General features: G+C 61.1%; 53 protein-coding genes and 3 pseudogenes. 26 read left to right on the top strand and 30 right to left on the bottom strand.

Annotated elements, in window-relative coordinates; translation table 11 throughout:
• Positions 1-127: 127 nt before the first annotated feature.
• Both M6D32_RS05025 and M6D32_RS05020 read left to right on the top strand, forming a co-directional pair.
• A complete protein-coding gene (locus tag M6D32_RS05025; RefSeq protein ID WP_298253971.1) occupies positions 128-1,873 on the top strand; it encodes a DUF87 domain-containing protein in 1,746 nt (581 codons plus the stop codon).
• 97 nt (positions 1,874-1,970) lie between these two features.
• A complete protein-coding gene (locus tag M6D32_RS05020; protein ID WP_298253970.1) occupies positions 1,971-2,552 on the top strand; it encodes a peroxidase-related enzyme in 582 nt (193 codons plus the stop codon).
• A gap of 22 nt (positions 2,553-2,574) precedes the next feature.
• Here the strand turns inward: M6D32_RS05020 and M6D32_RS05015 are convergent, their stop codons facing one another.
• Positions 2,575-3,195, bottom strand: coding sequence for a ParB-like protein (locus tag M6D32_RS05015; RefSeq protein WP_298253969.1), 621 nt, complete (start codon positions 3,193-3,195; stop codon positions 2,575-2,577).
• Positions 3,196-3,531: 336 nt separating this feature from the next.
• Between M6D32_RS05015 and M6D32_RS05010 the strand changes: the two genes are divergently transcribed.
• From M6D32_RS05010 to M6D32_RS04980, 7 genes are all read left to right on the top strand, one after another.
• Positions 3,532-4,413 carry an ion channel gene (locus M6D32_RS05010; protein ID WP_298253968.1) on the top strand — a complete coding sequence of 294 codons (882 nt, stop codon included), beginning with the start codon at positions 3,532-3,534 and terminating at the stop codon, positions 4,411-4,413.
• Between the two features lie 90 nt (positions 4,414-4,503).
• Positions 4,504-4,848 (top strand): hypothetical protein, encoded by a 345-nt coding sequence (locus tag M6D32_RS05005; protein WP_298253967.1) that lies wholly within the window; start codon positions 4,504-4,506, stop codon positions 4,846-4,848.
• Positions 4,849-5,069: 221 nt separating this feature from the next.
• Positions 5,070-5,357: an acyl carrier protein gene (locus M6D32_RS05000; RefSeq protein ID WP_298253966.1), complete on the top strand. Its 288-nt coding sequence runs from the start codon at positions 5,070-5,072 to the stop codon at positions 5,355-5,357.
• 10 nt (positions 5,358-5,367) lie between these two features.
• Positions 5,368-5,841 carry a 3-hydroxyacyl-ACP dehydratase FabZ family protein gene (locus tag M6D32_RS04995; protein ID WP_298253965.1) on the top strand — a complete coding sequence of 158 codons (474 nt, stop codon included), beginning with the start codon at positions 5,368-5,370 and terminating at the stop codon, positions 5,839-5,841.
• Positions 5,834-7,030 (top strand): beta-ketoacyl-ACP synthase, encoded by a 1,197-nt coding sequence (locus M6D32_RS04990; protein WP_298253964.1) that lies wholly within the window; start codon positions 5,834-5,836, stop codon positions 7,028-7,030. The genes M6D32_RS04995 and M6D32_RS04990 overlap by 8 nt, the downstream gene beginning before the upstream one ends.
• A 15-nt stretch (positions 7,031-7,045) precedes the next feature.
• Positions 7,046-8,326 carry a beta-ketoacyl-ACP synthase gene (locus tag M6D32_RS04985; RefSeq protein WP_298253963.1) on the top strand — a complete coding sequence of 427 codons (1,281 nt, stop codon included), beginning with the start codon at positions 7,046-7,048 and terminating at the stop codon, positions 8,324-8,326.
• A 76-nt stretch (positions 8,327-8,402) separates the two neighbouring features.
• Positions 8,403-9,335, top strand: a complete 933-nt coding sequence (locus M6D32_RS04980) for a lipid A biosynthesis lauroyl acyltransferase (protein ID WP_298253962.1) — start codon at positions 8,403-8,405, stop codon at positions 9,333-9,335.
• Between the two features lie 162 nt (positions 9,336-9,497).
• Here the strand turns inward: M6D32_RS04980 and M6D32_RS04975 are convergent, their stop codons facing one another.
• The 7 genes from M6D32_RS04975 to M6D32_RS04945 all read right to left on the bottom strand — a co-directional run bounded on the left by M6D32_RS04975 (position 9,498) and on the right by M6D32_RS04945 (position 18,065).
• Positions 9,498-10,559 carry a polyamine ABC transporter substrate-binding protein gene (locus M6D32_RS04975; protein ID WP_298253985.1) on the bottom strand — a complete coding sequence of 354 codons (1,062 nt, stop codon included), beginning with the start codon at positions 10,557-10,559 and terminating at the stop codon, positions 9,498-9,500.
• Positions 10,560-10,628: 69 nt separating this feature from the next.
• Positions 10,629-11,792 carry an aminotransferase gene (locus tag M6D32_RS04970; RefSeq protein ID WP_298253961.1) on the bottom strand — a complete coding sequence of 388 codons (1,164 nt, stop codon included), beginning with the start codon at positions 11,790-11,792 and terminating at the stop codon, positions 10,629-10,631.
• Positions 11,793-11,800: 8 nt separating this feature from the next.
• Entirely contained in the window at positions 11,801-12,136 is a 336-nt protein-coding gene (locus tag M6D32_RS04965) for a rhodanese-like domain-containing protein (protein WP_298253960.1), read from the bottom strand.
• A gap of 243 nt (positions 12,137-12,379) precedes the next feature.
• Positions 12,380-14,305: a potassium transporter Kup gene (locus M6D32_RS04960; RefSeq protein ID WP_298253959.1), complete on the bottom strand. Its 1,926-nt coding sequence runs from the start codon at positions 14,303-14,305 to the stop codon at positions 12,380-12,382.
• Positions 14,306-14,427: 122 nt separating this feature from the next.
• Positions 14,428-16,326, bottom strand: a complete 1,899-nt coding sequence (locus M6D32_RS04955; RefSeq protein WP_298253958.1) for a potassium transporter Kup — start codon at positions 16,324-16,326, stop codon at positions 14,428-14,430.
• Between the two features lie 104 nt (positions 16,327-16,430).
• Entirely contained in the window at positions 16,431-17,261 is an 831-nt protein-coding gene (locus tag M6D32_RS04950) for a flagellar motor protein MotB (RefSeq protein ID WP_298253957.1), read from the bottom strand.
• Positions 17,262-17,291: 30 nt separating this feature from the next.
• A complete protein-coding gene (locus tag M6D32_RS04945) occupies positions 17,292-18,065 on the bottom strand; it encodes a MotA/TolQ/ExbB proton channel family protein (protein WP_298253956.1) in 774 nt (257 codons plus the stop codon).
• A gap of 485 nt (positions 18,066-18,550) precedes the next feature.
• On the opposite strand from M6D32_RS04945, the gene M6D32_RS04940 reads away from it, so the two are divergent.
• The gene (locus tag M6D32_RS04940) at positions 18,551-18,979 is read left to right on the top strand and encodes an AprI/Inh family metalloprotease inhibitor (RefSeq protein ID WP_298253955.1); all 429 of its coding nucleotides are present in this window, start codon (positions 18,551-18,553) and stop codon (positions 18,977-18,979) included.
• A 433-nt stretch (positions 18,980-19,412) separates the two neighbouring features.
• Here M6D32_RS04940 and M6D32_RS04935 read toward each other — a convergent pair whose 3' ends face one another.
• From M6D32_RS04935 to M6D32_RS04915, 5 genes are all read right to left on the bottom strand, one after another.
• Positions 19,413-20,234 (bottom strand): SDR family NAD(P)-dependent oxidoreductase, encoded by an 822-nt coding sequence (locus M6D32_RS04935; RefSeq protein ID WP_298253954.1) that lies wholly within the window; start codon positions 20,232-20,234, stop codon positions 19,413-19,415.
• 13 nt (positions 20,235-20,247) lie between these two features.
• Positions 20,248-20,964, bottom strand: a complete 717-nt coding sequence (locus M6D32_RS04930; RefSeq protein WP_298253953.1) for an RraA family protein — start codon at positions 20,962-20,964, stop codon at positions 20,248-20,250.
• Positions 20,965-21,088: 124 nt separating this feature from the next.
• On the bottom strand, positions 21,089-21,967 hold the full coding sequence (gene pssA, locus M6D32_RS04925; protein ID WP_298253952.1) for a CDP-diacylglycerol--serine O-phosphatidyltransferase: 879 nt from the start codon (positions 21,965-21,967) through the stop codon (positions 21,089-21,091).
• Between the two features lie 79 nt (positions 21,968-22,046).
• A complete protein-coding gene (locus M6D32_RS04920) occupies positions 22,047-22,745 on the bottom strand; it encodes a phosphatidylserine decarboxylase (protein ID WP_298253950.1) in 699 nt (232 codons plus the stop codon).
• A 241-nt stretch (positions 22,746-22,986) separates the two neighbouring features.
• The gene (locus M6D32_RS04915) at positions 22,987-24,942 is read right to left on the bottom strand and encodes an ABC transporter ATP-binding protein/permease (protein WP_298253948.1); all 1,956 of its coding nucleotides are present in this window, start codon (positions 24,940-24,942) and stop codon (positions 22,987-22,989) included.
• Between the two features lie 212 nt (positions 24,943-25,154).
• Between M6D32_RS04915 and M6D32_RS04910 the strand changes: the two genes are divergently transcribed.
• On the top strand, positions 25,155-25,760 hold the full coding sequence (locus M6D32_RS04910; protein WP_298253946.1) for a TIGR00730 family Rossman fold protein: 606 nt from the start codon (positions 25,155-25,157) through the stop codon (positions 25,758-25,760).
• A 177-nt stretch (positions 25,761-25,937) separates the two neighbouring features.
• Here M6D32_RS04910 and M6D32_RS04905 read toward each other — a convergent pair whose 3' ends face one another.
• Genes M6D32_RS04905 through cysS form a run of 4 tightly spaced genes read right to left on the bottom strand, consistent with a single transcriptional unit; the run spans position 25,938 to position 29,832 of the window.
• Positions 25,938-26,327 (bottom strand): VOC family protein, encoded by a 390-nt coding sequence (locus M6D32_RS04905; RefSeq protein ID WP_298253944.1) that lies wholly within the window; start codon positions 26,325-26,327, stop codon positions 25,938-25,940.
• An 18-nt stretch (positions 26,328-26,345) separates the two neighbouring features.
• Positions 26,346-27,944: a citramalate synthase gene (gene cimA / locus M6D32_RS04900; RefSeq protein ID WP_298253942.1), complete on the bottom strand. Its 1,599-nt coding sequence runs from the start codon at positions 27,942-27,944 to the stop codon at positions 26,346-26,348.
• A complete protein-coding gene (locus M6D32_RS04895; RefSeq protein ID WP_298253940.1) occupies positions 27,941-28,435 on the bottom strand; it encodes a GNAT family N-acetyltransferase in 495 nt (164 codons plus the stop codon). The genes cimA and M6D32_RS04895 overlap by 4 nt, the downstream gene beginning before the upstream one ends.
• Positions 28,432-29,832 carry a cysteine--tRNA ligase gene (gene cysS / locus M6D32_RS04890; RefSeq protein WP_298253938.1) on the bottom strand — a complete coding sequence of 467 codons (1,401 nt, stop codon included), beginning with the start codon at positions 29,830-29,832 and terminating at the stop codon, positions 28,432-28,434. The genes M6D32_RS04895 and cysS overlap by 4 nt, the downstream gene beginning before the upstream one ends.
• A 289-nt stretch (positions 29,833-30,121) precedes the next feature.
• Here cysS and M6D32_RS04885 point away from each other — a divergent pair, with 289 nt between their 5' ends.
• Complete coding sequence (locus M6D32_RS04885) at positions 30,122-30,427, top strand: hypothetical protein (RefSeq protein ID WP_298253936.1); 306 nt, start codon at positions 30,122-30,124, stop codon at positions 30,425-30,427.
• Positions 30,428-30,684: 257 nt separating this feature from the next.
• Complete coding sequence (locus tag M6D32_RS04880) at positions 30,685-31,836, top strand: DUF2865 domain-containing protein (protein WP_298253934.1); 1,152 nt, start codon at positions 30,685-30,687, stop codon at positions 31,834-31,836.
• A gap of 229 nt (positions 31,837-32,065) precedes the next feature.
• Here M6D32_RS04880 and M6D32_RS04875 read toward each other — a convergent pair whose 3' ends face one another.
• Genes M6D32_RS04875 through M6D32_RS04865 form a run of 3 tightly spaced genes read right to left on the bottom strand, consistent with a single transcriptional unit; the run spans position 32,066 to position 35,608 of the window.
• On the bottom strand, positions 32,066-33,823 hold the full coding sequence (locus tag M6D32_RS04875; RefSeq protein ID WP_298253932.1) for an NAD+ synthase: 1,758 nt from the start codon (positions 33,821-33,823) through the stop codon (positions 32,066-32,068).
• A gap of 43 nt (positions 33,824-33,866) precedes the next feature.
• Positions 33,867-34,220: a diacylglycerol kinase gene (locus tag M6D32_RS04870; protein ID WP_298253930.1), complete on the bottom strand. Its 354-nt coding sequence runs from the start codon at positions 34,218-34,220 to the stop codon at positions 33,867-33,869.
• Positions 34,220-35,608: a class II 3-deoxy-7-phosphoheptulonate synthase gene (locus M6D32_RS04865; RefSeq protein WP_298253928.1), complete on the bottom strand. Its 1,389-nt coding sequence runs from the start codon at positions 35,606-35,608 to the stop codon at positions 34,220-34,222. The genes M6D32_RS04870 and M6D32_RS04865 overlap by 1 nt, the downstream gene beginning before the upstream one ends.
• A gap of 807 nt (positions 35,609-36,415) precedes the next feature.
• Between M6D32_RS04865 and M6D32_RS04860 the strand changes: the two genes are divergently transcribed.
• The 5 genes from M6D32_RS04860 (at position 36,416) to M6D32_RS04840 (ending at position 41,532) form a co-directional block, all read left to right on the top strand.
• Positions 36,416-36,730, top strand: coding sequence for a hypothetical protein (locus M6D32_RS04860; protein WP_298253926.1), 315 nt, complete (start codon positions 36,416-36,418; stop codon positions 36,728-36,730).
• A gap of 159 nt (positions 36,731-36,889) precedes the next feature.
• Entirely contained in the window at positions 36,890-37,303 is a 414-nt protein-coding gene (locus M6D32_RS26940; RefSeq protein ID WP_366145820.1) for a transposase, read from the top strand.
• 850 nt (positions 37,304-38,153) lie between these two features.
• Positions 38,154-39,641, top strand: a complete 1,488-nt coding sequence (locus tag M6D32_RS04850) for an N-6 DNA methylase (protein ID WP_298253922.1) — start codon at positions 38,154-38,156, stop codon at positions 39,639-39,641.
• Entirely contained in the window at positions 39,623-40,171 is a 549-nt protein-coding gene (locus M6D32_RS04845) for a hypothetical protein (protein WP_298253920.1), read from the top strand. The genes M6D32_RS04850 and M6D32_RS04845 overlap by 19 nt, the downstream gene beginning before the upstream one ends.
• Positions 40,171-41,532: a hypothetical protein gene (locus M6D32_RS04840; RefSeq protein WP_298253918.1), complete on the top strand. Its 1,362-nt coding sequence runs from the start codon at positions 40,171-40,173 to the stop codon at positions 41,530-41,532. Before M6D32_RS04845 ends, M6D32_RS04840 begins: the two co-directional genes overlap by 1 nt.
• On the opposite strand, the pseudogene M6D32_RS04835 reads toward M6D32_RS04840, so the two are convergent.
• The 5 genes and pseudogenes from M6D32_RS04835 to M6D32_RS04815 all read right to left on the bottom strand — a co-directional run.
• Positions 41,509-41,742 (bottom strand): annotated as a pseudogene (locus tag M6D32_RS04835) (YhjD/YihY/BrkB family envelope integrity protein); the annotation flags it as partial. The gene M6D32_RS04840 and the pseudogene M6D32_RS04835 sit on opposite strands and share 24 nt — an antisense overlap.
• Before the next feature lie 496 nt (positions 41,743-42,238).
• Positions 42,239-42,478: a hypothetical protein gene (locus M6D32_RS04830; RefSeq protein WP_298253916.1), complete on the bottom strand. Its 240-nt coding sequence runs from the start codon at positions 42,476-42,478 to the stop codon at positions 42,239-42,241.
• Between the two features lie 201 nt (positions 42,479-42,679).
• Positions 42,680-43,723 (bottom strand): YihY/virulence factor BrkB family protein, encoded by a 1,044-nt coding sequence (locus M6D32_RS04825; RefSeq protein ID WP_298253914.1) that lies wholly within the window; start codon positions 43,721-43,723, stop codon positions 42,680-42,682.
• Positions 43,720-44,289 (bottom strand): hypothetical protein, encoded by a 570-nt coding sequence (locus M6D32_RS04820; protein ID WP_298253913.1) that lies wholly within the window; start codon positions 44,287-44,289, stop codon positions 43,720-43,722. Before M6D32_RS04820 ends, M6D32_RS04825 begins: the two co-directional genes overlap by 4 nt.
• 58 nt (positions 44,290-44,347) lie before the next feature.
• Positions 44,348-44,632 carry a hypothetical protein gene (locus M6D32_RS04815; RefSeq protein ID WP_298253911.1) on the bottom strand — a complete coding sequence of 95 codons (285 nt, stop codon included), beginning with the start codon at positions 44,630-44,632 and terminating at the stop codon, positions 44,348-44,350.
• Positions 44,633-44,846: 214 nt separating this feature from the next.
• Between M6D32_RS04815 and M6D32_RS04810 the strand changes: the two genes are divergently transcribed.
• Both M6D32_RS04810 and M6D32_RS04805 read left to right on the top strand, forming a co-directional pair.
• The gene (locus tag M6D32_RS04810; RefSeq protein ID WP_298253909.1) at positions 44,847-45,212 is read left to right on the top strand and encodes a CsbD family protein; all 366 of its coding nucleotides are present in this window, start codon (positions 44,847-44,849) and stop codon (positions 45,210-45,212) included.
• 21 nt (positions 45,213-45,233) lie between these two features.
• The gene (locus tag M6D32_RS04805; protein ID WP_298253908.1) at positions 45,234-45,497 is read left to right on the top strand and encodes a hypothetical protein; all 264 of its coding nucleotides are present in this window, start codon (positions 45,234-45,236) and stop codon (positions 45,495-45,497) included.
• A gap of 244 nt (positions 45,498-45,741) precedes the next feature.
• Here M6D32_RS04805 and gor read toward each other — a convergent pair whose 3' ends face one another.
• From gor to rpiA, 3 genes are all read right to left on the bottom strand, one after another.
• Positions 45,742-47,127: a glutathione-disulfide reductase gene (gor, locus tag M6D32_RS04800; RefSeq protein ID WP_298253906.1), complete on the bottom strand. Its 1,386-nt coding sequence runs from the start codon at positions 47,125-47,127 to the stop codon at positions 45,742-45,744.
• Positions 47,128-47,403: 276 nt separating this feature from the next.
• On the bottom strand, positions 47,404-47,940 hold the full coding sequence (locus tag M6D32_RS04795) for a DUF2059 domain-containing protein (protein WP_298253904.1): 537 nt from the start codon (positions 47,938-47,940) through the stop codon (positions 47,404-47,406).
• A gap of 16 nt (positions 47,941-47,956) precedes the next feature.
• The gene (rpiA, locus tag M6D32_RS04790; protein WP_298253902.1) at positions 47,957-48,655 is read right to left on the bottom strand and encodes a ribose-5-phosphate isomerase RpiA; all 699 of its coding nucleotides are present in this window, start codon (positions 48,653-48,655) and stop codon (positions 47,957-47,959) included.
• A gap of 199 nt (positions 48,656-48,854) precedes the next feature.
• Between rpiA and M6D32_RS04785 the strand changes: the two genes are divergently transcribed.
• The 5 genes from M6D32_RS04785 to M6D32_RS04765 all read left to right on the top strand — a co-directional run bounded on the left by M6D32_RS04785 (position 48,855) and on the right by M6D32_RS04765 (position 53,848).
• On the top strand, positions 48,855-49,523 hold the full coding sequence (locus M6D32_RS04785) for an HAD family hydrolase (RefSeq protein WP_298253900.1): 669 nt from the start codon (positions 48,855-48,857) through the stop codon (positions 49,521-49,523).
• Between the two features lie 290 nt (positions 49,524-49,813).
• Positions 49,814-50,293, top strand: a complete 480-nt coding sequence (locus M6D32_RS04780; protein ID WP_298253898.1) for a hypothetical protein — start codon at positions 49,814-49,816, stop codon at positions 50,291-50,293.
• 123 nt (positions 50,294-50,416) lie between these two features.
• Positions 50,417-51,451 carry a GTP 3',8-cyclase MoaA gene (moaA, locus tag M6D32_RS04775; RefSeq protein WP_298253896.1) on the top strand — a complete coding sequence of 345 codons (1,035 nt, stop codon included), beginning with the start codon at positions 50,417-50,419 and terminating at the stop codon, positions 51,449-51,451.
• Between the two features lie 256 nt (positions 51,452-51,707).
• Positions 51,708-52,247, top strand: a complete 540-nt coding sequence (locus M6D32_RS04770; RefSeq protein WP_298253983.1) for a TRAP transporter small permease subunit — start codon at positions 51,708-51,710, stop codon at positions 52,245-52,247.
• On the top strand, positions 52,244-53,848 hold the full coding sequence (locus tag M6D32_RS04765; protein WP_298253894.1) for a TRAP transporter large permease subunit: 1,605 nt from the start codon (positions 52,244-52,246) through the stop codon (positions 53,846-53,848). Before M6D32_RS04770 ends, M6D32_RS04765 begins: the two co-directional genes overlap by 4 nt.
• 75 nt (positions 53,849-53,923) lie before the next feature.
• On the opposite strand, the gene dctP (M6D32_RS04760) is transcribed toward M6D32_RS04765, so the two are convergent.
• A complete protein-coding gene (gene dctP / locus M6D32_RS04760) occupies positions 53,924-55,012 on the bottom strand; it encodes a TRAP transporter substrate-binding protein DctP (RefSeq protein WP_298253892.1) in 1,089 nt (362 codons plus the stop codon).
• A gap of 425 nt (positions 55,013-55,437) precedes the next feature.
• Positions 55,438-56,049: pseudogene (gene dctP, locus M6D32_RS04755) on the bottom strand (TRAP transporter substrate-binding protein DctP); the annotation flags it as partial.
• A gap of 72 nt (positions 56,050-56,121) precedes the next feature.
• Here dctP (M6D32_RS04755) and M6D32_RS04750 point away from each other — a divergent pair.
• A pseudogene (locus tag M6D32_RS04750) lies at positions 56,122-56,313 on the top strand (fumarylacetoacetase); the annotation flags it as partial.

Below are 56,313 nucleotides of genomic sequence, written 5' to 3'. Positions count from 1 at the left end.
ATCCCAGAACAAATTTGCAACACTCTAATCCGCTGCATTGCCAAAAACCGCTTAACCGTTTGTCCAGCGACAGACGGCATATTGGTGTCCACAAGACGCAATTCGTGACGGATCGGGTTCGGGCATCGTGACATCGTTTGGACGAGTGATTTTGGTGCGCGGCTCGCATGCGCGGGTCGGCCTGTTTGCCAACGGCAACGAGATGGGCCCGTCCGAGATACGGGCCACGGTGGGCCGGTTCATCAGCATTCGCTGCACCAGTTCCGTCATCGTTGCCATGGTCACCGAAGTGTCGAGTGAAAACCTGCCGACATCGGACAGCTACGTCGCCAGCGCCTCGGTCGACTTGCTGGGCGAAATCATGGGAACCCCGGACCGTCAGAAATTCCAGCGCGGCGTCACCAATTATCCGGCGATTGGCGATGCCGTCGAACTGATCAACAGCCAGGAATTGCGCACCATCTATGCACCTAGCGGTTCGGATCAGATCAATATCGGTACGCTGCAACAGGATCCCTCGGTCATCGCCTATGTCGATATCGAGGAAATGCTCTCCAAGCATTTTGCGGTGCTGGGATCGACCGGCGTCGGCAAGTCGACCGGCGTGTCATTGCTGCTGAACGAGATTCTCAAATCGCGGCCGACCTTGCGGGTTTTCCTGCTCGACGTTCACAACGAATATGGTCGCTGCTTCGGCGATCGCGCGCTGGTACTCAATCCACGCAATCTGAAGCTCCCATTCTGGCTGTTCAACTTCGAAGAAATCGTCGATGTGCTGTTCGCCGGCCGGCCCGGCGTACCGGAAGAACTCGACATTCTCGCCGAGGTCATTCCGGTCGCAAAAGCCATCTACACGCAGTACCAGAACACGGATCGCGTCGGATTGAAGCGCGTCGATCCAAAGTCGGGCGGCGGCTACACGCTCGACACACCGGTGCCCTACCGGCTGGTCGATCTGATCTCCCTGATCGACGAACGCATGGGCAAACTCGAAAACCGCTCTTCGCGCATCATCTATCACAAGCTGATCTCGCGCGTCGAAACCGTGCGCAACGATCCGCGCTATGCTTTCATGTTCGACAACGCCAATGTCGGCGGCGATACGATGGCCGAAGTCATCAGCCACCTGTTTCGGCTGCCATCCCAGGGCCGGCCAATGACGGTGATGCAACTCGCAGGCTTCCCCGCCGAGGTCATCGATTCCGTCGTGTCGGTGCTGTGCCGCATGGCATTCGATTTCGGGCTCTGGAGCGACGGCGTATCGCCGATGCTGTTTGTCTGCGAGGAAGCGCACCGCTACGCTTCGGCCGATCGCAATATCGGTTTCGGCCCGACCCGCAAGGCGGTGTCGCGGATCGCCAAGGAAGGCCGCAAATACGGCGTCTATCTCGGGCTCATCACGCAGCGGCCCGCCGAGCTCGATGCCACCATTATCTCCCAATGCAACACGCTGTTCACGATGCGCCTCGCCAACGAGCGCGACCAGGCGCTGCTGCGCTCGGCCGTCTCGGACGCGGCCGCGAACCTGTTGTCCTTCGTTCCCTCGCTCGGCACGCGCGAAGTACTCGCCTTCGGCGAAGGCGTGGCGCTGCCGACCCGTTTGCGCTTCAAGGAGGTGCCCGTTCACCAACTGCCGCGCGGCGAAGCCACGATATCGACGGTGCCGTCGGCTACTTCAGGGCACGACATGCACTTCGTCGGCGCGGTGCTGGAGCGCTGGCGCGGCGCGACGTCAAATCGCGACAACGCGAACGATCCCACCTTCGAGCGCCCCGTCTCGCGCACGCCCAGCACCGTGGAAGCTCCGATGCTGCAGCCGTCGCTGGGGCTCGATCCGGACCGCTTCTCGCTCTTGAAGAAGCCGCTCCGTTAAAGCGCCATTTCCGCACTGCCGGAGAGCACCGGGTTCGACTTTGCGCGGACGCGTTTTATGATTATTGTCGACGCTTCCATTGAGCGGAAGCCTCGACATGACCCGACCTGATATTTCGCGTTTCCCGGTTCCCGCGGTCAAAGACCTGCCGGAAGACATCCGCACCCGCCTGCTCGCGGTGCAGGAAAAATCCGGCTTCATCCCGAACGTGTTCCTGACGCTGGCTTTTCGTCCCGACGAATTTCGCGCCTTCTTTGCCTATCACGACGCACTGATGGACAAGGACAGTGGCCTGACCAAGGCCGAGCGCGAGATGATCGTGGTTGCGACATCGAGCGCCAACCAGTGCCAGTATTGCGTGATCGCGCACGGCGCGATCTTGCGGATCCGGGCCAAGAACCCGCTCATCGCCGACCAGATTGCCGCGAACTACCGCAAGGCCGATATCACGCCGCGTCAGCGCGCGATGCTGGATTTCGCGATGAAGGTAAGCCAGGAGGCGCAGCTGGTTTCAGACGCCGACTTTGCCGCGCTCTCGGCGCACGGATTCAGCGACGACGACATTTGGGACATCGCCGCGGTATCGGCATTTTTCGGACTGTCGAACCGTTTGGCCAACGTTAGCGCGATGCGGCCGAACGATGAATTTTATCTGATGGGACGTCTGCCGAAGGCATAAGGCGACGACGGCACTCCGGCAATCAACCTTCGGCGGGCCCGCACCAGCCGGGCAGATAGATGGCGTCGTGGCTCTTTGCGAACGCCAGGCTCTTTTCGATCGCTTTCTCAAAATTGTCATCGACCACCTTCGTCGAGATTTTCCGGCGCAGGAAATCGGCCCAGAGAAACTCGCTGAACGGCGTCGTATCCTTGGCAAATCCGCCGACCCGGCGAAGCTCGCCGGCGAGGCTGCGGAATGGATCGTCCTTCAATTCCGTGATCGACTTCGGCAGATCCTTGAAATGCCGGCGTTCGCCCCTGGCGTCGTACGGGTAGACCCAGCGCTTGTTGTCCATCACGCCCCAGAAGGCATCCCGTTCGACCATGCTGAGATCGCCGATCACGGTGACGAGAATATCCTTTACGCCTTCGTCATGCAGCGCGCGCGCCAGGTGATGATGGTCGACGACATAGTACCGCTTGTCCGGTCCGCGAACCACCGGGATCATATGCTTGCCGAGCGACTCCGCCTGCTTTTGCTTTTTTTGTTCGCGCCAGCGTTTGCGCTTCTCTTTCACCTCCCTCAACCCGACCGTCATTTGGGTCGGCCGAAGCGACAGAATCGGAATCGGGTGGATCATCGGTTCGCGCAAGTTCGACATGACTGAAATCTCCATGAAAATAGGCCACTAGTACCGCCGATCTGAAGTCCCTGCAGCACAAGCGGCGAATTCGATCAGGGACTTCAGATCGATAAAGCGGTACTAGAATCAATAGGTTTGTGAGTAGCCCATGGCTTTCCGAAGTTCGTGAAGGTGTATGCTGCGATGGAGCACGAACTTCGGAAAGTGGGCACGTGCTGGTTCGATTATGGCATGATGGAACTTGCGATCAATCGCCTTCGCCCAGAGGGCGCATGACAACAACGAGCCGCCCACCTCTTGCGAGGCAAGCCAATCGGCCGGCCGGACCAACCATCGAGAGAGCCTGAGAACATGATGAGCAGCTTGAAGGACCGGATGTCGAAGTCCTCTGTCGTCCGGCTCGGCGATCGCGAAATCGTCGCCGACGGACTTCGTCTCAGCTTCTGGGCTGATGTCAGCCATCGCTGCATGACCGCGTCGTGGCCTTCCTTCATCGCCGGCGCGATGACGATTTTCGTCGTCTTCAACGCAGGCTTCGGCCTGCTCTACTGGTTCGGCAACGACCCCGTCTCGAACGTCAGGCATAGCGATTATCTCGACTATCTCTATTTCAGCATCGAGACGCTCTCGACCGCCGGTTACGGCGACATGCACCCGCAAACCCACTACGGCCACTTCGTTTCCGCGGTCGAGTTGTTCACGGGCATCTTCTCGATGTCGGTCATGACCGGACTAATCTTTGCCCGCTTTTCGCGGCCGAGCGCCCGCCTGCTGTTCGCCAACAATCCGGTCATATCAGTGCGCGAAGGAAAGCCAACTTTGATGGTCCGCCTTGCCAACGAGCGCCACAACATCATTGGCAACGCGACGGCGCGGCTATGGGTGTTGAAAAACATCGTCAGCGCCGACGGGGAGTCCCTGCGCCGTTTCAGCGAGCTTTCCCTGGAGAAAAACGAGCACCCTGCGCTCGCGTTGACCTGGACGCTTTATCACACCATCGATGAAACGAGCGCGCTGTACGATCTGGATGCAGACGGCATGAAAGCTGCCAGCGTAACACTCGTGGTCGTCGTGTCCGGCTACGACGTTGTTGCGGCGCAAACGGTTCATGCCCGCCAAACATACGATCACACCAAATTCCGGTTCGGCCAGCGCTATGCCGATATTCTCGATGAAATGGAGGGAGGTCGGGTTCGAATCGACTACGGCAGGTTCCATGACACCGTGGACGCGTGAATCTTCCGAGCCTCCGACTATTCTTATTTCTACTTCGGCAAACAAAGCAGGCGTGCTACTGCTGATGCAGCTATCCCGGAGCTGGCATCCGTGAGACCCCAGCGACCCATCGTATCGGCCCCGCCGGAAGACGAGCACATTGTGCTCCAGTTTCGGCCGCGCCCCGGATCGCCCCTCGCCCGGCGCGGAAATCATTCTCCTTTTGGCCACCGGCTGGAAGTCGCCAACGATCTGTCGCGCTATGAGCGCGTCCCGGAAGAAGCGGATGACTACCGGCAGCGGATGCTGGCGAACATGGCCGCTTTCGCCTTCACGATGGCCTTGCTGGCGATCGGCATATGGCTGACCGTGAGCATCGCCCACCTGCGCCGAACCCAGGATTGTGTCCTGATGGGACGCCACGATTGCGTCCAGATTGCCATGCCACATAATTAGCCGTGCGCCGGCGAACGCTTGGTTCATCAATGGTTTTCGGCAAATTGGTGCCTTGTCGCCTGAAATCGGCGACTACCGGTATCGGCTAGCTCCATTGAACTCGCCGCGGCGCTCCGATATACGGGCTTTCAGCCCCGGGTGGTGGATAGGGTCGGTCCGGGGCTGAGCTGCCACCATTCCAGCTATGCGGAATTTACCTCCAATATTTCAAAGGCTTAGTGATGTCCTCTACATTCGATCAGGTGGCAACGATTATCGCTGAAACCTGCGACATACCGCGCGATACGATCACGCCGGAGAGCCACGCGATCGATGATCTGGGGATCGACAGCCTCGATTTCCTCGATATCGCCTTTGCAATCGACAAGGCGTTCGGAATCAAGCTGCCGCTGGAGAAATGGACCCAGGAAGTCAATGATGGCAAGGCGACCACCGAACAATACTTTGTCCTGAAAAACTTGAGCGCTCGGATCGACGAACTGGTCGCGGCCAAGGGCGCCGGCGCCTAATCGCGCGAAGATGCAACTTGAATACTTCCACCTGATCGATCGCATCGTCGACCTCAATGTCGGCGACAAGAAGATTGTCGTCGAAGCGCAGGTTCCGAAGCAGAGCACGATCTTCGAGGGACACTTTCCCGGCTATCCCCTGATGCCGGGCGTGTTGTTGATCGAATCGATGGCGCAGGCCTCCGGCTGGCTGTTGCTCGGCCTGCTCAAGTTCGAGCGCATGCCGATTCTCGCCGCTGTGAAGGACGCCAAGGTGCGCGGCTCGGTCTTCCCGGGTGAACTCATCACCATTGAAGCCAGCCTCGTCCACGAAGGCTCGGGCTATGCCTTGACCGAAGCGAAGATTCGCGTCGGCGGCAAGCTGCGGGCGAACTCGACGCTCACCTTTACACTGATCCCCTTCCCCAATTCGGACATGCGCGGATACATGAACTCGGTAGCCGAGCGCGTCGGATTCCCGCATCAGGCGATAGCCCATGACTGAGACGAAACCTGCAACGGAAGTCTGGATCACCGGCATCGGCCTTGCGACCTCGCTCGGCGAGGGACTGGACGCCCATTGGGACGCGCTCAATCAGCATCGCATCAATGTCGACGAGAAGGGCTTTGCGCCTTGCGTCGTGCATCCGCTGGCGCCCCTTAACCTCGACACGCAGATTCCGAAGAAAGGCGATCAGCGCCAGATGGAAGCCTGGCAGCGGATCGGCACCTATGCGGCCGGACTCGCACTGGAATCGGCAGGCGTCAAGGGCAATGCCGAAATCCTCTCTCGCATGGACATGGTAGTCGCGGCCGGCGGCGGTGAGCGCGACCTTGCAGTCGATTCGAACGTCCTGAGCCTGGAAGCGAAGGGCAATTCGGCGCCCGGATTCCTCAACGAGCGGCTGATGAGCGATCTGCGGCCGACGCTGTTTCTGGCACAGCTTTCCAATCTTCTCGCCGGCAATATCGCCATCGTTCACGGCGTCACCGGTTCATCCCGCACCTTCATGGGCGAGGAAGCGGCTGGCGTCGACGCCACCCGGATCGCGCTCGCCCGCATCGCGGCCGGCCAGAGCGATATTGCGCTGATCGGCGGCTCACAGAACGGCGAACGCAAGGATCTGCTCGTTCTCTACGAATTCGGCGGCTTCAATCTCAAGAAAAAATTTGCGCCCGTGTGGGCGCGCGGCGAGTCCGGCGGCTTCGCTCTGGGATCCGGCGGCGCGTTTCTCGTGATTGAATCCAAGGCCCATGCCGAAGCACGCGGCGCGAAACCGTTTGCCCGGCTCGTCAACGTCGTCGCCGACATGGCCCGTCGCAAGCAGGCCGGCGATGTGAGGTCCACGCTGGAGAAGCTGTGGGCGAAGCTCGGCAAGGTCGGCGACAAGGCCGCCATCATCACCGGCGCGACCGGCGCGGAGCCTGCGACCTCCGAAGAGATCGCCTTTCTCAAGGCCCATCCAGGGCTTCCGGTCCGCGCGACCGGAACGGTGCTCGGCCATACCATGGAAGCGCAATTCCCGCTTGGGCTTGCGCTGGCGGCGCTGTCGCTGTCGCGCGGCTCGCTGTTTCCGCCGGACGGCAAGTCCGCTCTCGAGGTTGAAATGTCGCAAGGCCCGTCCCAGATTGTCGTCATCGGAACTGGCCATTGGCGCGGCGAAGGCATGGCACTGGTCGAATCGGTGAAGTGAGCTTTGGGGGAAACCATGACAGCGACGCGCGATAAGTTCGGCAGGCCGATTGTCGTCGTGACCGGCATGGGCGTCGTCACCTCGCTTGGCGCGGGCAAAACCGACAACTGGAAAAAACTGACCGCGGGCGAATCAGGCATTCGCACCATTACCCGCTTCCCGACCGACGGGTTGAAGACCACGATGGCCGGCACCATCGATTTCATTCCGGTCGAGCCGTTCTCGTCCACTCTTCTCGCCGAGCGGCTCGGCGGACTGGCCGCCGAGGAAGCCATCGCTCAGGCCAGGATCGGCACCAAAGGCGATTTCCCCGGCCCGCTGTTCCTTGCGGTCGCCCCCGTAGAGGTCGAATGGCCGCAGCGGCAGGAACTCGGACGCGCGATCGGATCTTCCACCGAAATCAACTACGACGCCATGCTGCGGGTCTCCGGCGGCGGGCGCTATACCGCCTATCACCGGCGGTTTCTGTTCGGTTCGGTCGCAGACCAACTGGCCGAGACATTCGGCACCAAGGGTTCGCCCATCTCCCTGTCGACAGCCTGTGCTTCAGGCGCCACCGCTATTCAGCTCGGCGTCGAGGCGATCCGGCGTGGCGAAGCCGACGCCACGCTCTGTGTTGCCACCGACGGCTCCGTCAATCCGGAAGGATTGGTGCGTTTCTCCCTGCTCTCGGCATTGTCGACGCACAATGATCCTCCGCAAGCGGCTGCCCGGCCGTTTTCAAAGAACCGCGACGGCTTTGTCATGGCCGAGGGTGCGGGCGCGCTGGTGCTGGAAAGCCTCGAAGCCGCCACCGCGCGCGGCGCCAAGATTCTAGGCGTCGTGACCGGCTGCGGCGAACTCGCCGACTCCTTCCACCGCACCCGCTCCAGCCCCGACGGCAAGCCGATCATCGGCTGCGTGCGCAACGCGCTCGCCGACGCCGGCGTCACCTCCGAACAGATCGATTATATCAACGCGCACGGCACCGGCACGCCCGAAAACGACAAGATGGAATATCTTGGGATCTCCTCGGTGTTCGGCGAACGCGCCCAGCAAATTCCGGTGTCGTCGAACAAGTCGATGGTCGGGCATACGCTGTCGGCGGCGGGCGCGGTCGAGGCGATTTTCTCGCTGCTCACGCTCGAGCATCAACGAATTCCACCGACCATCAACTATGAGGTTCCGGATCCGGCCATTCCCTTCGACGTGGTCCCGAACAAGGCTCGGGACGCGCGCGTCACGACGGTGATGTCGAACTCCTTCGGCTTCGGCGGTCAGAATGCCTCGCTGGTTCTGACCCGTGAACCGGTTTAGCTCGGACATCTTTCGCACCCGCGCCGCTATGCCGGGAACGCCGGCACGCTTTCGGCCCAGTCATCGTTGATCCCTGATGTCCCCCCTGCTGCTTCGCGCCAGAGCAAAGATTCGCGACGCGACCAAACCGATCGGAGAGGCCTTGGTTGGCGCCGTGACGATCGGCCTCCTGCGCACGCTGCGCTATTTCGATCCGATCGAGACAGCCAATTTTCTCGGTCGTATCACCCGCCTGATCGGTCCTCTTACCCGCGAGCAGCGGATCGGCCGCGCCAATCTGACGGCGGCCTTCCCCGAGAAATCACCGGAGGAAATCGAAACCATTCTTTCCGGCGTTTGGGACAATCTCGGGCGCCTAGGCGCCGAGTTCGCTCATCTCGATCATATCTGGGAGCATGATCCTGCTTTCCCCGAGAAAAGCAGGATCGAGATCGGGCCGCGGACGCATGAGCTGTTCGCCAAGCTCCGCCTCGACGAGAAGCCCGCGCTGATCTTTGCCAGCCATCTCGGCAACTGGGAACTGCCGGCGGTGGCGGCTGCCGCGCATGGGCTTGACGCGGCAACTCTGTTTCGCCGGCCCAACAGCGCTTCTGCCAATCGGATCATCGAAGAATTGCGAGCGGTCAAGATGGGAACGCTCATTCCCGCCGGTCGCGACGCGCCGCTGAAGATGGCCGAAGCATTACGCAACGGCCAGCACGTCGCCATGCTGGTCGACCAATACTTCACCAATGGCGTGGAAGTGACGTTCTTCGGCCGCAAGACCAAGGCCAACCCGACACTGGCGCGCCTGCTGCGGCAAATCGATTGCCCGATCCACGGAACGCGCATCATTCGCCTGCCCGGTCATCGCTTCCGCGCGGAGCTATCGGAAGAGATCGAACCGGTGCGCGACGCTTCCGGGCAGATCGACGTCCAGGGCACCATGCAGGCCATCACGTCGGTGGTCGAGGGATGGATCCGCGAATATCCGGATCAATGGCTCTGGCTGCACCGTCGCTGGCGCTAGTGCCCACTTTCCGAAGTTCGTGCTCCATCGCAGCCCCCACCTTCACGAACTTCGGAAAGTCATGGGCTACTCACAAAATTATTGATTCTAGTACCGCTTTATCGATCTGAAGTCCCTGATCGAATTCGCCGCTTGTTGTGCAGGGACTTCAGATCGGCGGTACTAGCGCCCGGTCTTCACTCTGGTCCAGAGCCGGTTGATGATGCGCTGTGTCGCGGGGTCACGTGCCGTGATGACAAAGAGTTTCGCGAACGTTGCCCCATCCGGATAGATGTTCCTGTCATTGAGGATCTTCGGATCGATCAGCTTCTGGCTCGCCAGATTGCCGTTAGCATAAGACAGGAAGTTGGAATTCCTCGCCGCAATGTCGGGCCGGTAGAGGAAATCGATCAGTTCATAGGCTTCCTTGACATGCTTCGCATCGGCAGGGATCGCCAGATTATCGAAGAACATCTGCGCACCCTCCTTCGGAATTGCATAACCGATCGCGATTCCGTTCTTGGCTTCGGCCGCGCGGCTTCGCGCCTGCATGATGTCGCCTGACCAGCCGACCACCAGACAAATCTCGCCGGTCGCGAGCGCACTCAAATATTCAGAGGAATGAAACTTGCGAACGTAAGGGCGGATTTTGCTGACGAGATCGGCCGCCTTTTCCAGATCGGCCTGCTTTGTCGAGTTCGGATCGAGCCCGAGATAGTTGAGCGCCGCCGGGAAAATATCGTCGGGCGAATCCAGCATGTGGACGCCGCAATCCTTGAACTTGGCGAGGTTCTCCGGCTTGAAAACGATATCCCAGCTGTCGATCTTCGCACCGCGGCCGAGGATGTTCTCCACCATCTTAACGTTATAGCCAATGCCGGTGGTGCCCCACATGTAGTTGGCGCCGTACTGATTGCCGGGATCATAGGTGGCGAGCCGCACCGTGACGATCGGCCATGCGTTGGCGAGGTTCGGCAGCTTCGATTTGTCGAGCTTCTGGAAGACGCCGGCCTTGATCTGGCGCTGCAGGAAATAGGCCGTCGGCACCACGACGTCGTAGCCGGACTTGCCGGCCAGCAGCCGCGTCTCCAGCGTCTCATTGGCGTCGAAGGTGTCGTACACGACCTTGATGCCCGTCTCGCGCGTGAAGTCCTCCAGCACCCCCGGAGCCATGTAGCTCGACCAGTTGTAGAAATTGACGGTGCGTTCCTCGGCTCTCACGAGCGCTGGCAGCGCCAGGAACATGGCGGCCACGACAACGGCAAACCGAATTTGCTGCGTGAGGCGGGCGCGGGACCGCATCCTTATGCTCCGCTATCGTCGACGCACCGCATCGGACAAACGCTCCAGTGCGGCATCGAGCGTTGCATCCCTCTTGGCAAAGCAGAAGCGCACGACCGTGGTCACGGGTTCCTGCTCGTAGAAGGCCGAGACCGGAATGGCCGCGACCTTGTAGCCGGTGACGATCCGCTTGCAGAACGCCTCGTCGGTCTCGTTCAGGCCAAGCGGCGACAAATCGACGGTGAGGAAATAGGTGCCCTGCGAACGCAGCACCGGGAAACCAAGACTTTCAAGACCTTTCGTCAGCCGGTCGCGGCTGCGCGCGAGATCCTTGCGCATCTCGTGAAAATAGTCGTCGGGCTTGCCGAGACCATAAGCGACGGCGGCCTGCAGGTTTGGCGCCGTGGTGAAGGTCAAAAACTGATGCACCTTGGCGGCAACCCGCAGCAGCGGCGGCGCGGCGCAGACAAAGCCAATCTTCCATCCGGTGAGTGAAAAGATCTTTCCTGCAGAGCCGACCTTGATGGTGCGATCGCGCATGCCGGGAATGGTGATCAGCGGAATATGCTGCCGCCCGTCGAAGATGACATGCTCCCAGACCTCGTCGCAGATCGCGACCGCGTCGAATTCCTGGCAGTATCGCGCCAGGAGTTCGAGGTCTTCGCGCGGGTAGACAACCGCGGCCGGATTGAGCGGATTATTGAACAGAACCGCCTTGGTCTTGCGGTTGAAGACGCCGCGCAGCGCCTCGTCAGTCAAGCGCCAGTGCGGCGGCTCGAGCCGCACCAGACGCGGAATGCCGCCGGCCTGGCGGATGATCGGGAGATAGGAATCGTAGACCGGCTGGAAGACGACCACTTCGTCACCGGGCTCGACCACCGCCAGAATGGCTGACGTCAACGCCTCGGTGCCGCCCGACGTCACCATCACCTCGGTCATGGGATCGAGCTTGAGGTCGTGCCAGTGCTGATAGTGCGTAGCAATCGCCTGCCGCAACTCCGGGATACCCATCATCGAAGGGTATTGGTTATAGCCATTCAGGACGGCATCGGCCGCGGCGCTGCGAATATCCTCCGGACCCGGATCGTCCGGAAAGCCCTGACCGAGATTGATCGCATTGTTGTCGCGGGCAAGCTGCGACATCGCCTCAAAGACGGTGACCGGCAGATCGCCAAATACCTTGTTGATGGAAGTCATCGGAACGATCAGCCGCCCGAATTCGTCGGCAAACCCGCGCCCTTCCAGGCCAGCATCCCGCCCGCGAGATGCTTGTCGTACGGCAAACCGGCGGCCTGCGCCGCCAGCGAGGCGGTGACCGATCGCTTGCCGGAGCGGCAGGCAAAGACCACCTGTTTGCCCTTGGGATCAGGAATGGCGTGGGGATCAAAGCTCGATAGCGGCACCACAACCGCGCCGGGATAGGCATCGACCGCGATTTCATTGGGCTCGCGAACATCGACCAGAAGATATCGTCCCTCGGTCATGCCGCGGGATACTTCTTCAACCGTCAAATCGTCTACCCGATGCCCTTGATCCGTCACTTACTCCTCCACCCGATCGGGTCGCTTTCGGCCGCCAAAATCGCCACTAGTGTCCCAGTTCTGACATTCGTATCCCGTCGCAGCGAACTCGTTTAAGAATGTCAGAACCAAAGGGACACTAGCAAATCTGGAATTCTAGTGTGGTTCTGGATTTGACATTCGTATTGAGAACCTCTCGGCGAGACCGCTACGAATGTCAAATCCACCACACTAGCGGCATGAAAATCAAGCGCTTAGATCGACTCAAACGGTGACCTGGGTTCCGACCTCAACCACGCGGCCGCTCGGAATCTGGAAGTAATCGGTCGCATCGTTCGCGGTACGGCTGAGCGCAATGAAAAGATGATCCTGCCAGCGCGGCATTCCCGAATGCGCCGCCGGCTTGAGCGCGCGGCGCGACAGGAAAAAGGACGTCGACATGATGTCGAATTGCCAGCCGAGCTTGCGCGCAATCGCCAGCGCCTTCGGCACGTTCGGCGACTCCATGAATCCGAATTTCAGCGCGACCTTGGTGAAGGTATCGCTGACCTGTTCGAGCCGTACTCGCTCCGAGGGATCGACGCGCGGGGTCGCTGCGGTCTCGATGGTGAGAATGACATTCTTCTCGTGCAGCACCTTGTAGTGCTTCAGACTATGCATCAGCGCGGTCGGCGCGCTGTTGGGGTCGCTGGTGAGGAACACCGCGGTGCCTGGCACGCGCTGCGGCGGCCGTTTCTCCAACATCGCAACCAGATCGGACAGCGGGAACTCGAGCTTGCGCGACTTCTCGAACAGGAGCCTGCTGCCGCGACGCCACGTATACATCAGCAGCATCACGATGGCGCCGAGCGCCAGCGGCACCCAGCCGCCTTCCAGCACCTTGAGAAGATTGGCGGCGAGGAACGTCAGATCAAGGAACAGGAACGGCGCAATCAGCGCAGCCGCGGCAATCGGCGACCATCGCCAAACCCGCCAAATCACCACGAATCCCATCATGCCTGTGACGACCATCGTGCCGGTCACCGAGATGCCGTAGGCTGATGCCAGCGCGCTGGAGGAGCGGAACAGCAACACCAGGAGCATCACTGCGATCAGAAGCAGCAAGTTGATGCGCGGAATATAGATCTGGCCGAACTGCGACTCCGAGGTGTGGCGGATTTCAAATCGCGGCAACAGCCCCAATTGGATCGCCTGTTGCGTCAGCGAATAGGCGCCGGTGATCACCGCCTGGCTTGCGATCACGGTGGCGACGGTAGCAAGCGCGACCATCGGGATCAGCGCCCAATCCGGGAACATCAGGAAGAATGGATTTTCCACCGCCTTGGGATTGTGGATGACGAGCGCACCCTGCCCCAGATAGTTCAGCGCAAGCGACGGCAACACGATGAAAAGCCACGCCGTCTGGATTGGCTTTTTGCCGAAATGGCCAAGGTCGGCATAGAGCGCTTCGGCGCCGGTGACAGCCAGAAACACCGCACCCAGCGTCACAAAACCGATGATGCCGTGATTAAGCATGAAGGATACGGCGAAAACGGGATTGAGTGCCTGAAGGATTTCCGGATGCCGCATAATCGGCAGGATCGCTCCGATCGCGATAATACCGAACCAGATGCACATGACCGGCCCGAAGAACGCTGCGACGCGAGCGGTGCCGCGCGATTGCGCGGCAAACAGCGCAAGCAGGATGACGACCGTCAGCGGCACCACATAGGGGTCGAGCACGGGCGTAACGAGCTTGATGCCTTCGATCGCGGACAGCACCGACAGCGCCGGCGTAATCACGGCGTCGCCGTAAAACAACGCGCCGCTCACGATCCCGAGCAGCACGATGGTGGCCGCGCCACGGGTGACCGCGCGCTGCGCGAGCGCCATCAGGGCCAGCGTTCCGCCCTCGCCGTGATTGTCTGCACGAAGCAGAACCACGACATATTTCATCGTCACTACGATGATCAGGGCCCACAGGATCAGCGAGACCACCCCGAGTACAGCCTCAGGCTGGACAACGCCCGAGGGACCGCTTGCCGCGACCACCGCCTCGCGCAGCGCATACAGCGGACTGGTGCCGATATCGCCGTAAACGACGCCGATGCTGCCGACCAGCAGGGCCTTCAGGCCAGCTGTGGAATGGCCTTCGCCATGCCCATTGGCCGCCGTCGTTTCCGAGGCGGGAGCTACAACATCACTGGTCATTAGGTGGAGAAGCCTCAACGAGGTTCATGCGCAGTCGCAAAGCGACGCGGCTTATAGCCGTGCGCCCGGTGCATAGCCTAGCCCTATTTTAGGCTCACGCCATGCAAAAAACGCATGGACAATCAGATAGTAACCTGCGTACCCACTTCAACCACCCGCCCCGTCGGAATCTGGAAATAGTCGGTAGCGTCGTTGGCAGAACGGGTCATCGCGATAAACAAGTGATCCTGCCATCGCGGCATCCCCGACTGGGCGGAGGGTTTCAATGCCCGCCGCGAAACGAAGAACGATGTCGACATGATGTCGAACTGCCAGCCGAGCCGCCGCGCCGCCCCAAGTGCCCTCGGAACATTTGGCGTTTCCATGAAGCCGAAGCGCAGCTGGACGGCCGCAAATCTTTCGTTGATGGTTTCCATTCGAAAGCGTTCGGCCAGGTCGACGCGAGGCGTCTGCGCGGTCAGGATCGTCAGGATGACATTCTGTTCGTGAAGGACCTTGTTGTGCTTGAGGTTGTGCAACAGCGCGGTCGGCACATAGCTCGGGTCGCTGGTCAGAAAAACCGCGGTGCCCTTGACGATATGCGGTGGGCGCTTTTCGAGGTTCTTCAGCAGATCATTCAGCGGCACTTCGGTGCGCCGGGTTTTTTGCGTCAGGATTTCTGATCCCCGGCGCCAGGTCCAGATCGTGATCGCCATGGCCAAGCCGAACAGCAGCGGCACCCAGGCGCCATCAAACAGTTTAAGGAGGTTGGCGCTGAAGAACGTCGTGTCGACCATGACGAAGGGCGCGATGACGGCGGCTGCGGCAGCCGGGGGCCAGTTCCACAGTTTCCAGATCACCACGAAACTCATGATGCCGTCGGTGACCATGGTCATCGAAACGGCGATGCCGTAAGCAGAAGCAAGCCCGCTGGAGGTACGGAAGAGCAACACCAGCAGCAATACACCGATCAGCAAGAGCCGGTTCACGCGCGGCAGATAAATCTGGCCAACGTTCGTCTCCGATGTGTAACGGACTTCAAAGCGCGGCAGCAGACCGAGTTGCACCGCCTGTCGCGTCAGCGAGTACGCCCCGGTGATGACCGCCTGACTGGCGATCACGGTCGCCGCGGTCGCCAGTGCCACCAGCGGCAGCAACAGCACTTCAGGCGCCATCCGGTAGAATGAATTCTCGATCGCATCGGGATGGGAAAGTACCAGCGCGCCTTGACCAAAATAATTGAGAAGGAGCGAAGGCAGCACGAAGTAAAGCCATGCGGCCTGGATCGGCTTGCGCCCAAAATGCCCGAGATCGGCATAGAGCGCCTCCCCACCCGTCACGGCAAGAAAGACCGCGCCCAGCGTTACCAGGCCGATCTTCCCGTGCGAGAGCAGGAAGTTAATGCCGTACAACGGATTGATTGCTGCCAAGACCGATGGGTCGTCGCTGATGTGGGTGAGACCCAGCACCGCGAGGGAACCGAACCAGATCACCATGACCGGCCCAAAGGCCGAGGCGACACGCGCCGTGCCGTTCCTCTGGACCGCAAACAGCCCGACCAGGATGAACATGGTCAGCGGCACGACGTAGTGTTCGAACGCTGGCGTTGCGAGATTGAGACCTTCCACCGCCGACAGCACGGAGATGGCTGGCGTGATCATGGAATCGCCAATGAACATCGACGCCCCGATCACCCCTAGCGCCAGCAGGAGCAGGCTTCTGTGACCCAACGCGCGCTGACCGAGCGCCATCAGCGACAACGTCCCGCCTTCGCCGTTATTGTCGGCGCGCAGCAGCAGCAGAACGTATTTCGCGGCGACGACGATCAGGAGAGCCCACAGGATTAGCGAGAGAACGCCGAGCACAATGACGCGCGTGACGGGCTGTCCCTGCGCGGCGGCGCCAACGGCCTCGCGGAATGCATAGAGTGGTGAAGTTCCGATATCCCCAAAGACGACGCCGATGCTTCCCAGCGTCAGGGCCCAAAAGCCGGTTCTGGCCGGCCCATCCTGGGCCTCTGTCGACGCAACGCTGTCAGCCATGGTGACAAAAAAGGCTCGGTCTCTGATTTGATCAGGATCGCTATCGACGCTTTAGTTAACGGCCTGTCAATCGGCGCGACCGAACGGTATTAAGGTAATGTCGATTATGGCTTCAGGTTGGGCGGCAGCGGCGGATTTTCGCGCATCAGCGTGATGGTCACGCGGCGGTTCGCCGACAGCGAGGGATCGTCGGGAAACAGCGGCTGGGTGTCGGCCTTGCCGGAGACGGCGAAAATGTGCGACGGCGGCAGCCCTTCCCGCTCGAGGATCTGGCGCACCGCGTTGGCGCGATCGGCCGACAGGTCGAAGGCGCCGTAATCGCTTCGGGTCGGAATGTAGCCGGCGGAGGTGTGACCGGCGATCGCGACCCGCAGGGGGGTCGCCTTCAGCGGTGCCGCGAGCTTCTGTATCAGCCGGCGCGTCCGCTCATAGGGCACTTTGGAACCCTCCGCAAACATCGATCGGCCGTCCTGGTCGACGATCTCGAGATTGAGGCCCTCTTTGGTCTCCTCGAACATGATGTGCTTGGAGATTTCGGTCATCTCCGGCATGTCCTGCAGCGCCTGCCGCAGCGAGGCTGAGGCCAGCGCAAACTCACGGTCAATCTTCAGCCTGGCGCCGGCGATCAGGTTACGATCCTGCTCGTCGGGGGTCGGCGTGTTGGAGGATTCTTCCGGCGGGATGTGGTCGACGTTTTTCAGCTTGGGCCGTGTCGGCAGGCCGTCGGATTCGATGATGCCGGAATACCGCACGTCGGTCTGCACGCCAAACGCCTCGCGCATCGATCCGGCCACGATCTTCAGCTTGTTGTTGTCCATGGTGGAGAACGCGACGAGCATCACGAAGAAGCTCATCATCAGGCCCATGAGATCGGCGAAGGTCACGAACCAGCCGTGTCCTCCGCCGTGTGCGTCGCCGCGTTTTTTCTTGGCCATGATCGATCTTCCGCCGCGGGGTCCGCAAGGTTATGCAGTGACTTCCTCGCCCTCCGTAAGGCGATGCTTTTCCGGCAGGTAGGCCAGCAGCATTTCGCGAACCAGCGTCGGGCTCTTGGAGTCGCGGATCATCAGAATGCCGTCGATGATCAGGGTGCGGTTGGTCTCCTCGTCGAGCAGCTTGCCGTGCAGCTTGTCGGCGAGCGGTAGACAGAACAGGTTCGCCACCAGCGCACCGTATAGCGTCGCCAGCAGCGCGGTTGCCATGAACGGACCGAGCTTGGAGGGGTCGGTCATATTCGCGAACATCTGCACCATGCCGATCAGCGTACCGATCATGCCGAAGGCCGGGGCGCAGTCGCCGATCGCGCGGTAGATCTTGCTGCCCTCGTCGAGATGCATCAGGAAATTGTCACGGTCGCGCTCGAGATTGTCGCGAATGAATTCCATGTCGTAGCCGTCGGCGATGAAGCGAATTCCCTTGGCGAGGAATGGCTCCTCGGTCTCCACCTTTTCGAGGCCGACGGGTCCCTGCTTGCGGGCGATCTCGGCGATCCGTGCGAGTTCGTCGACGAGGTCATGGGCCGTTAGCCGGCTCATCGTGAACGCGAATTTCGCACCCAACGGCAGGCCGTGCAGCATCACGTTGAGAGGGAAGCGGATCATGGTGGCGGCAATTGATCCGCCGAAAATGATGATGGCCGCGTGTTCGCTGACGAACAGCTCGAAGGAGCCTCCGAGCAGCATCATTACCGCGATGACGATGATGCCGGCGACAAGCCCGGCGCCCGTCATAATATCCATGGGGTACTCCAAACGCGTACGCGAACGACCGGCCCGTCCTGGACGGTCGCGCAGCCCCCTCCGAGCCACGCACTTCGAACCCTACGGGGCGGCCATTAAAGAGGCGTAAAGGTTAAGCCGTTTTGAGAATGCGATCCGAAGTAGATCATAGAGCTATGGACAAGAAGCCTGTTCAATTTTTGCGGCAAAAGCTGATTCACAGCGCCAGGATGCGGCTAGTACCGCCGATCTGAAGTCCCTGCACCACAAGCGGCGAATTCGATCAGGGACTTCAGATCGATAAAGCGGTACTAGAATCAATAAGTTTGCTAGCGCCCATGACTTTCCGAAGTTCGTGAAGGTGGATGCTGCGATGGAGCACGAACTTCGGAAAGTGGGCACTAGTGGTCCGCTTTCAACACTCGTATGGTGCGGCTCGCGGGTTCGTCGGCCGGCAACCTTCTGCTAACCATAGCGGCCGTCCGCCATTTGAAATGCCGCTTGCCATGGCCTTCCGTTCCGCCGTCTTGTCCGCCATCGTCTGTGCGTTGGTGCTTGCGGCCTGTAGCGGTGGCGACCGCAAGACACTTGGCAGCGGATCGGACGGTGCACCCGCCGCCAATCGTGCACCGGCCGCTCCTGCGCCGAAGCCGCCGCCGGTCAGCATGGCCGGCCGCTGGACTTTTTCGGCCACCGGCTCGACCTCCCGCAGGATGACCTTCGGCGCGACCAGCCCGGACGCAACCGAGGGCACGATTGCACCTGGCGCCGGCTGTCCGTTCAACTTCTTCATCAGCCGCAAGTGGAACTATACCGAAGCCGGCCTCACCCTGCGTGACCACATGGCGCAATCCCTGGCCCAACTCGGGCCGGCAGGTCCCGATCGCTTCGAAGGCAAAGCCAGCGCAGGCCAGGAAGTCGCGCTGTCGCGCTAGTGTAGTGGATTTGACATTCGCTCCCCCAAGCCGCGAGTCCGGAAAGCGAATGTCAAATCCTAAACTAAACTAGAATCTAATATTTCTAGTGATCCTATGATTCTAACATTCGCAAAGTGGACGCTGAGGGGGGATGCGAATGTTAGAATCGGATCACTAGTGCCGCCTATTTGACGTTCCTGCACCACAAGCGGCAAATCCGATCCAGGAACGTCAAATAGCAAAGCGGCACTAGAATCATAGGCTTGCTAGTGCCCATAGCTTTCCGAAGTCCGTGAAAGGTGCGTGCCGAGATGTAACACGGACTTCGGAAAGTGGGCACTAGAACCCGGTTTTGATTGAATCAAAACCAGGCTCAAGATTCTTGTTTTGACGCGTTTTCTTCACGCGAACCGGTTCCCACTTCGCTCGAAAACGCTTTAGCACCGCTTGGTCAAACCTCCGGCAAGCCCGTCAGCTCGAAGCTCAGCTTGCGTAGCCGTTGCCGGGCATCTCGATCGTGGGCCTGCGGGTTGGCCCGCGCCTGCGTCAGGCCATTGAAGAAGAGCCCGCTGCCGATGTCGTCATCCGTTACAAGGCGCAAGATCGCGTCGCCTCCCTGTTCGACCGTGGACATCGGGGTGATGCCGCCCTGGCGCACCATGGTGGTGTTCATATAGGTAGCTGGGTGCAACGCGTTCACGATGACGCCGGATCCTGCCAATTCCTCCGCAAGATCGATCGTGAACATGACCTGCGCCAGCTTGCTCTGGCAATAGGCCCTCGTGCCGCTATAGCCCTTCGTTATCATCGGATCGTCGAAGTCGATCGGCTGCTGGCCGATTGAAGAGACGTTGACGATGCGTGACGGCGTCGACGCTTTCAGCAAAGGCAGCAACGTCCGCATAAGCAGGAATCCGGAAAGATAGTTCACCGCGAAACGCAATTCGTGGCCGTCCTGGCTGATGCAGCGCTGCGGCCCCGGCTGGGATGTTCCAATCCCGGCATTGCTGATGAGAACATCAAGCCGCGACTGCGAATTGGCGATCGTCTCCGCGAGTTTCCGTACCTCGGCGAGCGACGACAGATCGGCCGGATAGAACACCGGTTCGCGGTGCCCTCGCCGGCGGATCTCATCGGCGAGTGCGTGAGCGCGTTCACGGTCGCGCCCATGAAGCAGGACCTGGGCGCCCGCCTCTGCGAGTCTGGTCGCAACATAGCGGCCGACCCCATCGGTCGACCCCGTCACCAAAACGGTCTTGCCTTCTACTTTCATGCCGCCGGAAACTTCAATGAATTTCGGAAGAACGCCTCAGCGCTTCTTTCAACTTCTCAAGACTGAAATCGTTGCTGCGCGCGATCTCGAGAATGGGAACCTCGCGGCGGCCGCACAGTTCGGCGGCATCGGGAATCTTCGCAGCCAGATCCGCTGGAATCACGATGGCGCCATGCTGGTCGGCATGAATAAGGTCGTCCGAGCGCACCGTCATTCCGGCAACGCGAACTTCACCGCCGAAGGTTTCGGCATGAACCCATGCATGCGACGGGCCGATCGAGCCGGCGAGCGCCTGGAAACCAGCAGCCCATTGCGGAATGTCGCGGATCGAACCATCCGTGATGACGCCGAGGCAGCCGAGTGCCTTGTGCACATTGCTTTGCACCTCGCCCCAGAACGCACCATAGCCGACATCCGGACCGTCGATGTCCTGGATCACGGTGATCCGCGGCCCCCAGCCGGTACCCATATATTCGTAATAGGCGATGCGCCGCCGCGCCTGCTCGTCGGCAGGCACAGCGGACTTGAGCACCGAGCGGATCGTCACCGTCCGCGCATAGCCAACCATCGGCGGCAGGTTGGGAAACGGGCAGACCAAAGGCTTGGTCGTGTAACCGATCAGGCGGCGCTCCGGCGCAACAACCTCCATCGCATTGCAGATCGTGGGCGTATCGTAGCGCGCCAGCGCCTGAATCAGATCGGCGGACAGCGGCGGAGCGGAATTCGTCACGGCGTTCTCCAGATATTTTGGGCGCGAAAGAATGGCGTTCAACGCATATAGCCGACCGTAACGCGATCGGCAAAAGCCTCGCGGGCATGACGTCTCACGTTTTCATCTGGACAAATGAATGATTTCAGTTCAGCCGTGACGGCCGATCGTCATTGTCGGCCGCCGACAGGAACGGCGATGAAGGTTCGGACGGGGCGCTCGCGCTTGTGACCACCGGTGCTGTGGTGTGTGCTTCCGCCTTGCGCTGGTGGTTACGGTAGGATTTCCACCCGAGCGGCAGGGTCAGGAGATAGATCACCGTGCCTGCGGAGAGCATGTACCAGGGATAGCCGATCAGAAGCGCGATGACGAACACCGCTGACACAAACGCAGGCAGCACCAACTCCGGCGGCACCCGCATGCGCACCGCTTTGCCGGAGAAGACCGGCAGGCGCGAGACCATCAGGCAGCCGATCACGAAGGTATAGACCGCCGTCACTGCGGCCGGAGGTTTCGGCAGCCCCAGAAATGCCAGATAAATCGGAAGCAGCACCGCAATTGCACCGAGGGGCGCAGGCACGCCGGTGAAATAGTTCGCCGCATAGGCCGGCCGGTCGGGATCGTCCATCGTCGCATTGAAGCGCGCCAGCCTCAATCCGCCGCTGATGGCAAAAACCATCGCGGCAATCCAGCCGCCATTGTTGAGGTCGTGCAACTGCCAAAAATACAGCATCAAGCCCGGCGCGACGCCGAAGTTGACGAAGTCGGCCAGGCTGTCGAGTTCGGCCCCGAACTTCGACTGGCCCTTGATCATGCGCGCCACCCGTCCGTCGATGCCGTCGAGCACGGCGGCGAACACAATCGCTGCGACCGCCAATTCCATTCGTCCTTCCGTGGACAGACGGATTGCGGTGAGGCCGGCGCAGATCGCCAGCAGCGTGATGAAATTGGGAACCAGCATCCGCACCGGAATCGGGCGAAACCGGCGGCGGCGCAGTTCCAGGTTTTTGGGGTCAATCGCCATGCCGCCACTATATAGCAATCGATGACCGCTTCGCCATCACAGCGATGGCTCGAAAAGCCGGCCAGTTCCGGGCGTGTGGTTAACTGCCGCGGTAGGTTCGACCGGGATCGCTCAGCCGGAAATCGGCGAGAATGGTCTCGCCGGCGATCGCGGTCTGGCCCTCCGCCACCAGCGCTACCGTGCCCTCAGGCAGATACACGTCAAGGCGCGAACCGAAGCGGATCAGCCCGAAGCGCTCGCCCGCCCCGATGGTCTGCCCTTCCCGCACGAAACAGACGATCCGGCGTGCCACGAGCCCCGCGATCTGGGTGACGCCGATGCGGCCGTTCGTCGACGAAATCACAAGGGAGTTGCGTTCGTTGTCTTCGCTGGCCTTGTCGAGTTCGGCGTTGATGAATTTGCCCGGCCGATAGGCGACGCGGTCGATACGGCCGGCAATCGGACTGCGGTTCACGTGGCAGTTGAAGACGCTCATGAAGATCGAGACGCGCGGCAATGGCCTATCGCCCAGACCAAGTTCGGCCGGCGGCAACACGCGCGTGAGCATCGAGATGCGCCCATCGGCTGGCGCAACCACGATCCCCTCCCGCACCGGAGTCACCCGCATCGGATCGCGGAAAAACAGCGCGCACCAAATGGTCAGAACCGTGCCGATCCAGCCCAACGGGGACCACAGCCAGAACAGCACCAGGCTGACCAACGCAAAGGCGCCGATGAAGGGATAGCCTTCGGAGTGAATGGGCGGAATTTGCGCGCGAATGGAATTGGCTATCGACATTGAAACTCGCTGGCCGCTGAAATCGTCCAAAATTCACTAGTGCTCCGATTCCGAAGTTCGTATCATATTGCGGCTCCACGTTTACGAACTTCGGAATCAAAGGAGCACTAGCCAATTATATGATTCTAGTGCGGTTTAGAATTTGAAGTTCCTATGACGAGGTTACCGCGAAACTAATAGGAACTTCAAATTCACCGCACTAGGGCTGTGCCCTCTCCCTTGCAAGGAGAAAGCTGCAAAATCATTCCGCAGCGGCCGAGGTCACCAGCGCGTCGTCAATCGGCGGCGGCGCGCGGTTGGGCGCTTCGTTCTCGTCGGCAATCCGCGCCAGCTTCTCGCGGGCTTCCTGCGCCTCGCGCTGCCGGTTCCACATACTGGCATAAAGCCCGCCGCTTGCCAAAAGCTGGACATGGGTGCCGCGCTCGGCGATGCGACCCTGATCGAGCACGATGATCTCATCGGCCGTGACAATCGTGGAGAGCCGATGGGCGATCACGAGTGAGGTCCGATTGCGGGACACCCGCTCCAGCGCATCCTGGATCTCGCGTTCGGTATGGCTGTCGAGCGCCGAGGTCGCTTCGTCGAGCACCAGGATCGGCGGAGCCTTCAGAACCGTGCGCGCGATCGCAACGCGCTGTTTTTCGCCGCCCGACAACTTCAGGCCGCGTTCGCCAACCTGCGTCTCATAGCCTTTTGGCGACAGCCGGATGAAGCCGTCGATCTGCGCCAGTCCGGCCGCCTCCTCCACCTCCGCATCGGTCGCATCCCAGCGGCCGTAGCGAATGTTGTAGCGGATGGTATCGTTGAACAGCACGGTGTCCTGCGGCACCATGCCGATCGAGGCACGCAGCGAAGCCTGCGTGACGTCGCGGATGTCCTGACCGTCGATCGTGATGCGGCCGCTTGAGACATCGTAGAGGCGAAACAGAAGACGCGAGATGGTCGACTTGCCGGCGCCCGACGGCCCGACGATCGCAACCGTCTTGCCTGCCGGCACCTCAAATGTGAGGCCTTTGAGGATCGGCCGATCCGGCTCATAGGCAAACTGCACGTTATCGAAACGAACATTGCCCGACGTGACGATCAGCGGCACCGCCTCCGGAACATCCCTGATCTCGGGGGGACGCGACAGCACGTTGAACATCTTCTCGATATCGATGATCGCCTGCTTGATCTCCCGATACACCATGCCCATGAAATTGAGCGGCTGGTAGAGCTGGATCATCATGGCGTTGACCATCACGAAATCGCCGACCGTGTTGCGCCCGCTGCGTACCCCGAACGCACACATCACCATGGTTGCGGTGAGGCCGGCGGTAAAGATGAGTGCCTGCCCGGCATTGAGCACGGCAAGCGACGTATAGGCCTCCACGCTCGCCTGCTCGTAGCGTTGCATCGAGCGGTCATACCGCGACGCCTCGCGTTCCTCGGCGTTGAAATATTTCACCGTCTCGTAGTTCAGGAGCGAGTCGATCGCCTTGGTGTTCGCTTCGGTGTCGGAATCATTCATCTTGCGGCGGATTCCGATCCGCCACTCGGTCGCGATGTAAGTGTAGAACATGTAGATCGCGACCATGATCAGCGTCGCGACGACATAGCGCCAGTCGAACTTCCACAACAGCACCGCCATCAACAGTGTGACCTCGACGATGGTCGGGACCAACTGCAGGATCACCATCCGCACGATGGTCTCGATGCCGTTGCGGCCGCGCTCCAGCACGCGCGTCAGTCCGCCGGTCTTGCGCTCCAGATGAAAGCGCAGCGCGAGTTCGTGCATGTGAACGAAGGTGCGATAGGCGAGCTTGCGCACCGCGTGCATTGCCACGCGCGCGAAAATTCCGTCGCGCCACTGGGTCAACACGCCCATCAGCACGCGCAATGCGCCATAGCCCAATGTCATGAGGACCGGAGACGCGATGGCCCACAGCACCCAGTTCGAGGCTTGCAGCGGCGCGCTGTCCGCTCCGGTCAGGGCATCGGTCGCCCATTTGAAGGTGAAAGGGACTGCGAGCGTTGCAAGCTTGGCCGCGAGCAACAACACCACCGACCAGACCACGCGCATTTTCAGGTCGGCGCGGTCACCGGGCCAGATGTAGGGCCACAGGTGCGCGAGCGTCCCGGCCAGGCTCGCCTGTCCGATCGATGTGTCAGGAGGTGGCGCCGGGTGAACCGGCACGCTGGCATCAGGCTGCGCCATCAAGCCTCGCCGGCACGGCATGGCGGCCCGATTCGGCACGCGTTTTTTTCAGATCGGCTCGCATTCCGCAGTCATATAGAGCGTTTGGCGGCTTCGTACAGCCTCGCGGGAATTAAATTGTTCCCATCATTCTCGGGCCTTGCCGGAATTTCGTTCGATGAATGAATCCCTTAGGGTTTGACTGGTTTACGCTGCAATGCCACATGACTGAGATGAGCAAGATCAAAACCGTCTGTGTCTATTGCGGCTCGGGAGCCGGCACCAATCCTCGTTTCATCGAGTCCGCCAGAGCCTTGGGCAAGACGCTGGCCGAAAATGGCATTCGCCTCGTCTATGGCGGCGGCGCCGTCGGCATGATGGGTGCGGTGGCAACTGCGGCGCTCGATCACGGCGGCAAGGTCACGGGCATCATCCCAAGCTTTTTGACGGCGCGGGAAAACGCGCTCAAGCGCGTGCAGGAGATGATCGTCACTCCTGACATGCATGAACGCAAGCGGCTGATGTTCGAGCATTCGGATGCTTTCGTGGCACTCCCCGGCGGGATCGGCACGCTGGAAGAACTCGTCGAGCAACTGACCTGGCAACAGCTCGGCCGCCATTCAAAACCGGTGCTGCTCGCCAATATCGACGGCTTTTGGGAGCCGCTGCTGGCGCTGGTCGCGCACATGCGCGCCACGCAATTCATCCGCGCCAATCTCTCGGTCGATATCCTCAAGGCCGAACGGGTCGAAGACATTTTGCCGCGGCTGGAGGCGGCGGCCGCCAGTGCGCCGGAAGGCACGACCGCCATGCCTGCCGAAATCTCGCGCAGGCTGTAGCGGCCGGCTGGTGGAGCGGATTTGACGTTCGCTACCCGCTTAGCCGCGAGTCCAAGAAGCGAATGTCAAATCCAAAGCTCCACCAGAAGCTTATATTTGCTAGTGGTCCGTTGATTCTAACATTCGCAAAAGCGGCTGCGGAGAAGGGATGCGAATGTTGGAATTGGACCACTAGCGTTATGCGGCCGCGTCCTCCGCGGGAAAGGTCACGGCTTCAATCCTGTTGCCATCGAGATCGCGGATGAACGCCGCATAGTAACGCACGCGGTCGTGCGGACGCAGGCCGGGTGGTCCGTCGCAGCTACCGCCCGCGCCGATTGCGGCCTGATGAAAGGCGTCAACCTCGCTCTCGGACTTTGCTCGCAAGCAAATATGACAACCGCTCCCCGGTGCGACCGGCACCATCGCCGGCCGCAGGTTGATCCATAACTCGGGATAACGCTTGCCGAAACCGACGGTCGCGGGCCGCGTCACCAGTTTTGCAAGCCCGAGCGGCGCCAATGTCAATTCATAGAAGCGCGCGGAGCGTGCGAGTTCGCGGACACCAATGGAGATGTGGTCGATCATGTTGACCTATGCTAGGGCCTATGCCAGCGCGCCTGATTTCACAAGCTTGTAGATGACCGAATCCATCAGTGCCTGGAACGAGGCGTCGATGATATTGGGCGATACCCCGATCGTACTCCACTTTTCGCCGGTCTCGTCGGCGCTTTCGATCAGAACCCGCGTCACGGCCTCGGTGCCGCCATTGAGGATACGCACGCGATAATCGATCAGCCTGAGGCCTTCGATGAACTTCTGGTACTTGCCGAGATCCTTGCGCAGCGCGACGTCGAGCGCATTGACGGGGCCGTTGCCTTCGGCGGCTGAAATCAGCTTCTCGCCGTCGACATCGACCTTCACCACCGCCATCGCCACCGTGATGCGCTGGCCATTGGCGTTGTAGCGCTGTTCGACATTGACGTCGAACTGCTCGATCCGGAAGTAATCAGGCACGCGGCCGAGTGTTCGCCGCGCCAGCAGCTCGAACGAAGCATTGGCCGATTCATAAGCGTAGCCACCAGCCTCGCGCTCCTTCAATTCCTCGACCAGCCGCCCCAGCTTCGGATCGTTCTTGTCATAGGCAATGCCGGCGCGGTCGAGCTCGGCGATCACGTTCGAGCGCCCAGCCTGATCGGACACCAGCACCTTGCGATGATTGCCAACCGCGTCAGGCGAAACATGCTCATAGGTCTGCGGGTCTTTCAGAACGGCAGAGGCGTGAATGCCGGTCTTGGTGACAAAGGCGCTCTCGCCGACATAGGGCGCGTGGCGATCAGGCGCACGATTGAGCATGTCGTCGAGCGTGCGCGACACCGTTATCAACGTCTTGAGATTCTCATTGGTCACGCCGATCTCGAAACGATCGGCGAATTCGCTCTTCAGGCACAGCGTCGGAATCAGCGAGCACAGATTGGCGTTGCCGCAGCGCTCGCCGAGACCGTTGAGCGTGCCCTGAATCTGACGTGCCCCGGCGCGGATCGCGGCGAGCGAATTGGCCACCGCCTGTTCGGTGTCGTTATGGGCGTGGATGCCGAGGTGATCGCCGGGAATGTGCTTGATGACCTCGCCAACGATGGTCTCGACCTCGTGCGGCATGGTGCCACCGTTGGTGTCGCACAGGACCACCCAACGGGCGCCGGCATCGTAGGCGGCTTTCGCGCAGGCGATCGCAAAATCAGCATCTTCCTTGTAGCCGTCGAAGAAGTGCTCGCAGTCGAGCATGACTTCGCGCCCGGCATTCCTGGCCGCTTTCACGCTGTCGCTGATCGAGGCGAGATTTTCCTCGTTGGTAGTCTCGAGCGCGACGCGCACCTGATAGGCCGAGGATTTTGCGACAAAGCAGATCGCATCCGCCTTGGCTTCCAGCAGTGCCGCAAGGCCGGGATCGTTCGACGCCGAACGGCCTGCCCGGCGCGTCATGCCGAACGCCGTAAAGCGTGCATGTGAAAGCTTCGGCTTCGCCGCGAAAAATTCGGTGTCGGTCGGGTTGGCGCCGGGATAACCGCCCTCGACGTAGTCGATGCCGAGTTCGTCGAGCATCTTCGCGATCAGTTGCTTGTCATGCAGCGTGAAGTCGACCCCGTTGGTCTGCGCGCCATCGCGCAGCGTGGTGTCGAACAGATAAAGCCGCTCCCGGGTCATTTCTGGCCTCCGGCATTTTCACCGAGCGGCTTCTGCATGGTAGTGTTGGCGAGCCATTCGCCGTTGAGCGAAACCGTGTTGCGCTGCTGCGCCTCATAGCCGCGCTTTACGAAGAACTCGGCCGCATTGTCGCTGGCGTCGACCGTGAGGCTCTTGGCGCCGCGGGCAGCGGCGAGTTTTTCGAGCGCATCGCAAAGCGCCGCAGCTACGCCTTGCCCGACCGCACCGGGATGCACGTAAACATAATCGATGTGATCTTTGCCCTTGAGCGAGGCAAAGCCGACCGGCACGCCGTCGAGGGTCGCCACCAACGTCAGCTGAGAAGCCAGACGTTGGCCGAAGACCGCCTCGTCATCGACTGCGGCGGCCCACGCCTCCTGCTGTGACTCGCTGTAGTCGTCGCCGGTCAACGCTTCGACGCTGGCAACGAAGATCGCTGCCAGGATCGGCGTGTCGGCCGGCAGGAATGGCCGCAGCGCGGGCGCGCTCATCGCGCGACCTCCCAAGTGGTACCTTCCCTGGAATCCTTGATCACGACCCCCATCGCCGCAAGCTCATCGCGAATGCGATCGGACTCCTTGAAGTCCTTGCGGGCGCGCGCCGCGGTGCGATCGGCGATTAGCGTGTCGACAGCCTCCTTGTTCACGACGATCGCCCTCGGATTGCTTGCGAGATATTCCTTCCTCGTTTTCCCGAGCAGCCCGAGCAGCATCGCCGATGTCTTGAGCTTGCGCCTGACGTCGATCTCCGTCCCGCTTCGACCGGACGCCATGGCGTGAAGCCGCGTGATCGCGCCCGACGTGTTCAGGTCGTCGCCCAATTGCGCAATGACGTCATCGTCGGGTTCACCCTGCGCCTGCGTGTCATCGCCGATAATATCGTACCAGCCGTCGAGCACTTTCTTGCTCTCCTCGACGCCTTTGAGCGTCCAGTCGATTGGCGAACGATAATGCGTTTTTAGCATGTTGAGACGCAGCACTTCGCCTGGCCAATCGTTTAGCGCCTCCCGGATCGTGATAAAATTGCCGAGGCTCTTCGACATCTTCGCGCCTTCGACTTCGAGGAAGCCGTTGTGCATCCAGTAATTCGCCATCGTGGCGGTACCGTGGGCGCAACGCGACTGCGCGATTTCGTTTTCATGGTGCGGAAAGATCAGGTCCAGGCCGCCACCATGGATATCGAAGACATCGCCGAGGAACGCCGCGCTCATCGCCGAGCACTCGATGTGCCAGCCCGGGCGTCCCCTGCCCCATGGGCTTTCCCAGCCCGGCTCATGTTCACTGGACTGCTTCCAGAGCACGAAATCGGCCGGGTTCTTCTTGTGCGCATCGACCGCGACACGGGCGCCGGCCAATTGCTCGTCGAGCCTGCGGCCCGACAGCGCGCCGTAGTCCGGCATCGATTGGGTGTCGAACAGCACTTCGCCGGCGGCTTCATAGGCATGGCCACGTGCAACCAGTTCCTTGATCAGCGTCACCATGTCAGCCTTGCCGTCGCTGCGCGGCAACACGAAGTCAGTCGCGCGCGGCTCGAAAGTCGGCGGCAGGCACCCAAGCCCAGCCACGTCCGCATGGAATTGATTGGCGGTCTGCTCGGTAACTTTCCGGATCGCCTGATTCAGCGGGAGATTCGGAAAATCGCGAGCGGCGCGCTCATTGATCTTGTCGTCGACGTCGGTGATGTTGCGGACGTAGGTGACGTGGTCCTCGCCATAGCGATGACGCAGCAGGCGAAACAGCACGTCGAATACGATCACGGGGCGCGCATTGCCGATATGGGCAAAGTCGTAAACGGTCGGCCCGCAGACATACATGCGCACGTTGCCGGGATCGATCGGCGTGAAAACGCGCTTCTCTCTGGTCAGCGTATCGTAAAGGCGCAATTCCATGGATACCCATCCGTTCGGCCGGGCGTCCATTGATCTCAAGTGAGAAAAGACGGCCTCAGCCAGCGAATCGCTAGCTAATAATCTCGCGGCAAATGCCACAAATGGCGAGGAGACCGTTCATGGGAACCACCATGAGGCAGCCCTTGACGCTGGTCAAGGGGAGCCACAGAGCGAGCGGCCTCAGAAAAGCCAATCTGGATCACCACGCCGACGGCCGCAGGGTTAATCATTTCTTACGTATCCCCCCGTATCCTCCCACGCGACCTTCCCCTCCTCCGGTGTTCCTTCCATGCGATCGATTTCAGCGCTTCTCACCTGCTGCCTGCTTTTCGCGAGCTCCGCCGCGTGGGCCGATAGTCGCGTCTTCATCATTGCCAACCAGCCAGACGGCTATGGCGTCGACCAATGCCTGGCGAAGGGCGAAAAATGCGGCGCGCACGCAGCGCTGTCCTATTGCCGGTCACGGAATTTCGCGCAGGCCACTTCGTACCGCCGGGTCGATCCCGACGAAATTACCGGCTCGGTGCCGAAAGCCGGCGAGAATTGCGGTCGTTCGGCTTGCGGAGAGTACATCGCCATCACCTGCCAGCGCTAAGCTTCCAAGCCGGTTGCGACGGAACACCGGCAAGCGCAGGATTCCAGTGCGGTTTTTGATTGGCCCGAAACGAGGGCGAAACGCCGCCGAAGGCCGGAACCACCGCACTCTTGCCGCGGAAACGGCGTGACGCCGCCCCGAGAAGCAGGTAAACGGACGCCGGAAATCTTCTCACGTGCGGCCCGGTGCCGCATTCTCCGGGCAATCGAAGGCCCGCCCCGGAGTTGCCCCAATGGCGGGACATGCCTGACCACTTGATGATTACCCGTTCCAGATCGGCTGCCGTCGCGTGCGCGGCACTTCTTGCCGCCGCGCTCTTTGGCACCGATGCCCACGCGCAGGCTTATCCGCCGCCTCAAAGCTACCCGCCGCCGACCCCTCCGGGCGCTAGCGCCAGTCCGATGTGTCCGCGGCTGGAAGGTCAACTGGCGATGATCGACCGCGGCGGTTTCGACCCGGCGCGCGACGAGCAGATCCGCCGCTATCAGGATTCCGCCGCCAAGCAGCAGGCTGAGCTCGATCGCGTCACCCTGCAGGCGAAGCGGATGGGCTGCGACAGCTCGGGCTTCTTTTCGCTGTTCACCGGCCAGAACGCGCAATGCGGCCCGGTCAACAACCAAATTCAACAGATGCGCGCAAACCTCGATCAGATCACGACAAATCTGGAGCGCCTGCGCACCGGTGGCCTCGGCGGCGCCGACCGCGAAAACCAGCGCCATTCGGTGCTGCTCGCCCTTGCGCAGAACAATTGTGGGCCGCAATACGCCACCGCCTTGCAGCAGCAGCAACAACAGGGACCCGGCGGTTTCCTGAACAACCTGTTCGGCAACAACCAGGGCCCTCCGAACGCATCCCCCATCGATCCCGGTGCAGGCGGCACCTATCGCACCGTCTGCGTCCGCACGTGTGACGGCGGCTATTTCCCGATTTCGTTTGCCACCTTCCCGGCGCGTTTTCCCGACGACGAAAAATCCTGCAAGGCGCTCTGCCCGGCCACCGAGGCCAACCTCTACGCCTATCGCAATCCGGGCGAAGACATAAACCAGGCGGTGTCGACCAGCGGCCAGCCGTATACAGCGCTGCCCAATGCCTTCCGCTTCCGTCAGGAGTTCAGCCCCACCTGCTCCTGCAGGGCCCCCGGCCAAAGCTGGGCCGACGCGCTCAAAGGCATCGACGACAAGGCGGCTGCCGAACAGCAGGGCGACATCATCGTCACCGAGGAGAGCGCCAAGAAGATGGCGCGGCCGCCCACAAGGGCGACCCCGGTGCCCAAGCGGGGTTCCGCCGCCGCGGCGGCAACGCCGCCCGCGCCGCGAAACACGCCGCCGGCCGCGGTTTCCGACGCTTCGTCCGACAACAAAACGATCCGCACGGTCGGACCGACATTTCTCCCCAACAATGCCCACTAGAGCTCCGATTCCGAAGTTCGCAAGCTATTGCGGCCCCTCTGATGCGAACTTCGGAATCAAAGGAGCTCTAGCAACTTATTGATTCTAGTGCGGCTTTGAATTTGAAGTTCCTATAACGAACTCGCGGCGAAACTGATAGGAACTTCAAATTCGCCGCACTAGTGCTCCGATTCCGAAGTTCGTGTCATATTGCGGCTCCACGTTTACGAACTTCGGAATCAAAGGAGCACTAGCCGTCAAACGCCTCGGCCGATGCGCGACCCGCGCGTGACACCAGTTTATCGTCGGGCGCAGACAACGGCCTGCCGTCATCACGAAAGCGGTTGGTGATGGGGTAACGGCGGTCGCGGCCAAAATTCCGGCGCGTCACCTTGACGCCGGGCGCAGCCTGCCGGCGCTTGTATTCGGCGATGTTGAGAAGGCGGTCGATCCGCGCCACCACCTCGCGGTCAAAACCGGCCGCGATAATAGTCGCCAATGGCTCCTCGCGCTCGACCAGCCGCTCCAGAATGCCATCCAGCACTTCGTAAGGCGGCAGCGAATCCTGGTCGGTCTGGTTTTCGCGCAACTCCGCCGTCGGCGGCCGCGTGATGATGCTGGGCGGAATGACCTCGCCGGAAGGGCCGAGCGCCCAATCCGGCTTCCAGTCGTTGCGAAGCGCGGAAAGCCGAAACACTTCCGTCTTGTAGATATCCTTGATCGGATTGAAGCCGCCGTTCATGTCGCCGTAGAGCGTGGCGTAGCCGACCGACATCTCGGACTTGTTGCCGGTCGTAACGACCATGGCGCCGGTCTTGTTGGAAATCGCCATCAACAAGGTGCCGCGGGCGCGCGCCTGCAAATTCTCTTCGGTGATGTCGCGCGGCAAACCCTTGAAGACGTCCGACAGGATCTCCTCGAAACCGTTGACTGCCTTGGCAATCGGCAACACCTCGTAGCGAACGCCAAGATAGCCCGCGAGCTTCTCGGCGTCGTCGAGCGACACCTGCGCGGTGAAACGAAATGGCAACATCACGCCGCGAACGCGATCGGCGCCGAGCGCATCGACCGCGATCGCCGCGCACAACGCGGAGTCGATGCCGCCGGAAATGCCAAGCAACACGCCGGGGAATCCGTTCTTGCCGACATAATCTCGCAAGCCGAGCACGCAGGCGGTGTAATCGGCTCTGTCGCCATCCGGCACCGTCGCGACCGGCCCCTGGCAGCGCCAGCCACTGTCGTCCTTTTTCCAGCGCAGCGTGGTGATGCTTTCCTCGAACGCCGGCAGTTGCGCCGCCACCGACAGGTCGGCGTTGAGCGCGAACGACGCGCCGTCAAACACGAGTTCGTCCTGCCCGCCCACCTGGTTGAGGTAGATCAGCGGTAGCCCGCTCTCGGTCACCCGCGCCACCTGGATCGACAGGCGGATATCGCTCTTGCCGCGCGCGTAAGGCGAACCGTTCGGCACCACGATGATTTCGGCGCCGGTCTCGGCGAGGCATTCGACGACGTTCTCGTATTCCGGGGACTCTTCCAGCCAGGTGTCCTCGCAGATCGGCACCCCCACTCGCACGCCGCGGATGGTCATCGGGCCCGAAACGGGACCGCGCGCAAAAACGCGCTTTTCGTCAAAAACCCCGTAATTCGGCAAATTGACCTTGTAGCGGATCGCCGCGATGCGGCCCTCGTCAAGCAGCGCGCAGGCGTTGTAGAGCTTGCCGTCGTCGACCCAGGGCGTGCCGACCAGAACGGCAGGTCCGCCGTCGGTGGTCTCAACAGCCAGTTCCTCGACCGCGGCGCGGCAGGCTGCCTGGAACGCGGGCTTCAAAACCAGGTCTTCCGGCGGATAACCGGCAATGAACAGTTCCGACAGCATCACGAGGTCGGCGCCATCGGCTTTCGCCCGCTCGCGCGCCGCGCGGACCTTCGCGGCATTGCCGGTGACATCGCCCACGGTTGGATTCAACTGGGCCAAGGTGATCGAAAACTGGTCGGCGCGTTCGGTCATGAATGGATCGTGCCTCGCGTCCGGGCAAACTGCAATCGCATGCTCAAATAGCGCCCATGCGCTCGGCGACCGCAAACAGCCAGAACAGGCCGGCGGTGACCAGCGCCACGCCGACCGCCGCCGACCCCATGTCCTTGACCCGCCCGATCTGCGGATCGTGATCCGTGGTCAGGCGATCGGCGAGCTTTTCGATCGCCGTATTGAGCAATTCGACCACCAGCACCATGGCCACGGCGGCGACGAGCTCGAGACGCCGCATCAGCGAGGCGCCGATCAGGAAGGCCAGCGGCACCGAGAGCACGAGCGCGAAAAGCTCCTCGCGCACGGCCTGCTCCGAGCGGATCGCAAAGGCGAGGCCGTTACGCGTGTTGATCGTGGCCCGCCAGAGCCGCAGCATCAAAGTCCCGCGACGGCTGGCATCGGGTTGGCTTTGGCGGCGCGTTCCTGCTTCAAGAGTTCGGCGACCAGGAAAGCCATGTCGATCGATTGCTCGGCGTTCAGGCGCGGATCGCAGACCGTGTGATAGCGGTCGCTGAGATCCTCGTCGGTGATGGCGCGCGCGCCGCCGACGCATTCGGTGACATCCTGCCCGGTCATCTCCAGGTGAATGCCGCCGGCATGCGTGCCCTCCGCAGCATGAACAGCGAAGAACGACTTCACCTCGGAGAGGATGCGGTCGAACGGGCGGGTCTTGTAGCCGGTGTTGGACGAGATGGTGTTGCCGTGCATCGGATCGCACGACCAGACCACCACCCGCCCTTCCCGCTTCACCGCGCGAACGAGGCCCGGCAGGCTCTCGCCGATCTTGTCGGCGCCGGAGCGGTTGATCAGCGTCAGCCGGCCCGGCTCGTTGTCCGGGTTGAGCACGTCGATCAGCTTCAACAGCTCGTCGGGCTTCAGCGACGGGCCGCACTTCAGCCCGATCGGGTTCTTGATGCCGCGGAAATATTCGACATGGGCGTGATCGAGCTGACGCGTGCGATCGCCGATCCAGATCATGTGGCCCGAGGTCGCATACCAGTCGCCGGTCGTGGAATCGACGCGGGTGAAGGCCTGCTCGTAACCGAGCAGCAGCGCCTCGTGGCTGGTGTAGAAATCGGTCGCGCGCAGCTCCGGATGGCTGGAAAGATCGAGCCCGCAGGCGCGCATGAAGTTCAGCGCGTCCGAGATGCGGTCGGCCAATTCCTTGTAACGCCGTGACTGCGGGGAATCCTTCAGGAAGCCCAGCATCCACTGATGCACCGAGCCGAGATTGGCGAAGCCACCGGTGGCGAACGCGCGCAACAGGTTGAGCGTCGCCGCCGACTGGCGGTACGCCATCAGCTGGCGCTGCGGATCGGGGACACGCGCCTCTGCGGTGAAGGCGATGTCGTTGACGATATCGCCGCGATAGCTCGGCAGTTCGACGCCGTTGACCTTCTCGGTCAGCGACGAACGGGGCTTGGCGAACTGGCCGGCGATGCGGCCGATTTTGACCACCGGCACCGCGCCGGCATAGGTCAACACGACCGCCATCTGTAAAAAGACGCGGAAGAAATCGCGGATGTTGTTGGCGCCGTGTTCGGCGAAGCTCTCGGCGCAATCGCCGCCCTGCAACAGGAAGGCTTCACCGGCTGCAACCCGTCCCAACGCCTTTTTCAGGTTGCGGGCCTCACCTGCAAAAACCAGCGGAGGAAACGTCGCAAGCTGGGCCTCGACATCGGCCAATGCCTTGGCATCGGGATATTGGGGCATTTGCAGGACCGGCCGGCTACGCCAGCTGTCGGGTGTCCAGACTTTGGACATGACGTTAACTCCTTGAACGGAAACCGCTACTTCACTCGGGGTGAGCGGAGGCCGCTATATACACAGCCGCGCGCCCGACCGCTAGTGTGGCGACACTGACATTCCTTTCAGGTCCCGGTGATCCACGTCTTCCTTTCTTTGCGGAGGGTCAAGCCCGGCCATGACGGAAAGAGCCATGCCGTGCCCCGCAACGGCGCACGACCGCCTTCCCGCGATGCAAGTCGCACCCGGGTTGAGGCCAGAAATCCTGCCGCCCCGAAAGAGGGCGTGGGGAATGCCGGGCGCGAAGCGCACCCGCAGTCTTGCGTGCAAATGAAAAAAGCACGCAAGCAAGTCACCACGAGTCCGCCAGGACAGCCCGGCATTCCCGCACGCGAATGGTTTTAACGGCTGCTTCGAGCTCTCCTTGGTGAACCGGGCTTTCTTGCCACCATCCCCGGCGCAACGCGTAAGCGTTGTCGCCGTGTTGACACCAGCGTCGGGGTGTCAGGACCACACGACTTCGCCGTCCGCGAGCCAGCCGTTCGTCTTATCGACCGGCCCGCGTCCACCGCATCCAAACCCAACGTTTCGTGACGATCGCGAAGCGCCCCTCTTGATCGGGTGAGGACGCGCGAATCTCTAGAAATGATTTGCCCGACGGCGAAAGGGAAATATTTTTGGTGACGGGTCTGGACGCGGGTCGCGAAGCACCCGGAGTGATTTGGCCGCCTGTTCAAAATGGTACGGACCTGTCGCTGATGCGAACAGCTTGGAACGTCCTGCTGTTCGGCCTCTTGTCCTTCGTCAGTCAAACAGGAGCAAGCAATGAAGGTCACGACAGCGATTTTGGCAGCGACATTGGCATTCTCGAGCAGCCTGGCCTTTGCGGCTGGCGGAGGCGGTGGGGCTGGTGGTGGAACAGCCGGCGGCGCGGCGGGTGCGGGTTCGGCCGGCTCGATGGGCGGCTCGGCAACGGGCGGTACCTCGGGAATGTCTTCGCCAGGCAGCACCACGACGTCGCCCGGTACAACCGGCATGGGGACGGGCAACGATCCGGCGACGAGAGCAAACCCCGGGCTCAATGCAAACGGCCCGTGCAACGGCGCGTCGTCAACAACGGGCAGCAAACCGTCTTGCTAATGCCGTTCTCTGGCGGGAACTGTAGCTGCCGAGCGGCGTTAGTCCGGCGTATCAGTCCCCCCAATTGATACACCCCAGAAGGCCCCGGCGTTTCCCCCAAACGCTGGGGCCATTTCGTTTCTGCAGTTGGGCTCGCCAATCACGACTGGCGCGGCGGCCGTGAAGGCTACGCTGTCCAAGCGGAGAGATGCGGGGCCCACCCCTAAGGCACATCGCCGTGATCAGCGCTTTGCCGGGAACCAGGACGGCAGGCGTCGGGTTATTGTCTTAGTCAGGGAGCGAGGCGCAAACTCCGCTCCCCCAGGTTCAATTCGAAAAAAGTCAGGCCGCGTCATTCACTCGCGCACATCGCGATGGGGAACGGTGGTGCATGCCGGCGAAGCGGCCTCATGGGACGACGCACATGAGCGTTTCGAGATCAAAAGAAGCAACCGTCAAGAGGCATACCGCCTCGATGGCGCGCGCACTGATTTGGCTGAGAAGTGTTTCTCCCGACTGCGGCGCGCCGAGATCGGCATTCAACCACATCACGCCGGCTCGCATCTCCTGCGGTACGCGCAAGAGCCGTCTTGACGCGCGGACCATCGCCGCATCTCTGACCGAGATCAGGTGAACCGGATCGCGGGCGAAGGATTGGTCGCCTGAAATAGGCTTCCTGTTTCCCGCCGCCTGGGCGCTTCCCGTCCAAACAGCACCGCTGCCATCTTCCCTTGCCTTGAGGCAATCCTCGTGTCCCGGACGCGGTGCAGCGTTCCTGGCGATGCGAAGTATCGTCCAATGCGCTGCACTGCAGAGCCGGGACCTATAGGGGCTTCGCAAGAACGATGGACGGCGGAGCAGCGGCGCGGCTCGCACCGCATCCGGGGAACGCAGCACGGCCAGCCGCACCCGGCTTCACAAAGCAGACACCAGAATAGGAAACTGCGGCAGCCCGTCGCAACAGGCCGGCAATCATTCACGTTCCAGCGACTTCATGAGAGGAACTCCCCGATGCGGCGATTGCGCAACGACCACTTACGCCGACGGTGCGCCGAAGTGTGATCAGCCAGTCGCAGTTTGTGCCGGTCAAAATGCCAAATAGCCCAAAATAAGGGCCGACTGACGAACCGGCTTTTCTCACGGCTCGGTGTCACGGCCGACGGCGCGAGGTTAAGTGTCCCATGCCAGCGAGGCCGCGCTCGAGCGGCTTCAATTCGTGGCGGTTGAAATTGAGCGAAGGAAATCTCGACAAACTCAACCGCGCAGTCGAACTCGCCAATCGCGACTCGCGCCATCCTTATGCAGAGTATGATGGCGCGAATCTCCAAGAATGATATGCCCTTACCAGAAGGGCCGAAGCAGAATCCAAGCCTGTCGAGTTTAAGCTTTTTGGCTTTGAGTTCGACCCAACGAGCGCTAATTGTCCGTTTGGGGAGATAAGCTAATGGCAAAAATGACCGGTCACAAAGAAAGCAATGAACAAGAATTCCAAGGCCAGGTTGTTTCTCGGCTGAACGCCGAGATCAGCAAGCGTTCTCTGGGGCTAGATATAGCTACTCAGGAAAAGCCGCAGAAAACGACCGGTAAACGCAGCGATCTGATCGTTTGGATCGATCGTCCCGCCACTATTGCTTTCCTTGCCATTGAACTCAAAACTCCGACGACGCCAATCAACGATCCGACTTTTTTCAAAGATGCGTTAGAAAAAGGAAGGCACTGGAAAGCAAAGTACTTCGCCCTCTGGAATATGCGAGATTTCGAGCTCTACGAAACCACGAATCCGCCGCACAATCCGGTGCCGAGTGACGCCATTCGCAAATCCACACACCCGCTTGCGCTGTCACACGTTGAGGATTGGCTTAAGCCGAATTTCAAAAAGGACCTTCACGCTCAAGCGATCGAGATATTCGACGCAGCCGTTGTTCATTCTGTTTCCGGATTAGGGCATCAACACGCTATCGACCCAGACATATTCGTGGCCCGCTTAACAGAAAGCATAGGTCAGCTTCGCACCATTTTCTATAAAGACCTAAAACGCGCGTCGGGCACGGACCGGAAGCTCCGCAAAAGGCTTAAACAGATCGCCGCTGAGCAAGGTTTCGAGGGGTTCGTCGATGACATCGACTACGCCATCGCAGGCCAGATTGGCTATCGGTATATAGGACAGATACTGTTCTATTTCGCTCTAAGGCGAAAAATTCCGACTCTAAAAGAGATCGAGATCGGTCCAAAGGATGCGCTACCGGCCGCGCTCAAACCCTACTGGGACGAGGTGCGTCGCTACGACTATGAAGCGCTTTTCAAACCGGAGCCTATCGAGGCTCTCGTGCCAGTCGCTAAAGAAGCCCAGACAATCCTGCGAGGCTTGATTCTGCAGCTTGGTGCGTACGATTGGGCCTCGTTGACTGATGACGTGCTCGGTTCGATTTTTGAGCACTTGATCCCTCGCGGTCAGCAAATTCTACTTGGCCAGTTCTATACACCCCGACCCGTCGCCGATCTGCTTGTAGCAAGTACGATCGACGGCGAGCGGCCTTTCGTACTCGATCCAGGCTGTGGCAGCGGTACCTTCCTGATGAGTGCGTACGCCTACTTAGCCCATGTGGCGAACCTCTCGCACAAAGAATTACTTTCAATTATATGGGGGTTTGACGTTAGTCCGTTCGCTGCTGAGCTTGCCGTTATCAATCTCTACCGGCAAGACATGGCCGAATACGAGAATTTTCCTCGCATCAATGTTGGAAATTTCTTCGCGCGCAATTCGAAGGAAACGCTCGACTTTCCCGCCCCACAGCAAGCTTCTGGTATGAAGAAGGTACCTATACCAATACCCACCTTCGACAGCATCGTCGGAAACCCCCCTACCTGCGCTCACAAAACCAAGATGATCTTGATCCTGAATACAGAAAGAAGTTGTTCCAAGCAGCCGTAAGTGCTGGCTTCGATGCAGGCGCCAAGACGGACCTCTTCGCCTTCTTCATCTATCACGCCACGAGACTAATGAAGGATGGTTCGCGGCTTGGATTTGTTACGCCGGCGAGCTGGCTAACGTCCGACTATGCAATTTCGTTGCAGCAAGCGCTGTTGGGTACGATCCGCGTCAGGTCTATCATAGCATCCAACGCAGAGTCCTTTTTTCCGCAGGTCGACGTGAATGCAGTTCTGCTCGTTGCAGAGAAGAGTCCCGCCGATGAAAAAGATGAGCCGATCAGATTCGTGACCCTTAAAAAGCCTATCGCAAAGCTAACAACGGGTAATGGCGAATATTGGGATCGCGTGATCGCCCTAGCGCAAGAAATTGAATCGTCCGTCTCCGTCGAAAATGAGCGGCTGCGCATTAAGCTCATCGATCCAGCTCCAGAACGCACGTTTCTCATGTCCGACCGCACGAAGCCTCGAAACTGGTCTAAATATCTTCGCGCGCCGCTCTCGTACTATTCTATATTCGACGGAGCAGCCTGATGTTTACAGCCCTGCAAAATATCGCGGACGTGAGCCTCGGCTATAAATCGCTGCAAAATAACTTCTTCTATGTAAATGCCGCAACTATAAGCACCTATGGTATTGAAAAGAAGTATCTCGTCCCGATACTGGTGATGAGGGACTTGAACGCTTCCAACTATGAGCAATACCTGAAACCATCGCACTGGTTATTTGCCTGCAAAGACAAGCGCGGTGATCTGAGGGGAACTGGAGCGTGGCGATACATAGAAGCTATGGCGGACAGAAGTGCCGCCGAGAAAAAGCAGTCCGGAAAAAATCTCACGATTCGCGAAGCGCTTGAGGCCCAAAGCGGCGGCACATGGTACGCTCCGAAAGCTAAACCTGCCTCGCATCACGTTTGGCTACGTAAGGCGGTAAATACCGTTTATGCGCCATTCCTCTTCAAAAAAGCGACTCTTGTTGATCAACGCTTGAATAGCGTGAGCGCGCTTGGCGGTGTAACCTGGCAAGAAGTTGCCGCCGCGCTAACAAGTTCATTGTTCGCCTACAGTTTAGAAATCAATGGCGCAGCAAGTATGGGCGCCGGGGCGCTCGAAGCTCCTACCACTAAGCTCCGGGGCTATCCAGTCCTCGACGTGCGCGAGCTCAAAAAGACCGAACGGACTAAGCTCGTCGCTCTAGCGGAAGAAGTCTGGCAGCATGAACAACCAACCGACTGGGGTGCGAGCAGTTGGCAACCCAAGATTCGTTTGCAAAAGCTTGACGAATGGATTTTGTCGACGGTAGGTCGAAATGTAACTGCCGTTCAAATGTATGAGGATATCCGCAGCACCTGCGAGGCGCGAATAGCAGTTGCTGATGACAAAAAGAGAAAAACAAAAAAGCAGCAATCTGACAGCATTGGTAGTGTCGCCGAATCGATAGTGAAATCGATCGAGCCTTGGCTCATGACCAAGAACTTTCCCGACGATTTTACAGATGGTGCTAAGCTTGATCTTCCGCTTGTGTTCGATCGCGGATCACTCAAGGAAATCACGATCGACCGGCTGCTTGACAGTTACGACATTGATGTACGCGCTAGGGGTGGCGGTTCGGTCTATAGCGCTACTCACCCTAGACCCGTTGCGGAAGCGATCATTCGCGCGATTTTGCTTGGCCGCTCGACCTTCTCAGTTTCCACAGATCGAAAAATCATGAACATTGCAGTCGAAGCGTTTCTCAAATGGGTGGCTGAGGCTGAGGAAGATATCGACGCCGCTATCCGTGAATCGGCATTTGGGACAGGCTATGAGGAAGCGTTGAAACGAGAAATCTATTCTCGTCTCGGCATCCACCCGCTCACGGGCGCGGCCGACTTACCAGTACAAATTAGCCTCTAGCAGCGAAAGCCCGCCCAGCGCAGCCCGCTCCGTCTCCGAATTGAGCTCCGCGCCGATCAGGACGATGATGGCCGAGAGCCACATCCAGGTCATGAGGCCGATGGCGGCCGTAGGTCGCCCAGTAATTCGCGAAGTCAGAGAGATACCAGGACACCAGCGCCGGGCCGATCAGCCACAGCACGATGCGAGGATGGCGCCTGACATCAGCCAGCCCAAAGTTCGCGTCGCCGAAATACCCGCCATTGTGTGAATCAGGGTACATCTTCCAGCAAGCGAATCAGCTAACCTTATGACGCGCCTCTACACGGCGCTTTCTCCCTGGACTTGGCGCCCGTCGCAAATGACGGGCCCCTTTTGCGAGCACCCTCGCGGGCGGGCCCGTACGTTTCCCTGTTCCCAGGCCAAAGTTTTCCGCCGCAAATGAAACGGCCCCAGCAGGCGGGGCGAGCTGAGGCCGTGATCTCGCCGGGGCTGGGCTTGTAGGATAGCGAGATCAAGACACCATTTCAGCCAATCCCGATTTCCGCATTCTCACAGGTTAATTGGGGTGTCCTAATTCCCTTTCGCGAGTGGACAGCACCAAAGCGCGGATACCCCACCCGTCCGAGGGGTAGGGTATCGCTGGCTACACGAGAACAACCATCCGCCGTTACGAAGCTGGCTTTGCAACTGGCCTTCGCTGTTATCGCGGAAGCTCCGCAGGACATCAGCTTCCGGCGGGATTCAGCGCCGGGTCTTCGCCGCCGGGCCTCGACGGGTCGAAGCGATCGAGTGCCCGCGGGGTGACAATGATCGGCTCGCTCATTTGATTGTAGGTGTTGCGAACTTCCGACAGGTCACGGCCGAAATAGGCCTTGCTGCGGTGGTGCTCGGACGCCGCTGCCATTTGAACCGCCAATCCCGAGATCAGCAGCGCACCGAAGATGGTAAGAGCTGTCTTCTGCATGAGGGTCTCCATGTGTTGGACGTTCGGGGCAAGCGCCCCTCGCGCTGTGGGCATTGCGTCTTGATGCCCCTCTCATCAATTCCGTCGAGCATGGACCGCACGCCTGGATGCGCGTGTGGTTCGCCTCACATCTCACGGAGACTTGACGGCTGTCGGCATCTCTGCCCGTGCTTTTGGGGAGCGAAACGGAATATCGCAACTTCAGGATTTGAGCCGAACTGGCTTGGGCAAGGCCTGCCGCTCCATCTCCGAATTGAGCTCCGCGCCGACCAGGATGATGATGGCCGAGAGCCACATCCAGGTCATGAGGCCGATGGCGGCGCCGAGCGAACCGTAGGTCGCCGAGTAGTTTGCGAAATCGGAAAGGTACCAGGAGAGCAGCGCCGAGCCGATCAGCCACAGCATGATGGCGAGCACGGCGCCTGACACGAGCCACCGCGCTTTCGGCCGCGGGCGGCTCGGGCCATAGCCGTAAAGCACGAGCAGCGCCACCAACAGCGCCACGCCCAGCACCGGCCAGCGGGCGATCTGGACGAAGGCTTGCGTGCCCTGCTCCAGGCCCAGGTCTTTCAGCGCGAGCGGCACGCCGACGATCGCGCCGACCATGACGAGAATGGCGGCGAGGCCGGCGAGCGTGAACGCCAGCGAAACCAGATTGAGGCGGATCAGTCCCCGCTCCTCTTCCACCTCATAGGCGACGTTCAAGGCGTCGAGCACGGCCTTCACGCCGGCATTCGCGCTCCAGATCGCCAGCAGAAAGCCGAACACAAAAGCGAGGCTCAGTGCCGAGTTTGGCTTGGCAAGCACGCGCGCGACCTCGTCCTGCACGATCGAAAAGGAATCGCCCGGCAACATCACAGCCAGGCTTTGCAGATTTCCCGATATCGTCGACGGATCGGCCAACATCCCGTAAATCGACACCAGCGCGGTGATCGCGGGAAAGATCGCGAGCAGCCCGTAGAAGACGACGCCGGCGGCGGTCGCCAGAATGCGGTCGCGGTTGATGCGCTCATAGGTGCCGCGCAGCACGCTTCCGCCATGTGACCGGAGGACCGACAGCGGATTTCCCCCTCGCAAGGGTGGCAGCTTCGCATCGGGACCGGCGGGATGGGTCGCGGCAGGATTTATCGCGGCAGGGCCGGTCGCGGCAGGTTTTGCGAGATGGCGTTGAACGGCGAGCGTGGCAAGAACCGCGCTGGCAACGAGGGCGAGATGGCTTCCGAGCGGATTGGCCCGCCTCGTCACCGCCGCACCTGGTCTGCCGGCGTCCTTGATCCAGGCGCTTTGGATCCAAGATGGTTGGCGGCGATCCAGCCCACGGCGATGATCGCTGCCGTGCCAAGCAGTATCTGGGTGGTCGCGTCAGGCTTTGCGGCTTCCTTGCCGGCTTCCTTGGCGGCTTCGCTCGAGTGCAAGGCGCCAAAGGCGCGCGCGATCGTGTTTCCGAGCAGCATTTGCCTGGCTGCGCGGAATTGCCGGCGAGGCCGCGGCAGCGGAGCCGTTTTCCGCCGCGTCATGGCGTAGCCCACGAGCAGCAGGATGATGCCGAGCAGGAGCAGCCCGCCGCCGATCACCGCAAAGCCGACATATTCCCCGTAACGCAGCGCGACGAAATGAAAGAGTGCGATGAAGCCCACCACGATGGCAGCGAATACGGCGAGGACGCCGACGAGCATCAACGCGGCGGCGATGCCGTAACCCGCGGCAAGCTTCGCAATCCATCCCTTCAAATCCCGCCCATAGGACCCCAACAGGGCGGAGACGGTGCGCGGCTTGCCTGCGCGCGATCGGTCGGTGGCTGGAACGTACATGGTTGCGTTCGATCCTGGTCGCGTTCGATCTCGTTTCCTCAACAAGCCGGATGGATGTTCATCGTTCCGTTCCAGTCGTCTCCATCATCAGGATGAAGCCGGTCAGCGCCGCGCCGATGCCGAACATCAGGACGACGGTGCCGACGAAAGCCGCCGTCGTCGTCGCTGGATCGGTGCTGTGATTGATGTAGGCGAGAACGCCAAAGAACGGCGTCGAGGTCAGGATCAGCACGAAGACCAGGCCTAGCGCGATGCCCATGGCCGCGTGGTTGGCCACCGCAAGGACCGTGGCGGACTTCGCAATGGTCGATCGTTTGTGGTTTGGTGGCTTTCTGTCGTGCATCGTCCGCTCCTCCCGGGAAGAACGCACAAAATTGCGGGGCAGTTCCTGAAAGCCGATTGATCCAGCTCAAACCTTTGCCCGCGAGCGCCCCACCGGCCACGCCCCGCAAAGCGCCGTCCGGCGCGATGCGGCGCAAAAGTGGACCAGGGAACGGTTAGGGGCGATGGCCGTTAATGCGTCAACACAAGCCCGCTCGAAATCTTGAGGTCATCCCATGAACGAAGATCGCATTACCGGCACGGCTGAGGAATTGGCAGGAAAGACGGAAAAAGCCTTTGGCGACATGACCGGCAATCCCGAGACGCAGGCCGGCGGCCGCGCCCGCGAGATGGGCGGCACGGCGCAGAACATCTACGGCCAGGCCAAGGATGCGGCGCGGGATGCCGCTGATACGGCCGCCGGCTACGCCAAGGACCTCTACAACAACCGCGGCGACACGCTGCGCAACGGCTCCGAGGCGCTGGCGCAGAAGGTGCAGGACAATCCGCTCGGATCGATCGTGACCGCGGGCGCCATCGGCTTTGCGCTGGCGTTGTGGATGACGAGGTCGCCGCGCCGCCGGCAATCGCGGTGGCGATAATACTCCTGAAGGGAGCCCGCCTTGGAGATCAAGACCGTGAGCGACGACATTCCGCTGTCCCCTCCGATGTTCGAAGACCCCGATGCGGCCATCGAACGTAAATCGCGGCCGGACGCGATCGACGCGCTGAAGAGCGCGGTCGCTCGCGTCAAAGGGCTGATCGAGGCAGGCCGTCAGCCGGGAATGCCGCTCAGCGTCCTCAGCAATATCGCGCGCGAAGCGCCGCTCGGCTCGCTGTGCCTGGCTTTCCTGCTCGGCATCGCGGTCGGCCGCCGCTCGCGGTAGTCTTGCTGCGTCACAACCCTCATGGTGAGGAGGCGCGAGCACCCGAGCAGGCCGAGCCGCAGCGAGACCGTCGCGAACGGTGCAAGATAGATATGCGCCGTCACTGGACGACGCCTCGCGTCGCCAGGAGAAACATGAGGCCACCAGCGCGGGCCACATCCTTCGAGACGCGCGCAAGCGCGCTCCTCAGGATGAGGGCGGGCGTTGATTGTGACGCAAAAGAACCCAGAAGATCGCCGACGCCCTACTCCGCCGCGGCGCGGACGTGCCGCGCGCTCGGCGTGCGCATGGTGACGAGTTCTTCGGCCGCGGTCGGATGGAGCGCCATGGTGGCGTCGAAGTCGGCTTTCGTTGCCTTCATCTTCACGGCAATCCCGAGCACCTGCACCATTTCGGCGGCGCCATCCCCCACGATGTGACAGCCGACCACGCGGTCGGTCGCGCCGTCGACCACGAGTTTCATCAGCATTCGGGTGTCGCGGCCCGACAGCGTCGCCTTCATCGGGCGGAACGTGGCCTTGTAGATATCGACGTGCGTGAATTTCTCGCGCGCCTGGTTTTCCGTGAGCCCGACCGTACCGACCTCCGGCTGGCAGAACACTGCGGTCGGAATATCGGCGTGATCGACCCGCACTTCCCTGTTGCCGAACACGGTGTCGGCAAAGGCGTGGCCTTCGCGGATCGCGACCGGCGTGAGATTGATGCGGTGGGTGACGTCGCCGATCGCGTAGATGTTCGGTGCGGACGTCTTCGAAAAGGGGTCGACGGCGATGCCGCCGTTTTTCTCGTTGATGGCAACGCCCGCCTTGTCGAGCCCGAGCCCGGCGACGTTCGGATGCCGGCCGATCGCAAACATCACCTTGTCGGAGGCGATGCTCGATCCGCTCGACAGATGTGAGGTGAAGTCGTGGGCGTGCTTGTCCACCTTCGTCACCGTGCAGCCGGTGAGGATGGTGATGCCTTCCTTCTCCATTTCGCTGCGCACGTGGGCGCGGACGTCCTCGTCAAAACCGCGCAGGATGTTTTCGCCGCGATAGACCACCGTCACGTCGGAGCCGAGGCCGGCGAAGATGCAGGCAAATTCGAGCGCAATGTAACCGCCGCCCTGGATCAGGATGCGCCGTGGCAGTGATGGCAGATGAAACACCTCGTTGGAGGAAATCACGTGCTCGATGCCGGGAATGGCCGTGCCATGGTTCGGCGCGCCGCCGGTTGCGATCAGCACATAGTTGGCGCGGATTTTTTCGCCGGTCGAAAGCCGGATGGTGTGCGCATCTTCCAGCACCGCGCGCGCTTTGACGACCTTCGCGCCGGACTTCTCCACGTTGGTGGTGTAGGCCGCCTCCAGCCGGGCGATTTCCCTGTCCTTGTTGGCGATCAGGGTGCTCCAGTCGAAGGTCGGCTCAGGAACCGTCCAGCCGAAGCCGGCCGCATCCTCGAACTCCTGGTGGAAATGCGAGGCATAGACCATCAGCTTCTTCGGCACGCAGCCGCGGATCACGCAGGTGCCGCCCATCCGGTACTCTTCCGCGATCATCACCCGCGCGCCATGGGTAGCGGCGATGCGGGCCGCGCGGACGCCGCCCGACCCTCCTCCGATGACAAACAGGTCGGTATCGAATTCGGCCATGGCAGTCCTGTCGCGTAAGATTGATCCGACGCTAGATGTAGGTGAAGTATGGCCGCACTGAAAGTGCGCGGACCGCTACGCTGGCGCCTTCTTCTCCCTCCCCCTTGCGGGGAGGGTGGCCGTCGCGAAGCGACGGTCGGGTGGGGGTTGCAGCCCTATGAAGAAAGTCCGGCGTCCAGCATAATGTTGATACCCCCACCCTGGCCCGCTTTGAAGCGCGAGGGCGCTTCGACGCTCGCCTTCCCTCCCCGCAAGGGGGAGGGATAAGCAAGTGGGCTAGCCGAGCGGCTTGCCGCGCTTCTGCATCTGCGCGCGAAACTCGCCGACGACGTGTTCGCCAAAGCTTTGCGCCCAGCCGTTCATGTACTGCATGCTGGCCTGGATCGACTTCGGCTCCGTCGTCAAGAGCTTCTGGCCGAGCGGCGACTTGTAGAAGGCGGTCAGGTCCTTCAATTCCTGTTCGGTGAAGTCGTTGGCGTAGATCTTCGCCATCTGCTCGCCGATCTCCTTCTCCTTGCCCACATTCTCCTTGGCAATGACCGCGGCGACCTCATTGAGGTCCTTCTGGTAGTTCAGGTTGTTGCCGAGCAACTGCCCCTTGGCCCGCTCAATGATATTGGGCACCGCATTCGAATAGATCTGGCCGACGTTTTTCGCCGCGAGCAGATCCCTCGCCGCCTGCATCGCCGACGCCGACACCGGCTTGAGCTGCTGTGCTGGCGCTGCCGGCTGTTGCGCAGCCGCCGGGAAGGCTGAAAAAGCCAAGGCCAGCCCCATGCCAGCGGCGAGCAAGATTCCCCATGAAGCCTTCATTTTATTCTCCTCGAAATCAGCGCGGTTCAACAACACGAATTCCTCCGGCACCAGCCAGCATCGCTGTGGTGGCAAGACCGATGAACAGGCCGTGCTCGACGACACCCGGAATAACGCTGAGCGATCGCGCGAGGTGCGGCGCGTCCGGGATGCGCCCGAGATGGGCATCGACGATCCAGTGGCCACCATCGGTGACAAAAACGTGACCGTCCTTGGCTTTTCTCACCACCAATTGGCCGGAAACGCCGCTGGCAGCAAAGGCCGTTTCGATCGCGCGCCGCATCGCCCCCAACCCGAACGGGACGACCTCGATCGGCAGCGGAAAGCGGCCGAGCGTCTCGACCCATTTTGAATCATCCGCAATGACGATCATGCGGTCTGAAGCCGCCGCGACGATCTTCTCGCGCAGCAGCGCGCCGCCGCCGCCCTTGATCAGGTTGAGCGCGCCATCGACCTCGTCGGCGCCGTCGACGGTGAGATCGAGCCGGTCGACATCGTCCAGCGTGGTCAGGCGAACACCGCAGCGAAGCGCGTCCTGGCGCGTTGCTTCCGAGGTCGGCACGCCGATCACGTCCAGCCCGTCGCGCACCCGCGCGCCTAGCAGCTCGACGAAGTGCTTGGCGGTCGAGCCGGTGCCGAGGCCGAGCTTCATGCCGCTCTTCACGAAATCGAGCGCGCGCGCCGCCGCCTGGCGTTTCAGTTCATCCAAGTTCACACGAATGGCTCAGCTGGCTGGTCCTGTTCCGAGGGCCGAAAGACGTAGTCAGACTACCTTGGCCGGCCCCGGCCGGGGTCTATCTAGCGTTGTTTTGCCGGGAGGAACAGCGCCATGGAGGCGAAATCTGGCTCACCAATCGTGGTATTTCCGGCCGGAAATGCTTGCTTGTTGCACGGCGGATGGGTAGCCGTTCCGCATGACCTCTCCCCGCACTGTTGTCTTTGATCTCGATGGCACCCTGGTCGAGACTGCGCCCGACCTGATCGACGCGCTCAACGTCATCCTGGCCCGCGAAAACCTTCCGCCCGTTCCACTACAATCCGCCCGCAACATGATCGGGGGCGGCGTGCGCAAGCTGCTCGAGCGTGGCCTCGAAGCGGAGGGCCGCGAGGTGACCCCTGCCGAGCTCGTGCGCATGACCGACGATTTCATTGCCTACTATGCCGAACATATCGCCGATGCTTCGCGGCCCTTTGACGGTCTCGAAGCCGCGCTGGACGATCTGGCGGCGACGGGGCACCGGCTGGCGGTTTGCACCAACAAGCTGGAGTGGCTGTCCAAACGCCTGCTGGACCGGTTGAATCTGAGCCCGCGATTTGCCGCGATTTGCGGCGCCGACACTTTCGGGGTTGCCAAGCCGGATCCCGCCATCCTGCGCCAGACGGTGGCACGCGCCGGCGGCGACATATCCGCCACGATCATGGTCGGGGATGCCGGCCCTGACGTCGGCGTGGCCCGCCGCGCAGGCGTGCCCGTGATCGGCGTCTCCTTCGGCTATACCGAGGTTCCCATCGCGGACCTCAAACCGGACCGGCTGATCCATCACTACAGGGAGCTGAAGGCGGTCGTGGCAGAGTTCTCGTAGGATCGCATCGCCAAATAACGCATTGTTTCCAAAATATATTTTATACTTCCCCAGTGGGTATTAACCATCAATTAACCCTACCGGTTGCGCCGCCCTCGTTAGGCTCCTATGGTCGCTCCGGGGATTGTGGCAGTTGGCCGCACCGGTGGGACGATCTTAGAGACGACAACCGGTTGCCTCGCGGCATCGTCCGCGGGACTTCGCGCGACGGACATGCCCACGCAAATTCAGATGGGACAAGGGTCCGGCTTCACCCAACCGGAATCCTGACCTCAATTGACGGGTCGATCATGCGTCGTGCTTTCGCGCTGGCTGTTGCCGGAATCAGTCTGGCCGGCTGTTCATCGTTTTCAACCGACTACTTCAAATCAACGCCGCCGACGGTTCAGGTGCAGCTTGAATCGACGCCGCCCGGCGCCGATGCGCGCACCTCGATCGGACCGGGCTGCAAGACCCCCTGCTCCGTCAGCGTGACGCCGCCCGAGACCGGCTTCACCGTGAACTACGCGCTGCCCGGCATGCAGCCGGCAAGCGTACCGGTACGGGTCACTCGGGACGCCGGCGGCATGTTCGCCTCAGATACGTTCAAGGTTTCACCGAACCCGGTGTTTGCCGAGCTTCAGCCATCCGCCCCGCCGCCGCGGGCGCACAAGCCGATGCACCCCAAGCGCAACAAGCCCGCCGCAGCTTCGGCCGGCGCTGCACCGGCTGCCGCAGCGCCGGATTCGGCCTTCCCCAACCCCGGCGCGGCCCAGCCGCCCCAGCGCTGATCGCCTGCACTGCACAACTCTTGCCGGCTGGAATATTGCCGGATTGTGTTGGGTATTCATCGTGCCTAGATTGGGGTAACGCTCCAATAAGCCCGTTCCAGGCCGTGAGTCCGAAGGCACTTGATGACTGTAGCTGTGTACCCCTCTCCCACATCGCTGTCGGGTCCGATGACCGATCCGTTCGGTCGGACGATCACATATCTGCGCGTCTCGGTTACGGATCGCTGCGACCTGCGCTGCTTCTATTGCATGTCGGAAGACATGACCTTCCTGCCGAAGGCCGACCTCCTGACGCTGGAGGAACTCGACCGACTCTGTTCGGCCTTTATCGCCAAGGGCGTGAAGAAACTGCGCTTGACCGGCGGCGAGCCGCTGGTCCGCCGCAACGTGATGTCGCTGGTGCGCTCGCTGTCGCGCCACCTCACCTCGGGCGCGCTCAACGAACTCACCCTCACCACCAACGGCTCGCAGCTTTCGCGTTTCGCCGGTGAACTCGCCGACTGCGGCGTGCGCCGCATCAACGTGTCGCTGGATACGCTGGATGCCGACAAGTTCCGCGCCATCACCCGCTGGGGCGATCTCAACAAGGTTCTCGCCGGCATCGAGGCCGCGCGCGCGGCCGGACTTGCCGTGAAGATCAATGCGGTCGCGCTCAAAGGCATGAACGAGGACGAGATCCCCTCGCTGATGGAATGGGCGCACGGCAAGGGCATGGGCCTGACCCTGATCGAAGTCATGCCGATGGGCGAGATCGGCTCAGGCCGCATCGACCAGTATGTGCCGCTGTCGCTGGTGCGCGCCCGCCTCACCCAGCGCTACACGCTCACGGACCTCGATGAGACCTCGGGCGGACCCGCGCGCTATGTCAGGGTCGGCGAGACCGGCGGCAAGCTCGGCTTCATCACACCGATGACCCATAATTTCTGCGAGTCCTGCAACCGCGTGCGGATCACCTGCACGGGAACCATCCATACCTGCCTCGGCCAGGAGGATGCCTCCGACCTGCGCAAGCCGCTGCGCGCCTCGCCCGACGACGAGTTGCTGGCGGCCACGATCGATCGCGCCATCGGCCTGAAACCGAAGGGCCACGACTTCATCATCGACCGCCGGCACAACCGGCCGAGCGTGAGCCGGCATATGAGCGTGACCGGCGGTTGAAGTCCATTCCCCGGCTTTCCCTGCAACCGCTTGATCCCGCGCCAATTTGCCCATTTTCCAATTGACGCCGCGGCATGGCGCTGAAATGGTGCGGCCGGTTTTTTCGTTTTCTCGCTTCGCAAGGCCGCAACAAATCAAGACGGCCGAAGCATCGGGGGGTATTTTCGTTGCGACCGCTGCCGGAATCGATCCGTAGCCTTGTGCCGGGCACCTTGAAGATGTCGGGCGACATCTGATGTCCGCCGGCGGAAGCGCGATGCGCCCATTGCTGGCCCTGAGCACGGCAATCGACAATCTCAACGAGAAGATCGGGTACATCTGCAATTTTCTGGTGCTCGCCGCCGTCATCGTCAGCGCCGCCAACGCCATGATCCGCTATGCCTTCGACTACTCATCCAACAGCTGGCTCGAACTGCAATGGTACATGTTCGCGATCCTGGTGATGTTCGGCGCCTCCTACACCTTCAAGCGCAACGAACATGTGCGGGTCGAGATCTTCTATCTGTATCTCTCCGAGCGCGGCCAGCTCTGGCTCGACATGATCGGCACGCTGTTCTTCCTGATCCCGGCCTGTCTGCTGCTCGCCTATCTCTCCTGGCCGTTCTTCATGCAGGCCTATCACGTCGGTGAAATGTCGGGCAATGCCGGCGGACTCGTGCGCTGGCCGATCAAGTTCGTGATCCCGGCCGGATTCGTATTGCTCGCGCTGCAGGGCGTCTCCGAGGTCATCAAGCGTATCGCCGCACTGCGTGGCGATCTGACGCTCGATGCGAAATACGAGAGGCCGACGCAATGATCACGCTGGAGATGATGCCGCCGCTGATGTTCGGCGGCCTGGTGCTCGCCATGCTGATCGGCTTTCCGGTCGCCTTCACGCTGGCCGCGGTCGGGCTTTCGTTCGGCTTTCTCGCCATTCATCTCGGCTTTTTCGACCTGAACTTCCTGCAGGCGATTCCCGGCCGTGTGTTCGGCAGCGTTCTCTCCAACGAATTGCTGCTGGCCATTCCCTTCTTCACCTTCATGGGCGCGGTCTTGGAGCGATGCGGGCTCGCCGAAGACATGCTCGACTCGATGGGTCAGCTGTTCGGCCCCATTCGTGGCGGCCTCGGCTACTCCGTGATCATCGTCGGCTTCATCCTGGGCGCGATCACGGGCACGGTGGCAGCGCAGGTCATCGCCATGGCGCTGATCTCGATGCCGGTGATGATGCGCTACGGCTACAACACACGCTACATCACGGGTGTGCTTGCGGCCTCCGGAACCATCACCCAGCTCGTTCCGCCATCGCTGGTTCTGATCGTGCTCGCCGACCAACTCGGCAAATCCGTCGGCGACATGTATCTCGGCGCCTGGGGCCCCTCGGTGTTCCAGATCCTGCTGTTTGTCGGCTACACCTTCGTGCTCGGCATCATCAAGCCGGATCACGTGCCGCCGGTGCCAAAGGAAGCCCGCACCCTGACCGGCTGGGCGCTCTGGAAGAAGTGCCTGATGGGCATCATCCCTTCCGCCGTGCTGATCTTCGTCGTGCTCGGCACCATGATGATGGGTCTGGCGACGCCCACCGAAGCCGGCGCCATGGGCGCGGTCGGCGCGATCGTGCTCGCCGCCATCCATCACAAGGATTTTTCGTCGGCCGGCAAGAAGATCCTGATCATCGGCGCGATCGCAGGCGGTATCGGCACGATGATCGCCATCTTCGTCACCGAGGGCCTGTTCTTCAAGCTTGCCTTCGCCATCACCTATCTTGCCGTGCTGTGGATCGGCCTCGAGGCTGTCCGCATTCCCGAACTGCGCGACCTGATCAAGCAGGGCTATCAGACCACCATGCGCATCACCTGCATGGTCACCTTCATCCTGATCGGCTCGACCTGCTTCTCGGTGGTGTTTCTCGGGGTATCCGGCGGCGTCTGGCTCGAACATCTCCTGACCTCGCTGCCGGGCGGCGCCTGGGGCTTTTTGATCTTCATCAACCTGTTCATCTTCTTCCTGGCGTTCTTCCTCGATTTCTTCGAGATCGCTTTCATCATTCTGCCGATGATCGCGCCGGTCGCGCAAAAGGTTCTGACGCCGATTGTGGGCGCGGACGCCGCGCTGATCTGGTTCGGCGTCATGCTGTGCGTCAACATGCAGACCTCGTTCCTGCATCCGCCCTTCGGCTTCGCGCTGTTTTACCTGCGCGGCGTGGCGCCCAAGGAGGTCAAGAGCTCGGACATCTATTGGGGCGCGATGCCATGGATCGGTCTTCAGGCGATCATGGTGCTGCTCGTGATCGCCTTCCCGGTCACGGTGACCGGCCTGCTCGACAAGCCGGTCAACGTCGATCTCAACAAGATTAAGATCGAGGTGCCGCAGATCGATATGCCACCGCTCGACTTCGGGCCGCCGGCAAAGCCGTAGCAGCAGTCAAGTGCGAAAGTCCCGAAGCGAGATGCTTCGGGGCTTCGTTTTTAGCGCTGATCGCGTCAGCAGCGCTCAGCCCTGCGAATGGCGCGCCATGAAGTTGTCGTAACCGACTTCGGCGACCTGGAACCACTGGTAGCCGTTGTTCGTAAACGACGTCAGCGAGTCATACATCTTCTTGAAGTTCGGGTTGGTCGCTGCGACCTCGCCATGCAGCTCCTTCGCTGCCTTGAATGAGGCTTCCATCACCGGCTGCGGGAATGGATGCAGCTTGGTGCCGTTGGCGAGCAGCTTGCGCAGCGCGGTCGGATTCTGGGCATCGTATTTCGCCATCATCCAGTTGTTGGCGAAGTGGCCGGCCTGCTCGAGAACCGCCTGATAGTATTTCGGCAGCGCGTTCCATTTCTCAAGATTGACGATCGCGATCAGCATCGGTCCGCCCTCCCACCAGCCGGGGAAGTAGTAGTGCGGCGCGACCTTGTAGAAGCCGAGCTTCTCGTCGTCATAGGGGCCGACCCATTCGGCGGCATCGATGGTGCCCTTTTCAAGCGCCGGATAGATGTCGCCGCCGGCGAGTTGCTGCGGCACGCAGCCGAGCTTCTGCATGACGCGCCCGGCAAAGCCGCCGATGCGGAATTTCAGGCCCTGCAAATCGTCGACCGAGCGGATCTCCTTGCGGAACCAGCCACCCATCTGGCAGCCGGTGTTCCCCGCAAGCAGCGAGGTGATGTTGTAGCCCTTGTAGAATTCGTCGAGGACCTGCTTGCCGCCACCGAACATGTACCAGGCCTGGTTGAGGCGGCAGTTCGGTCCGAACGGAATCGACGAACCGAACGTAAAGGCGGCATCCTTGCCGAAATAATAGTAGGACGCCGTGTGTCCCATCTCGACGGTTGCGTTCTGCACCGCATCCAGCACCTGCAGGCCGGGCACGATTTCGCCGGCCGCGAATGTCTGGATCTGAAACTTGTTGTCGGTGGCCTCACCGACGGCCTTGGCCATGATCTCGGCGCCGCCATGCAGCGTGTCGAGCGATTTCGGCCAGCTCGTCGTCATGCGCCACCTAAGCTCCGGCATCGACTGCGCGATGGCTGGCGCGGCAATGCTCGCCGCTCCCGCGACGCCTAATCCGGTGACCTTGATAAAATCGCGACGTTTCATCGAATTTCCTCCCCCTCAAGCCTTGATTGCTGGTGGTGTGTGTCAGCCTTCGTCCCGAGGCCTTGTCTTAGGTAGCACCAAGCATGGAACATCCGATTTCGGATTTCCACGCCGATTTGATGTCGCAACGCAAAAACCCCGGCGTATTGCGACGCCAGGCTTTCTCTTACTCCCTCCCCCGCGGAACGGCATCCGACAGCCTCCTTGATCGCTGTCGAAAGTGTCCACGATGTCTCCGAACACCTGTCCACTATGTCCCCGGTCTGAACAGGAACGCGCGGGGAGGGTGGCGCATCAAGAGCAGAAGCGAACGATGCGTCGGGTGGGGGTGATAAAAGAGCCCCCACCCTTGCCTGCGCTTCGCTTCGGCCTTCCCTCCCCACACTAGCTTCGCTCGCGAGGGAGGGATCAAACGCCGAGCGGCGCTAGCCGCGGGTTCGCGAGCGGATCATGAAGCTGTCGAAGGTGTATTCGGCCACCTGCCACCACAAATATTCGTCGGAACGATAGGCCTGCATCGCATCGATCGACTTCTTGAAGTCGGCGTTCTTGGCCGAGATTTCCGCCCACAATTCGTTGGTCGCCTTCAGGCAAGCTTCCAGCACTTCATTGGTGAAGGGCCGAAGCTGGGTGCCGCCGGCAACCAGGCGCTTGAGCGCTCCCGGATTCTGCATGTCGTAACGTGCGGCCATCCAGGTGTTGGCGTGCGCCGAGGCGTTCTCGATCACCGCCTGATAGTTCCTTGGCAGCGAATTCCACTTCTCGAGATTGCAATAGGCGTGGACCATCGGGCCACCTTCCCAGAAGCCGGGATAGTAGTAGTACTTGGCGACCTTCTGGAAACCGAGCTTTTCGTCGTCGTACGGGCCGACCCATTCGGCAGCGTCGATCGTGCCTTTTTCCAACGCTGGATAGATGTCGCCGCCCGCCAGTTGCTGCGGCACGACGCCGACCTTTTGCAGCACCTGCCCTGCGATGCCGCCGATGCGGAATTTCAGCCCCGAAAGATCGGCAACCGTCTTGATCTCCTTGCGGAACCCAGCCGCAGACAGGCGGCCGAAGCCGCCCTCCACTCCATCGCTGGCGCCACCCTCGGCAGGCCAATCCACATTCCCAACTACTCCGACTTCTACGCCTCCATCCATCACGCCACCAACGTGGGCCGCATGTTCCGACCGGACAATCCCCTGCTGCCGAACTACAAGTGGCTTCCGGTGGGATACCACGGGCGGGCGTCGTCCATTGTAGTGAGCGGGACGCCGATCCGCCGCCCCTGGGGACAGATCGCGGAGTCGCCGGGC

Source organism: Bradyrhizobium sp., from assembly GCF_027307225.1.
Classification (GTDB): domain Bacteria; phylum Pseudomonadota; class Alphaproteobacteria; order Rhizobiales; family Xanthobacteraceae; genus Bradyrhizobium.
Note: the sequence above shows the minus strand (reverse complement) of the source record. Positions and strands in the feature narration are given on the sequence as shown.

Excerpts from the sequence above, each read along its gene's own strand:
- M6D32_RS05020 (WP_298253970.1), top strand. The coding sequence starts at position 1,971 with ATGACCCGACCTGATATTTCGCGTTTCCCGGTTCCCGCGGTCAAAGAC.
- M6D32_RS05015 (WP_298253969.1), bottom strand. The coding sequence starts at position 3,195 with ATGTCGAACTTGCGCGAACCGATGATCCACCCGATTCCGATTCTGTCG.
- M6D32_RS05010 (WP_298253968.1), top strand. The coding sequence starts at position 3,532 with ATGAGCAGCTTGAAGGACCGGATGTCGAAGTCCTCTGTCGTCCGGCTC.
- M6D32_RS05000 (WP_298253966.1), top strand. The coding sequence starts at position 5,070 with ATGTCCTCTACATTCGATCAGGTGGCAACGATTATCGCTGAAACCTGC.
- M6D32_RS04995 (WP_298253965.1), top strand. The coding sequence starts at position 5,368 with ATGCAACTTGAATACTTCCACCTGATCGATCGCATCGTCGACCTCAAT.
- M6D32_RS04990 (WP_298253964.1), top strand. The coding sequence starts at position 5,834 with ATGACTGAGACGAAACCTGCAACGGAAGTCTGGATCACCGGCATCGGC.
- M6D32_RS04985 (WP_298253963.1), top strand. The coding sequence starts at position 7,046 with ATGACAGCGACGCGCGATAAGTTCGGCAGGCCGATTGTCGTCGTGACC.
- M6D32_RS04980 (WP_298253962.1), top strand. The coding sequence starts at position 8,403 with ATGTCCCCCCTGCTGCTTCGCGCCAGAGCAAAGATTCGCGACGCGACC.
- M6D32_RS04975 (WP_298253985.1), bottom strand. The coding sequence starts at position 10,559 with ATGTTCCTGGCGCTGCCAGCGCTCGTGAGAGCCGAGGAACGCACCGTC.
- M6D32_RS04970 (WP_298253961.1), bottom strand. The coding sequence starts at position 11,792 with ATGACTTCCATCAACAAGGTATTTGGCGATCTGCCGGTCACCGTCTTT.
- M6D32_RS04960 (WP_298253959.1), bottom strand. The coding sequence starts at position 14,305 with ATGACCAGTGATGTTGTAGCTCCCGCCTCGGAAACGACGGCGGCCAAT.
- M6D32_RS04955 (WP_298253958.1), bottom strand. The coding sequence starts at position 16,326 with ATGGCTGACAGCGTTGCGTCGACAGAGGCCCAGGATGGGCCGGCCAGA.
- M6D32_RS04950 (WP_298253957.1), bottom strand. The coding sequence starts at position 17,261 with ATGGCCAAGAAAAAACGCGGCGACGCACACGGCGGAGGACACGGCTGG.
- M6D32_RS04945 (WP_298253956.1), bottom strand. The coding sequence starts at position 18,065 with ATGGATATTATGACGGGCGCCGGGCTTGTCGCCGGCATCATCGTCATC.
- M6D32_RS04940 (WP_298253955.1), top strand. The coding sequence starts at position 18,551 with ATGGCCTTCCGTTCCGCCGTCTTGTCCGCCATCGTCTGTGCGTTGGTG.
- M6D32_RS04935 (WP_298253954.1), bottom strand. The coding sequence starts at position 20,234 with ATGAAAGTAGAAGGCAAGACCGTTTTGGTGACGGGGTCGACCGATGGG.
- pssA (WP_298253952.1), bottom strand. The coding sequence starts at position 21,967 with ATGGCGATTGACCCCAAAAACCTGGAACTGCGCCGCCGCCGGTTTCGC.
- M6D32_RS04920 (WP_298253950.1), bottom strand. The coding sequence starts at position 22,745 with ATGTCGATAGCCAATTCCATTCGCGCGCAAATTCCGCCCATTCACTCC.
- M6D32_RS04915 (WP_298253948.1), bottom strand. The coding sequence starts at position 24,942 with ATGGCGCAGCCTGATGCCAGCGTGCCGGTTCACCCGGCGCCACCTCCT.
- M6D32_RS04910 (WP_298253946.1), top strand. The coding sequence starts at position 25,155 with ATGAGCAAGATCAAAACCGTCTGTGTCTATTGCGGCTCGGGAGCCGGC.
- M6D32_RS04905 (WP_298253944.1), bottom strand. The coding sequence starts at position 26,327 with ATGATCGACCACATCTCCATTGGTGTCCGCGAACTCGCACGCTCCGCG.
- cimA (WP_298253942.1), bottom strand. The coding sequence starts at position 27,944 with ATGACCCGGGAGCGGCTTTATCTGTTCGACACCACGCTGCGCGATGGC.
- M6D32_RS04895 (WP_298253940.1), bottom strand. The coding sequence starts at position 28,435 with ATGAGCGCGCCCGCGCTGCGGCCATTCCTGCCGGCCGACACGCCGATC.
- cysS (WP_298253938.1), bottom strand. The coding sequence starts at position 29,832 with ATGGAATTGCGCCTTTACGATACGCTGACCAGAGAGAAGCGCGTTTTC.
- M6D32_RS04885 (WP_298253936.1), top strand. The coding sequence starts at position 30,122 with ATGCGATCGATTTCAGCGCTTCTCACCTGCTGCCTGCTTTTCGCGAGC.
- M6D32_RS04880 (WP_298253934.1), top strand. The coding sequence starts at position 30,685 with ATGATTACCCGTTCCAGATCGGCTGCCGTCGCGTGCGCGGCACTTCTT.
- M6D32_RS04875 (WP_298253932.1), bottom strand. The coding sequence starts at position 33,823 with ATGACCGAACGCGCCGACCAGTTTTCGATCACCTTGGCCCAGTTGAAT.
- M6D32_RS04870 (WP_298253930.1), bottom strand. The coding sequence starts at position 34,220 with ATGCTGCGGCTCTGGCGGGCCACGATCAACACGCGTAACGGCCTCGCC.
- M6D32_RS04865 (WP_298253928.1), bottom strand. The coding sequence starts at position 35,608 with ATGTCCAAAGTCTGGACACCCGACAGCTGGCGTAGCCGGCCGGTCCTG.
- M6D32_RS04860 (WP_298253926.1), top strand. The coding sequence starts at position 36,416 with ATGAAGGTCACGACAGCGATTTTGGCAGCGACATTGGCATTCTCGAGC.
- M6D32_RS04850 (WP_298253922.1), top strand. The coding sequence starts at position 38,154 with ATGGCAAAAATGACCGGTCACAAAGAAAGCAATGAACAAGAATTCCAA.
- M6D32_RS04840 (WP_298253918.1), top strand. The coding sequence starts at position 40,171 with ATGTTTACAGCCCTGCAAAATATCGCGGACGTGAGCCTCGGCTATAAA.
- M6D32_RS04830 (WP_298253916.1), bottom strand. The coding sequence starts at position 42,478 with ATGCAGAAGACAGCTCTTACCATCTTCGGTGCGCTGCTGATCTCGGGA.
- M6D32_RS04820 (WP_298253913.1), bottom strand. The coding sequence starts at position 44,289 with ATGTACGTTCCAGCCACCGACCGATCGCGCGCAGGCAAGCCGCGCACC.
- M6D32_RS04815 (WP_298253911.1), bottom strand. The coding sequence starts at position 44,632 with ATGCACGACAGAAAGCCACCAAACCACAAACGATCGACCATTGCGAAG.
- M6D32_RS04810 (WP_298253909.1), top strand. The coding sequence starts at position 44,847 with ATGAACGAAGATCGCATTACCGGCACGGCTGAGGAATTGGCAGGAAAG.
- gor (WP_298253906.1), bottom strand. The coding sequence starts at position 47,127 with ATGGCCGAATTCGATACCGACCTGTTTGTCATCGGAGGAGGGTCGGGC.
- M6D32_RS04795 (WP_298253904.1), bottom strand. The coding sequence starts at position 47,940 with ATGAAGGCTTCATGGGGAATCTTGCTCGCCGCTGGCATGGGGCTGGCC.
- M6D32_RS04785 (WP_298253900.1), top strand. The coding sequence starts at position 48,855 with ATGACCTCTCCCCGCACTGTTGTCTTTGATCTCGATGGCACCCTGGTC.
- M6D32_RS04780 (WP_298253898.1), top strand. The coding sequence starts at position 49,814 with ATGCGTCGTGCTTTCGCGCTGGCTGTTGCCGGAATCAGTCTGGCCGGC.
- moaA (WP_298253896.1), top strand. The coding sequence starts at position 50,417 with ATGACTGTAGCTGTGTACCCCTCTCCCACATCGCTGTCGGGTCCGATG.
- M6D32_RS04770 (WP_298253983.1), top strand. The coding sequence starts at position 51,708 with ATGCGCCCATTGCTGGCCCTGAGCACGGCAATCGACAATCTCAACGAG.
- M6D32_RS04765 (WP_298253894.1), top strand. The coding sequence starts at position 52,244 with ATGATCACGCTGGAGATGATGCCGCCGCTGATGTTCGGCGGCCTGGTG.
- dctP (WP_298253892.1), bottom strand. The coding sequence starts at position 55,012 with ATGAAACGTCGCGATTTTATCAAGGTCACCGGATTAGGCGTCGCGGGA.